This window comes from Agrobacterium sp. T29 (genome assembly GCF_006970545.1).
Taxonomy (GTDB): domain Bacteria; phylum Pseudomonadota; class Alphaproteobacteria; order Rhizobiales; family Rhizobiaceae; genus Agrobacterium; species Agrobacterium leguminum.
The window spans coordinates 1,779,432-1,837,102 of the sequence record NZ_CP040641.1 but is presented as its reverse complement, the minus strand read 5'-3'; the positions used below and the strand labels follow the sequence as shown (position 1 = coordinate 1,837,102).

Here is a 57,671-nt window from a genome sequence, read left to right as displayed (position 1 = left end):
CGACCGCATGCGGGTCGGCAAGCGGCGAGCGGTTGCCGTGGAAATCCGGCAGCACATGCAGCCGCTCGGCGAAGGCCTCGCCCTCAAGCGCGCGCAATTCCGTTACCCGCGCAACGATGCGGGCATGCAGCGCCGTATCCGGCTCACCGCCAGCCGCATGCATGCGCACGATATGGTCGAGCAGCGCGCCGGTGGCCGATTGCCCGCCCTCCACCAGCCAGTGACCCGGCAGGATCGCCTGCCAATAGGGACCCCAGAGGCTGTGGCCGGGCATCTGCCGCTCCGACATGGCGACAAGGCAGCTCGATGTACCGGCGATCAGCGCCACATGCCGGCCCACATCCGCAGACAGGCAGCCGCCCAATGCGCCGAGCGCGCCGGCATAGGCGTCGATCATGCCCGCCGCCACCTGGCAGCCGATATCGAGACCCAGTTCGGCGGCCGCTTCGGGCGAAAGCGGGCCGATGCTTTCCCCCGACATTACCGTGGTCTCGGGCAGCCCTGCCCGCTCTCTCAAATCGGCAAGGCCCGCCAGTTCCAGATAATCCGCCTGCCAGCCGGGATTTTCCTGCGCCAGGAAATTCCACTTCGCCGTCTGCGTGCAATTTGAACGCTGCGCTGAACCGGTCGCCTTCCACGTCAAAAAATCCGCCAGATCGAAAGCGAAGGACATGCGCGACCAGCTTGCCGGCATATGCGTCTTCAGCCACATCAGCTTCGGCATCTGCATTTCCGGCGAGACGCTGTTGCCGGCAAAATCCAGCACCCGGTGGCCGGATGCCGTCAGCCGGTCGGCCTCGTCGATTGCCCGGTGATCGAGCCAGACGATGGTGTCGAACCGATCTTCACCGGTGACGGAAACCGAAACCGGCTCACCCCGCCCATCGCGGATGACCAGCGAGCAGGTGGCGTCGAAACCGATGGCGGCAATGCTCTGCGGTGAAACACCGGCCTCGGCAAGCGCTGCCCTCACCACGATGCAGACCGCTTTCCATATGTCGGTGGAATCGTGTTCGGCGTGGTTTTCCTGCGGCCTCTGCATCAGGATCGGATGGGTGGAGCGGGCAAGCAGCCGGCCGGCCGGATCGAAAATGCCGGCCCGGGCGCTGGCGGTGCCGACATCGACAGCGACGAGATTTTGACGCATCAAGACTGCAATTCCATCCCTTGCGCAACGACCCGGCGACGGCGGCAGGCGAAATCTGCTTCAGCCCGCATCACGTTCCATTTGGCCGTCAAAACCGCCCTTCCCCACATAGCTAAGGACAAGTTGGACCAAATCCGGCATCGCGTCAAACACCGCATCCGCGCCAAGCCCGGCGATCTTTTCACGGAATGCGGGAAAGCGCGCATGCGAACCGCCGGTAAAGGCAAAAACGCCCATACCCGCGGCCTTTGCGGCGGCAATGCCGGCCGGGCTGTCCTCGATCACGATGCAGTGACGCGGCTCGACGCCCATTTCGCGCGCCGCATGCAGGAATAGATCGGGCGCCGGCTTGCCGTTTTTCACCATGGTGGCGCTGAAGACATGCGGTTCGAATTTGTCGATCAGGCCGGTCAGCCCCAGCGAATAACGGATGCGTTCCGGCTGGCTTGAGGAAGCGACGCAGCGCCGCAGCGGCAGGAGCCTGTCCAGCGTTTCGCCAATGCCGTCAATCGGCCGAAGCTCGGTGCGGAAACGCTCGAACAGCGTCGCCCGCATATGGTCGAGAAAATCGATGTCGGTTTCGACACCGTAATCCTCAAACAGCGTCGCCGTCATGCTGGCGACGCTGCGGCCGAGAAAGCGCTCATAGGCCTCTTCCTCCCCCATCGTCACGCCGAGATGGGAGAGCATGTCGAGAAGGACGGAGATGGAGACCGGCTCGCTATCGACGAGAACGCCGTCGCAATCGAAAATCAAAAGGGGCCCGGTCTCGTCTTCCATCTCTCAGTCACTTTTCAGCCAGCTTGTCATCCAGATAAAGCTGCAAGGTCTTCGCCGTGCCTTCTTGCCACAGCGTCTTCACTGCATGGGCAAAGCGTTTACGGAAAAGCTCCGATTCGGCAACTGCTCCGAAGATATCCTCAAGCGCGAGGAAGGCCATCGGATCGTCCTTGGCCTTGATCGCCGCCGCCTGAAGCCGCTCGGCGCTGGCATCGTTGAAGGCGATTTCCTTGCCGCTGTCGGAGGTGCCCTGGAAATAACGGCACCAGAACGCCGAAACCAGCGAAAGGCCGACGATATCCTCGCCGCGCGCCAGCCGGTCGGCGGTGGATGGCAGGATGAATTTCGGCTGGCGGTTAGAACCGTCCTGCGCCAGACGCGGAATGGTGTCGCCGATCTTCGGATTGAGGAAACGCCGCTCGATCAGGGCGAAATAATCGGCAAGATTCGTATCGGGAACCGGCGGAATGACCGGAATGATCTCTTCATTTTCAAGCTTTGCCAGAAACGCCCGGATCAGCGGATGTTCCATCGCTTCATGCACGAAATGGATGTCGAGCAGCGCCGCCGGATAGGCGATTGCCGCGTGGCCGCCATTGAGGATGCGGATTTTCATATGCTCATAGGGCGCGACATCCTTGACGAACTGTACGCCGGCTTTTTCCAGCGCCGGGCGACCGGCGGGGAAATTATCCTCCATCACCCATTGCTTGAACTCCTCGCAGAAGACCGGCCAATTGTCCTCGATGCCGAAATCGTCGCGGGCTATATTGCGTTCGCGCTCGCCTGTCGCGGGCGTGATGCGGTCGACCATGGAATTCGGGAAAGCGACATTTTCGCCGATCCAGTTGGCGAAGGCCGGATCGGACAGGGCCGCGAGCCCGACCACCGCATTTTTCGTGACCTTGCCATTATGCGGAATGTTGTCGCAGGACATGACGGTGAAGGGTTGCAGCCCCTTGTCCCGCCGTGCCTTCAGCCCCGCGACGATGAGACCGAACACGGTTTTCGGCAAAGCCGGGTTCCTGCCATCCTCGGCAATGGCCGGATGCTGCGGGTTGAAGGAACCGGAAGCATCGATGAAATAACCGCCCTCGGTAATCGTCATTGAGACGATGCGGATTTTCGGATCGGCGAGCGTATCGATGATGGCCTTTGTATCGCCAACCTTCAGAATGTCGATCATCGGCCCGGTGACGCGCGCGCCGGTGCGGTTATTGTCCTGCTCCACCACCGTCGTCAGGAAATCCTGCGCGGCAAGTTTCTCGCGCATCACCGCATCGGACGGCAGAACGCCCGCGCCGATGATGGCGAAGTCATGGTCCGTTCCGGTGTTGAACAGGTCATCCAGATAGACCGCCTGATGGGCGCGGTGGAAATTGCCAACGCCGAAATGCACGATGCCGGCGGAAAGATCGGCCCGGGAATAGGCCGGAACAGCCGCGGTTTTTCTGGCGTCGTCAAGCGTTGCGAGGGAGAGTTTGCATGTCATGTCACGATCCTCGGAGGGGAAACGTTGTTCGTGCCAAGGCCGGGCGGCAGGCGCCCGATACTCAGCTCATCCAGTTGCCGCCATCGACATTGTAGGTCTGGGCGACGATGTATTCGGCCTCATCGGAGGCAAGGAAGATCGCCATGCCGGTCAGGTCTTCGGCACGGCCCATGCGGCCGAAGGGCACGGCCTCCCCGACCAGCCGCTTCTTTTCACCGGCGGGGCGGTTTTCATATTTCGCAAACAGCGCATCCACGCCGTCCCAGTGTTCGCCATCGACCACGCCCGGCGCAATCGCGTTGACGTTGATGCCGTGCTTGATGAGATCGAGCCCGGCCGATTGGGTGAGGCTGATGACGGCGGCCTTGGTGGCGCAATAAACCGCCACCAAGGCCTCGCCGCGCCGGCCCGCCTGGCTTGCCATGTTGATGATCTTGCCGCCTTTTCCCCGAGCAATCATTGTTTTTGCGGCGGCCTGCATCATGAACAGCGTGCCGGACACGTTGATCGAAAACAGTCTTTCGTAGCTCTCGCGTTTGATCTCGACAATCGGTGCGAGGTCGAACAGCGCGGCATTGTTGATGAGGATATCGAGCCCGCCCGTCTGGCCTTCCACGGTGCGGATGGCGGTGTCGATGGAATGCTGCTTGGTCACGTCGAGTTCGACGGCATAGGCATTCTCGCCGATCTCGCGGGCGGTCTTGCTGGCGCGCTCGAAATCGATATCGGCAATAGCGACGGTTGCCCCCTCGCGTATATAGGCCTCCGCAAAGGCGCGGCCGATGCCGCGCGCCGAACCTGTTATCAGCGCGGATTTGCCTTCCAGTCTTCCCGTCATATCGCCTTACCCTTTTCTTCGAACCTGTGGATCTTGGTCTCATCCGGCGTAATGAAGACGGTATCGCCGTGTTTGCATTCGAACTCACCGTCCGTGCGAGCGGTAATCGGGCCGATGCCGTCGACCTCGAGATGCAGGAAGGTATCCGATCCGAGATGTTCGGCGACGGTCACCTTGCCCTGCCACAGCCCGCTTTCCTTCGACAGCACCAGATGCTCCGGCCGCACGCCGGCGGTGGTGGCACCTTTTTGGCGGGCGTAATCGCCGGTCACCAGGTTCATGCGCGGTGAGCCGATGAAGCCGGCGACGAAGAGGTTGGCGGGGGAGCGGTAAAGCTCCATCGGCGAACCGACCTGCTCGATATTGCCGCGGTTGAGCACGACGATCTTGTCGGCCATGGTCATGGCCTCCACCTGGTCGTGGGTGACGTAGATCATCGTCGTTTTCAGCGTGTTGTGCAGTTCTGAGATTTCCAGCCGCATGGTGCCGCGCAGCGCCGCATCGAGGTTGGAAAGCGGCTCGTCGAACAGGAAGGCTTTCGGTTCGCGCACGATGGCGCGGCCGATGGCGACGCGCTGGCGCTGGCCGCCCGACAGCTGCGAGGGCCGGCGTTCGAGATAATCGGTAAGGTTCAGCACCCGGGCGGCGTCCTCGACCTTTTTATCGATGATGGCCTTGTCGAGCTTGGCCATCTTCAGCGGAAAGGCGATGTTGTTCCTGACACTCATATGCGGATAAAGCGCATAGGACTGGAACACCATGGCAAGGCCACGCTCGGCCGGCGCCTTTTCGGTGACATCCTTGCCATCGATGACGATCTTGCCGCCGGAGACATCTTCCAGCCCGGCAATCAGGCGCAAAAGCGTGGACTTGCCGCAGCCGGAGGGACCGACGAAGACGACGAACTCGCCGTCGTTGATATCGAGATCGATCGACGGGATGACTTTCGCCTCACCGAAGAGCTTGGACACGTTCTGAAGGGAAATGCTGCCCATGTTTGTCGTTCCTTATTTCACGGCGCCGAAGGTCAGGCCACGCACGAGTTGTTTCTGCGAGAACCAGCCGATGACGAGAATGGGGGCGATCGCCATCATTGAGGCGGCCGAGAGTTTTGCCCAGAACAGCCCCTGTGGGCTCGAGAAGGAGGCGATGAAGGCCGTCAGCGGCGCTGCATTGGTGGTCGTCAGCCGGATCGTCCAGAAGGCTTCGTTCCAGGCGAGGATGACGTTGAGGAGCAGCGTCGAGGCAATGCCCGGAACCGCCATCGGCGTCAGCACATGCACGATCTCGTTCCACAAGGATGCGCCATCCATGCGGGCGGCTTCCAGAATCTCGCCGGGGATTTCCCGAAAGTAAGTGTAGAGCATCCAGATGACGATCGGCAGGTTGATGAAGGTGAGCATGATGGTGAGCCCGATGCGGGTATCGAGCAGGCCGGCATTGCGGAAGATCAGGTAGATCGGCACCAAGACGGCGACGGCCGGCATCATCTTGGTGGAGAGCATCCACATCAAAATGTCCTTGGTGCGTTTGGTCGGCGAGAACGCCATGGCCCAGGCGGCGGGAATGGCGATGATCAGCGCGATGATCGTCGAGCCGAGCGACAGCACCACCGAGTTCATGAACGGCTTGAAGTAATCGCGCTGGGTCTGCACCGTCACGTAATTCTCGAGCGTGCCCGAGGGAATGAGGCTGAAGCCGGCGATTGCCTCGGGTTCGGTCTTGATCGAGGTGAGGAAGGCATAGAGGATCGGGAAGAACAGCAGCAGCGCCACGGCCCAGGCCGCGATGGAAAAGCCGATCTTCGCACGTGTGGTTGTCTTGCGGGCCATGATGTTTCCCCCTTACCGGTCGAGGTTCTTGCCGACGGCGCGCATCAGGAAGATGGCGACGATATTGGCGAGGATGACGGCGATGATGCCGCCGGCCGAAGCGCCGCCGACGTCGTAACCGAGAAGCGCCGTGCGATAGATGAGGAAGGCGAGGTTGGTGGAGGCATAACCGGGGCCGCCATTGGTGGTGACGAGGATTTCCGCATAGACGCCGAGCAGGAAGATCGTTTGGATGAGAATGACGACGGTGATGGCGCGCGACAGATGCGGCAGGGTCAGATGGATGAAGCGGTTGACGAAGTTGGCGCCATCCATCTCGGCGGCTTCCTTCTGCTCGCCATCGAGCGACTGCAGCGCCGTCAAGAGGATCAGTGTCGCAAACGGCAACCATTGCCAGGCGACGATGATGATGATGGAGAGCAGCGGAAACTGCGCGAACCAGTCGACCGGCTGGAAACCGAAGAAGCGTGAGAGATCGGCGAGAACGCCGTAACCGGGATGCATGATCATGTTCTTCCACACCAATGCGGCCACCGGCGGCATGACGAAGAAGGGCGAGATGATCATGATGCGCACGATGCCCTGGCCGAAAATGTCATTGTCGAGCAGAAGCGCAATGGCGATGCCGCCGATGACGGTGATCGCAAGCACGCCGCCGACGATCAAAAGCGTGTTCCAGATCGACTGGAAGAAGGCCGGGTCGGTGTAGAAATACTGGTAATTGAACAGACCGGCGAAGCTGACATTGGCCGGGTTGAGGAGATTGTAGTTCTGGAACGAGAACCACAGGGTCATCGCCAGAGGCACGATCATCCACACCAGCAACAACAGCACCGATGGCGCTAGCATAACCCGCGCTAATCCGCTTGTGTTTCGGGTTGCCATTGCACTCACCTCCCCTTGGGCCTGGGCGTCACAACATGCGCCCGGCATATCCGGAAGAACCGGCTCATTCTTGTTTTGATTTGAAGGGCTTAAACGCCGCCGTACAGACCGGCGGCTTGCCGTCCCCAAGGTTCGCTGCCCGGCATTGGCGCCGGACAGCGATCTTCGGGAGGATTACTTGATGTAACCGGCGCGGGTCATTTCACGCGTTGCTGTCGACTGGGCGCCCGCAAGCGCATCGTCTACGCTGGACTGACCGGCAACGACTGCCGAGAAAAGCTGACCGACCGTGGTGCCGAGCGCCTGGAATTCAGGGATCGCCACGAACTGACCGCCGGTGTAAGGCACGGGCTTTACGGTCGGCTTGGTGATGTCAGCGGCATCCATCGCGGCAAGCGTCGGCTTGGCGAAGGCGGCGGCCTTTTCATAATCGGCGTTCTTGTAAAGCGAGGTGCGGGTGCCCGGAGGCACGTTTGCCCAGCCTTCCTTGGAAGCGACGAGCTCGGTATATTCCTTGCTGGTTGCCCAGGAGATGAACTTCTCGGCCGCTTCCGCCTTCTGCGAGCTCTTCGGGATCGCGAGGTTCCACGACCACAGCCAGTTGCCGTGGTTCTTCAGCTCACCATGCGTCGGGAAGATGGCGTAACCGACCTTGTCGGCAACGGTGGAATCCTTCGGGTTTGAAACGAAGGAAGCAGCGACCGTCGCGTCGATCCACATGCCGCATTTGCCCTGCTGGAACAGCGTCAGGTTTTCGTTGAAGCCGTTGGAGGATGCGCCGGACGGGCCGGCATCCTTCATCAGATCGACGTAGAACTGCAACGAGCTCTTCCATTCCGGCTGATCGAACTGCGGTTTCCAGTTTTCATCGAACCAGCGGCCGCCGAAGGAGTTGGTGAGCGCGCTGATGAAGGCCATGTTTTCGCCCCAGCCGGCCTTGCCGCGCAAGCAGATGCCGTTGATATCGGCCTTGCGGTCGGTGATCTTGCGGGCGGCGTCGCCGATGAATTCCCAGGTCGGGCTGTCAGGCATCTTCAGGCCGGCTTTTTCGAACAGGTCCTTGCGATACATGATCATGGCGGATTCGCCATAGAAGGGCGCGGCGTAAAGCTTGCCTTCGCTGGAGAGGCCGCCGCGGATCGCCGGCAGCAGATCGTCGACGTCATATTTGTCGCCAAGCTTCTCGAGCGGCAGCAGCCAGCCCTGCTTGGCCCAGATCGGCACTTCGTAATTGCCGATGGTCATGATGTCGTATTGGCCGCCATTGGTGGCGATATCAGTCGTCACGCGCTCACGCAGGACGTTTTCTTCAAGCGTCACCCACTCAACCTGGATGTCGGGGTTCTTGGTGGTGAAGTCCGAGGTCAGACCCTGCATGCGGATCATGTCGCCGTTGTTTACGGTCGCGATGGTCAGCGTCTCGGCGGAAGCAAGGGTCGAAAAGGCGAGTGCCGAGCATGCGCCCAGCAAAATGGTCTTCAATGTCATATCTTCCTCCCAGAAGAAAAATGATGAGCATTCGCTTTGCTCTAGGGCATTTACTCACCTCATTAGCAAAAAAGTCAAGCGACATCCTGTGCTGCGACGCACATGGAAAAACCAAGCCATTGATTTTATGTGTTTAATTTTTGCTCAGTGAGTGAGCAAATATTCGCTCGTGACTTCATCGGTGATGAGGCCGTTCAGCAGACCGCCCCTCAGCGCCGCCAGAATCGAGGCGTTCTTGCGTGCGCCCTGCGCCATGCCGATGACGGTGCAGGTGTCTCTTGAAGGGATGGGAACGGAGGCGACGCGCTCGTTGACGGAATGCTCTAGAATGCGGCCATTGGCATCATACATCCAGCCGCAAATCTCGCCGACGGCACCGCTTGCCATCAGCGCCTTCATCTCATCCACGCCGAGGAAACCATCGACGCAGAGCGGTGCGTTTTCGCCAAGTTCGCCGACACCGACGAAGGTAACATTGGCCGCGGAACCCAGCGCCAGCGTGGAGCGCACCATGGACTGGTCGTGCAGCAGTTCCCGCTCTTCCGCAGAAGAGCACAGGACCGGCAGCGGCATTGGGAAATGCCGCGCCTTGATGGCATCGGCCATGCTGAAGATGACGTTATAATAGGCGGCCGAGCCATCCGGCCCGATATTGCCCGTCAGTGAGACGATACGGTGCTGCGGGCATTCCATCGGCGGCAGCTGGTCGACGGCGGCCTTCAAGGTACGGCCGGTGCCGATGGCGAGCACGATGGGATCGGCATTTTTCAGCCAGCGCTCGATTTCCGCCGCCCCGGCCTCGGCGATGCCGACCGTGGAGGAGACGCCGGCCGGATCGCTCGGCACCACCTCGATATATTTTAGGTCGAATTTCTCTTTCAGCCGTTCGGCTTTTTCGAGACAGGCGGCGATAGGGTGATCGAGCCGGACCTTGATCAACCGCTCGGCGACGGCAAGCGACACAAGCCGCTGCGCCGATTGCCGGGAGATACCCATGGCGGCGGCGATCTCATCCTGCGTGCGGCCGGCGACATAATAAAGCCAGCCGGCACGGGCCGCATCGTCCAGCCGTCCATGTGCGTCGTTTCGTCTGGCCATGCCGCTGCCCTTTGAGAATTATGCTTGCGCATTTGCTGGCATTTTTTTGCGTCGGCTGTCAAACGGGGGATGGGCGGAAAGACTATACGGCGCGAAAATCGGCGGATGAGGAAAGGTGACTGACGGCTTATACGTCCGTGTCGTTATTTTTCCGTCATTCCGGCCTTGAGCCGGAATCCAGCCACGGCGCGTCTGCGCCGTGAGAAGAGTCTCTTGCGATCAAGGACTTGATCGCGCTGGACCCCGGATCAAGTCCGGGGTGACGATGCTGGGTTTATGCCCGTACCCTCAATCACGCCGCTTCCTGCACCAGATGCCCCGCCGAAACCTCACGGTAATGGCGCTGCGGCGGCACGTAGTCCACCGGCCGGATCGGACTTTTGATCTCGTCGGTCGCCATATTGCGCCGGATCTGCCGCCGCGCCGGGTCCGGCACCGGAACGGCGGACATCAGCTTTTTCGTATAGGGATGCTGCGGATTGTCGAAAACCGCCGCGCGAGGCCCGATTTCCACGATCTCGCCGAGATACATCACCGCCACACGGTGGCTGACGCGCTCCACCACCGCCATGTCATGGCTGATGAACAGGAAAGCGAGGTTGAGGCTCTGTTGCAGGTCGAGCAGCAGATTGCAGACCTGCGCCTTGATGGACACATCGAGCGCCGAGACCGCCTCGTCGGCGACGATGACCTTGGGATCGAGCATCAGCGAGCGGGCAATGGCGATGCGCTGGCGCTGGCCGCCGGAAAATTCATGCGGGAAGCGCCGCATCATATCCGGGCTGAGGCCCACCTTTTCCAGAAGATCGGCCGCCTTTTCGCGGGCCTGCTGCTTGGTTCCGAGGCGATGCTCGATAAAGGGCTCCATGATTGCGGTGCCGATGCTCATGCGCGGATCGAGCGAGGCGAAGGGATCCTGGAAGATCATCTGCACGCTGCGGCGCATGGTGCGCAGCGTCGTCTTGTCGAGCTTCAGCACCTCGTAGCCATCGAGCATGACATTGCCGGATGTCGGCTCGATCAGCCGGGTGATGGAGCGGCCCGTAGTGGACTTGCCGCAGCCCGATTCACCCACGAGAGACAGGGTTTCGCCCTCGGCGAGATCGAAGGAGACCTTTTCCACCGCATGCACGGCCCCGGATTTGCGGCCGAAAAGGCCGGTGCGGATATCGAAACGGGTGGTGAGGTCCTTGACCGAAAGAATGGGCGTGCGGCCGCCGGAGACCGTGTCCTTCACCTCCGCAACGGGCTGGCTTTCGCCGGTCTTGATATCGATGATCGGGAAACGGGCCGGCAGCACCCTCTCCTTCATCGAGCCAAGCTTCGGCACCGCCGAAAGCAGCGCCCGCGTATAAGGGTGGCGGCCGCGATGGAAGATGTCGTCGGTGGTGCCGGTTTCCACCACATCGCCGCGGAACATGACGATGGTGCGGTCCGAGACTTCCGCAACCACGCCCATATCATGGGTGATGAAGAGAACGGACATGCCCTCCTCTTCCTGCAACGTCTTGATGAGGTCGAGAATCTGGCCCTGGATCGTCACATCGAGCGCCGTCGTCGGCTCGTCGGCGATCAGCAATTTCGGTTTGGAGGCGAGCGCCATGGCGATCATCACGCGCTGGCGCATGCCGCCGGAAAACTGGTGCGGATAATCGTCGAAACGGTTCTTCGCATTGGGAATACGGACTTTCTCAAGCAGGCGGATGACCTCGGCGCGCGCGGCGGAAGAGGAAATATCCTGATGCACGGTCAGCGCCTCGGCGATCTGCTTGCCGATCGGGAAGATCGGGTTGAGGCTGGTCATCGGCTCCTGGAAGATCATTGAGATATCCTTGCCGCGAACCTTGCGCATCTCCTCTTCCGGCAGCGCCAGCAGGTCGCGCCCGCCGAGCATGACCTTGCCCTCTATGCGGCTCGTCTTTTTATCCAGGAGCCGCATGATGGAGAGCGAGGTGACGCTTTTGCCCGAGCCGCTTTCGCCGACGATCGCCACCGTTTCGCGCGGCGCGATCTCGAAACTCATATTGCGGACCACGGATTTCCAGCCGCCATCGACGCGGAAGGATGTGGTGAGATTTTGAACCGATAAAACCGGGCTTACCGAACCGCCGGTCTGTTCCATGGACGTCGCCGCCAAAAGCATGTCGATCTCCTGAAAAGCAAAAGGCGGCCATGAAGGCCGCCGGATGTCTTACGCAGCAAGTGCGGTTTCGGCCATCGAAACCCAGTAGCTGATGCCGTAAGGCAGCGCATCGTCGTTGAAATCATAAGCCGCATTGTGCAGTCCGGCGGTATCGCCATTGCCGATGAAGATGAAGGCGCCGGGGCGCGCTTCCAGCATGTAGGAGAAATCCTCGGCCCCCATATGCGGGTTCGGATTGGTGTTGACGGCGTTCGCACCGGCCACGCCCATTGCCACGCCGGTGGCGAATTCGGTCTCGTCACTATGGTTGAAGGTGACGGGATAACCGCGATGATATTTCACCTCCACGGTGGCGCCATGCGCCATGGCGGTGGCGGTCGCCACTTCCTTCAGGCGCTTTTCGGCGAAATCGCGGGTTTCCGGCAAGAGCGTGCGCACCGTTCCCGTCAGCGTCACCGCACCGGGAATGACATTGACGGCCGTGCCGCCATGGGTGGTGGCGACGGTGACGACCAGCGATTTCAACGGGTCCGTCTCCCGCGAGACGATGGATTGCAGGGCGATGATGACATGCGCCGAGGTCAGCACCGGATCGATGGAAAGATGCGGGGCGGCCGCATGGCTGCCCTTGCCGGTGATGATGATTTCGAAACTATCCGCCGCCGCCATGGTCGATCCCTTGCGGATGGCGAAATTGCCGACCGGAATGCCCGGCTCGTTATGCATGCCATAGACCTGCGAAATGCCGAATTTCTCCATCATGCCGTCGTTCAGCATGGCGAGCGCGCCCGCGCCGCCCTCTTCCGCCGGCTGGAAGATCACCGCCACGGAGCCCTTGAAATTGCGGGTCTCGGCCAGATATTGCGCCGCACCCAAAAGCATGGCGGTGTGCCCGTCATGACCGCAGGAATGGGCCTTGCCCGGTGTCTTCGAAGCCCAGGGCTTGCCGCTCGTCTCGAGGATCGGCAGCGCGTCCATGTCGGAACGGAAACCGATGGTTGGGCCATCCCCGTGCCGGCCCTTGATGATGCCGACCACGCCGGTTTTGCCGATGCCGGTCTCAACCACGTCGCAGCCGAAGGATTTCAGTTTTTCGGCCACGAATTTCGATGTTTCGTAGACATCGTAAAGCAGCTCCGGGTGTTCATGCAGATGGCGCCTCCAGCCGGCAACTTCTTCCTGCATTTCAGCCACACGGTTCAATATCGGCATTCTCTTTTTCCCTTTTTTTGTTCCCCGCCGGGTTGTCGGACGCCATATTGCGTTTGGAATTTCTCGTTTTGCAAGCATGAAATTTGCTGCATGAGCGAAAAATAGGCCCAAAACTGAATGGCTCAAATTTTGTTCATCAAAGAAACATTGGGACTTGCTTTTCAAAAAAACTGACAATAGCATCATCGGGAATGGAGGAATATTCCTTAGCAAAGTCAAATACTTAGAATAACAGACCTTGCACATGACGACGGGAAAAGCGTCAAACATTCAAATAGATAAAATCCAAAAAGGGGAAAACGACAATGAAGAAGCGCAGCGTTCTCTTTGCCAGCACGGTGGCGGCCATGGCCTTGGCAGGCTCTGCCGCCCATGCCGAGCGTGGCAGTGACGGCGAACTGAAAATCCTGTTCTGGCAGGCCGTATCGACACTTAACCCTTATCTTTCCGGTGGCACGAAGGAAGTCTACAGCTCGTCCATGGTGATTGAGCCGCTGGCGCGCTACGACGAAAAGGGCGAGCTGGTGCCGATGCTGGTCACCGAAATTCCGACGATCGACAATGGCGGCGTCGCGAAGGATTTGCTCAGCATGACCTGGAAGCTGAAAAGCGACGTGAAGTGGTCGGATGGCACGCCGCTCACTGCCGAGGACGTTATTTTCACCTGGAAATATTGCACCGCACCGGATGGCGGCTGCGCGCAGGCGGCGCAATATGAGGGCGTGAAGAATGTCGAGGCCGTCGACGCCCACACCGTCAAGGTCAGCTTCACCGAACCGAAACCTTACCCCTATTCCGCATTCGTCGGCGCGCAGTCGCCGGTCATCCAGAAGAAGCAGTTTGAAAAATGCGTCGGCGCTGCCGCGCCCGGCTGCACATCCGCCAATTTCGGTCCCATCGGCACCGGCCCCTTCGTGGTCAAGGATTTCAAGCCGAATGACGTGATCAGCTTCGTCGCCAACACCAATTACCGCGACCCCGCCAAGCCCGCCTTCGCCACGGCGACCCTGAAGGGCGGCGGCGATGCCGCTTCCGCCGCACGCGCCGTGCTGGAAACCGGCGAGTTCGACTATGCCTGGAACATGCAGGTGGAGCCGGAAATCCTCGCCACCATGGTGGCCGCCGGGAAAGGCAAGCTTGAGACAGCCTTCGGCACACAGGTCGAGCGTATCAATCTCAACTGGTACAATGCCGATCCTTCGCTGGGCGACAAGCGCTCCACCAAGCAGGCCGGCCCGCACCCGGCCCTTTCCGATCCCGCCGTGCGCCGTGCATTGTCACTCGCCATCGACCGCGATGTCATCGACGAAGCGGGTTATGGCGAAGCGGGCAAGCCGACCTGCAACATCGTGCCGGCTCCGGAAGCCGTCGCTTCCACCAAGAATGACAGCTGGTGCCTGAAGCAGGATGTGGAAGGCGCAAACAAGCTGCTGGACGATGCCGGCTGGGTGAAGGGCGCCGATGGCATCCGCGCCAAGGATGGCGTGAAGCTCTCCTTCCTCTACCAGACCTCCACCAACTCGGTTCGCCAGGCCACGCAGGAACTGGTGAAGGACATGTGGTCGCAGATCGGCGTTGCCTCCGAACTGCGCAATGTCAGCGCCTCGGTCTTCTTCGGCGGCGACCCGGCAAGCCCGGATACTTTCCAGAAATTTTATGCCGACGTCGAAATGTACACCAACAATTTCGACGGCACGGACCCGGAAAAATATCTGGCGGAATGGCTGTGCGACAAGATCCCGGCCCCGGAAAACGGCTGGCAGGGCCAGAATATTCCGCGTTATTGCAACCCGGAATTCGACAAGCTGGTGGGTGAACTCTCCAAGACCGCCGAGCTTGCCAAGCGCGCGGAGATTTCAAAGCAGCTCAACGACATGCTGACGGAGGAAGGCGCGCATATTCCGCTCATCCACCGCGGCAGCGTTTCCTCGCATTCGCTGACGCTGGAAGGCGTTCGCATGAATGCCTGGGATTCGGAACTCTGGAACGTCGCGGACTGGTCCCGCAAGAAGTAACACGCAGATGCGCCGGCTTCTCCATCCGGAGAGGCCGGCCTTCTGCATGCCCCTGGACCATGATCTGAAGACACATTTGCCGCGTTAAGGCGAAAACGCTCCCAATTTTCGTCCTGTCGCGCTCTGGGTCTGGAGAGTTTCAGATGTTTACCTTTACGCTCCGGCGGCTTGCCTTTGCCGTACCGACGCTGCTCGTCATCAGCTTCGTCATCTTCGCGCTGCTCGATCTTGCGCCGAACGACCCGACCGGCGACCTGCCGCTCACCATCCCGCCTGAAGTGCGCGAGCAAATCCGCGCCTCGCTTGGCCTCGACCAGCCCTTCTTCATCCGTTACCTGATGTGGCTGCAGCAATTCTTCATCAACGAACCGCTGAACCTCATTGAAAGGCTGACCGGCTGGCAGATCGGCGATGGCAGCCGCATGCGGGTGCTCTCCTGGGCAACACGCAGCCCGGTGGTCGATCTCGTCATCCAGCGCATGCCGCAGACACTGTGGGTGGTGGGCCTCGCCTATCTCTTCGGTGCGCTGCTGGCGATCCCGATCGGCGTCATTTCCGCCTACAAGCAATATTCGATCTTCGACCAGATCGGCACCTTCGTCTCTATGGTGGGTTATTCGGTGCCGACCTTCTTCACTGGCGTGCTGCTGGTGGTCATCTTCAGCTCCTACCTGCAATGGTTCCCTTCCGTTTACGACACCAACCTTCAGGTGACCGACTGGGGAAGTTTCGTGGCGCAGGTGAAGCAGATGTTCCTGCCGGTTCTGGTGCTGACGCTCTACAATGTCTCGCAGATCAGCCGCTTCGTGCGCGCCTCGATGCTCGATAATCTGCATCAGGATTATGTGCGCACCGCGCGCGCCAAGGGCGTGAAGGAAAAATCCGTGCTGCTCATCCACGTGCTGCGCAACAGCCTGATCCCTGTCGTGACGGTGATTGCGCTCGGCGTGCCGACCATCTTTTCCGGCGCCATCATCACTGAGCAAATCTTCCGCGTGAACGGGCTTGGCCAATTGCTGATCACCGCCGTTCAGGGCGCTGATATTCCGCTGGTGCAGACGCTGACCTTCATTTTCGCGGTGCTGATCGTGCTCTTCAACCTGATTGCCGACGTGCTGTACGGCATTCTCGACCCGAGGATCCGCTATGACTGACGCCACCATCGCAGCGCCGACGGTTGCGGCCACGCCCGTCAAATCCGCCCTCGCCGATATCTGGAAGCAGTTCCGCGCCCACAAGGGCGGCGTGGCCGGTCTCGTCGTCTTCATCTTCATTCTGCTTGCGGTCTATGTCGGCCCCTATATCCACACCGTTGCGCCCAACGCCATCAATGTGAAGGCGCGCAACCAGTGGCCGTCGCTCGCGCATCCCTTCGGCACCGATAATCTCGGCAAGGACATGCTGGCGCAGGTTCTGGCCGGCGGCCGCATCTCGCTTGCCGTCGGCATCACCGCCATGCTGCTGGCGCTGTTTCTCGGAACGCTGGTGGGCGTGCTGTCTGGCTATTTTCGCAGGCTCGACGGCCCGCTGATGCGGCTGACCGACCTGTTCCTGGCGCTACCGCTTTTGCCGCTGCTGCTCGTCATCCTGATGCTGTTTCGCGATACGCTGCGCGCGGCCTTCGGACCGGAAACCGGCATCTTCATCCTGATCGTGTTCGTGATCGGGATAACCAGCTGGATGCATACGGCCCGTATCGTGCGCGGCGACGTGCTGACGATCAAAAGCCAGGAATTCATCATGGCGGCGAAATCGAGCGGCATGCGCGAATACCGCATCATCCTCAGGCATATATTGCCGAATGTACTGAGCTCGATCATGGTCTCGGCCACGCTCGGCATTGCCGCCGCCATCATCACGGAATCCGCGCTGTCCTTCCTCGGCCTCGGCTTCCCCTCCGATTTTCCGACCTGGGGCCGGCTGCTGTTCGACGGCGCGAACTTCCTGCAACTGACGCCTTCTCGCGTGCTGTGGCCGGGGCTGGCGATCTCGCTGACGGTTCTGAGTGTGAATTACATCGGCGATGCCGTGCGCGATGCGCTCGATCCAAGGGCGCTGAAGAGCTAAACGCTCTCTCCCTCATCCCTGTGCTCGTCACAGGGATCCAGCCAGCCCAAGTCCTTGGGCTGAAAGGATTCTCTCCGCCGCGCAGACGCGCGCCGGCTGGATTCCTGTGACATCCTCGGGCTTGTTCCGGGGAACAGGAATGAGGTTGAGGGGATGCCCCGGCACATAAAAAACGAACGCGCCCTAGTGATAATTCACCTTTTCCGCCTCAAGGATGCTGTCCGCATCCAGCGCCGCAATCGGAATATCGCTGCGCGCCGGAATATCGCCGGAAAGCTGAAGCGCCAGATAACGCCCGCAGCAGACCCGCAGGAACGAGGTGAAATTGCCGAGATCGTGCCCGGCATCGATCGATTCATTATAAAGCTTGGCGATGAGCTGCACGCTGTTCATGCCGTCACGCCGCGCGATCTCGTCCAGCGTCGACCAGAAGAAGTTCTCAAGCCGCACGCTGGTGACCATGCCATCGATCCTGAGCGACCGCGTATGGCTCTCCCAAAGCGCCGGGTCTGCCTTGATGAAAAGCTTGCACATGGTTTCCTCCCTCACCACGCCTGAAAGATAGGCGGAAAACGAGGCCGGAAAAAGCCCCGTTTCGCCGGTCTCATTTGCCGAGCACGGCCATGAATTGCGAAAGCCAGGCCGGATGCGCCGGCCATGCGGGCGCTGTTACCAGCTTGCCGTCGGTAACGGCCGCATTGATGGCGATATCGGCATAGGTGCCGCCCGCCAGTTCCACTTCGGGGCGGCAGGCGGGATAGGCCGAGCAGGTGCGGCCCTTCAAGACGCCCGCAGCGGCGAGCAATTGCGCGCCATGGCAGACGGCGGCCACCGGCTTGTCGGCCTCGAAGAAATGTTTCACCGCCGAAAGCACATCCGCATTGAGCCGCAGATATTCCGGCGCGCGGCCGCCGGGAATAACCAGCGCATCGTAATCCGCAACCTTGATATCGGCGAAGGTGGCGTTGAGCGCGAAATTATGGCCGCGTTTTTCCGAATAGGTCTGGTCGCCCTCGAAATCATGGATGGCCGTGGCAATGGTCTGGCCCGCCTTCTTGCCCGGGCAGACGGCGTGCACCGTGTGGCCGACCGCGAGCAGTGTCTGGAACGGCACCATGGTCTCATAGTCCTCGGCGAAATCGCCGGCGATCATCAAAATCTTCTTCGGCATGTCTGCTCCTCCCGTTTTCGAATGCCTTTGGGCACCCTAACAGGCGGGATCGAGATGCGGGTATTATGGCAATACTACAGGGTCGATAAAGCTGGAATCAGCGGGCCTGCGGCGGCTGCGGCCAGCGTCTCACACCGCCGCCCCAGTTCTCGAAGGTCTTTGAAAGCTTCAGCACGAACAGATCCTCGTAACGCGGCCCGACGATCTGCAAGCCGACGGGCATTCCCGATCTGGAGAAGCCGCAATTGATCGAGGAGGCCGGCTGTTCCGACATGTTCCACGGCACCGTGAAGGCGATATGCTCGAAGGGGAGTTCGGGATCATTGGTGGGCGAGGCCCAGTCGGCCGGATAGGACACGATGGGATTGACGGGTGAAATCACCGCATCAACAGACTGCATCAACCGCCCGCAAGCCTTACGCATTTCCATGGTCTGGTTGAAACCGAAAACGGCGCGCGCGCCGGAAACATCCGCCCCCTTCTGCGCCCATTCATGAATATAGGGAAGGATCGCGGCGCGACGGTCCGCGCTCAGCGCCGCCATGTCGCCCCAGAACTTCGCCCGCCAGAAATCGTCCAGCCCATCCAGCATTTCCCGCGTCAGCACCGGCTCGACCGGGATGACGATGGCGCCCGCAGCCTCGAACAGTTTCGCGGCGGAAAGCACGGCGTCGCGCACCTCTTCGTCGAGCGGCAGGCCGCAGCCGGCATCCAGCATCAGGCCGATTTTCAGGCCCTTTACATTAATATCAAGGTTCATCCAGTCGATATCGTTGGGCGGCAGCGCCGTGCCATCGCGCCAGTCGGGACGGGAAAGCGTCGCCATGGCATAGGCGGCATCGGCAACAGTGCGGGTCATCGGCCCGGCGCAGCGGCCGGTATAATAGGGATCGACCGGGATGCGGCCCTGGCTTGGCTTGAAACCGAACAGGCCGGTCCAGCCCGCCGGCAACCGCACCGAGCCGCCAATATCCGTGCCGATATGCAGCGTGCCGTAACCCGCAGCGCCTGCCGAAGCCGCGCCGGCGCTGGAGCCGCCGGGGTTCTGGGTGGGGTCCCACGGATTGCGGCTGAGCTTGTGGAAACTGGAAAGGCCGGAGGAAAGCATGCCGTAATCCGGGCAGGTCGTCTTGGCGTAAATAATCGCGCCATCCTCGCGGCAGCGGGCGGCCACCGGCGCGTCGTCGACCGCAGGCACCAGTTCTACCGCTTTGGTGCCGAGCGGTACCGGATGGCCTTTCGTGGCGATCAATTCCTTCAGCGAGACCGGAATGCCATCGAGGGCCCCGAGCGTTTCGCCTTTTTGCCAACGGTCCGTCGAGGCCAGCGCCTGCCTGCGTGCATCTTCCGGATCATAGGCGTAAAGCGCGTTCACCACCGGTTCGAAAGCATCGATGCGCGCCTCCACCGCCTGCCAATATTCCGATGGCGAAAGCTTCCTGTCCCGATAAAGCGCCAGGATTTCGAGCGTGTTGAGGTCTATGAGATCGGTCATGGCATCGTCTCGTCAGAAAAACAGAAAAGGGGGGGCGACAGCTTTTTTGAGCGGTCAGCTGGTATCGCGCGGGTCCAGCAGGTCGCGCAGGCCATCGCCGAGAAGATTGAGGCCGAAGACGGCGAGCGCAATCGCAAGGCCGGGCATGATGGCGAGCCAGGGTGCTGTGCCGAGATAGGTCTGGGCATCGGCCAGCATCCGCCCCCAGGTGGCGGCGGGCGGCGGCATGCCGAGACCGAGGAAGGAAAGGCCTGCTTCCGTCAATATCGCAAGACCGAGCTGGATCGTCACCTGCACGATGATCTGGTTGGAAATATTCGGCACTATATGGAAAAGCGTGATCTTGGCGCGGTTCTGGCCGATGCTGGTGGCGGCGGTGACATATTCCCGCGACCATATCTGCAACGCCGCCCCCAGCGTCAGCCGGGCAAAGACCGGCACCATGAAGGTGGCGATGGCGATGATGGCGGTAAAACGGCCCGTGCCGATGAAAGCGCCGAGCATCATGGCAGACAGGATGGGCGGCACGGCGAAGATGATGTCGCAGATGCGCATGACCACGGTTTCGGTGAAACCGCGCAGCGCCGCAACCGCAACGCCGATGGTCGTGCCGATAAATGCGCCGATGGCGACGGCGGCGATGGAGGTGGACAGCGAGTTCCACGCACCGGCCATCAACATCGACAACACGTCGCGGCCGAAATGATCCGTGCCGAGGCCGCCATAAACGAAGGGCGATTTCAGCTTCTGGACGATCTGCATCTTTGTGGGGGACACCGGCGTCCAGACCAGAGACAGCAGGGCGACTGCGACCAGAAAGACCGTGACGGCGATGCCGACGGCAAAGGCGGGGCGGCGGCGGATCAATCGCATCATCGCGCACCTGCCCGCAGTCTTGGATCGATGAAGAGATAGGCGATATCGACCACGAAATTCATGACGATCACCAGCGCCGAGAAAAACAGCACGACGGATTGCATGACGACGATATCGCGCTGGGTCAGCGCCTGATAGGCAAGCCGCCCGAGACCCGGCAGGTTGAAGACATTTTCCACCAGCACCGCGCCGGCAATGAGGAAGGTAAATTGCAGGCCGATCATGGTGACGACAGGGATCATCGCATTCGGCACCGCATGCCGCCACAGCGCCACCCGCTCGCTCAGGCCCTTGGCGCGCGCAGTGCGCACGAAATCCTCATTCATCACTTCCAGCACGGCGGAGCGGCACACACGGGTAAGAACCCCGGCCTGCGACAGCGCCAGCGCGACCGCCGGAAGGATGAGCGCCGTGAGACCCGCTGAAAAGCTCGGCGTCCAGCCGGGAAAACCGCCGGCCGGCATCCAGCCGAGCGTGGTGGAAAAGACGATGATGAGCAGCAGGCCGACCCAGAAACCGGGCACGGCAATGCCCACATGCGAAAACAGCCCGGCCGCAAAATCCAGCGCCCCGTTGCGGCTCCGCGCCGCCGCCACGCCGAGCGGAATGGCGATGGCCACCGAAAGGCAGACGGCCAGCAGCGCAAGCGGCAGCGTGACGGCCAGCCGCTCGACAATCAACCCCGCCACCGGCACGCCATAGGTATAGGATTGCCCGAGATCGCCCCGGAACACGCCTGCGAGCCAATGCATGTAACGCAGTGGCAAGGGCTGATCGAGACCCATCTGCTTTTGCAGCGCGGCCAGCGTATCGGGGCTTGCCGAGGTGCCAAGCATGATGGCCGCCGGATCACCCGGCAGCAGGCCCATGACGATATATATGATGAGCGAGACCGCAAACAGCGTGACGACGAGGCTGGCAAGGCGCCGGACGAGGACGGCTAACATCTGGCATTCTTTCCCTGCTTTGTTTCGTTGGTGGCAGAACGGCGGCACCATACTCGTCCGTCATACCGGCCTTGAGCCGGTATCCAGCCGACGCGCGTCTGCGCGGCGAGAGGAGTCCTTTCAGCCCAAGGACTTGGGCTGGCTGGATGCCGGATCAAGTCCGGCATGACGGCGGACGCGGAGGCTACTCTACCCAATGCACATCCGTCAGCACATTCGAGGGAATAGGTTCGTTTTCCCATAACCCCTTCACCTTCTTGTCCCAGACGCCAAGTTTCGGCATGACGAAAAGATAAAGGGCGGGCACGTCCTCGGCGAGGATTTTCTGGGCTTCGCCATAGAGCTTTTCCTGCTCGCTGGCATCCGCCGTCTTTTCCACATTCGCCACGACCTCATTGAAGGTCGGGTTCTTGTAGTTGAAATAATAGGGATCGCGCGCATAGATATCGATATCCATCGGCTCGGCATGGGCAACGATGGTCATGTCGTAATTCGCGCCCTTCAGGACATCCGCCACCCATTTGGCCGGAAATTCGGTGGTCTCGATGGTCATGGTCACGCCGAGTTCGGCAAACATCGCCTGCAGGATTTGCGAGGTGCGCTGGGCATAGGCCATTTGCGGCGCCTTGATGGTGAAGCTGAAACCACCCGGATAGCCGGCTTCCGCAAGCAGCGCCTTGGCCTTGTCGATATCAAAGGGGTGAACGCCCGTCGTATCGATATAGCCGCGGTCATTCGGGGTGTAATGGCTGCCAATGGCCGTGCCGAAGCCGGACCAGGCGCCTTCAATGATAGTGCCGCGATCCACCGCCATCATCAGCGCTTGACGCACGCGCTTGTCGTCAAAGGGCTTGCGGGCATTGTTCATGCCCGCCACGACCTTGAGCTCTGTATTGCCGACGAATGTGCCGAGGCGCGCGTCGCCATCGAAGGAGGTCATCAGTTCCGGTGCGCCGAATTCCGGGAAGGCATCGATATCGCCGGATTTCAGTGCGGCGGCCTGCGCCTGCGGATCGGAGACGAAACGGAAGGTCGCCTTGTCGAGCTTTACCGAAACGGCCTTGTCCCAATAGGCGTCGTTCTTCTGCAGCTCGACCTTGTCGCCCTTGGCCCAGGCCACGAATTTGAACGGGCCGGTGCCGACAGGAGTGGTGCGGTTATTCTCCGCGCTTTTCGGCGCCACCATCACGGAGGCCGGCCAACCCAGCCAGTAGAGAAGGCTGCCGGCCGGCTGCTTCAGCTTCAGCACCAGCGTTGCCGCATCCGGCGTCTCTATACTGTCGATGGCGGCGAAGAAGCGTTTCTGCGGATTGACCGAGCTTTCGCCACGCGCCCGATCCAGCGAAAATTTCGCGACAGAGGAATCGAAGGTCTCGCCATCATGGAAGGTCACGCCCTTGCGCAGCTTGAACGTATAGGTCTTGCCATCAGGGGAAATTTCCCAGCTTTCGGCAAGCTGCGGCTTTACCTTGCCTTCGCGGTCGATCTTCACCAGACCTTCGAGGACATTCTGCCAGGTGACCTGGCCGATGGCGACGGGGGCGGCGATGGTCGGATCGAGACCGGCCGGCTCCACCGCCATGCCAAGCGTCAGCGCGGTTTTCGGCGCGGCTTCGGCAACCGTTGCCGAAAGCGGCAGCCAGAGCGCCGTGCCCAATGCGAGCCTCAGCGCGGTACGGCGCGAAAGCGTTGCCGCCTGCGAAAGATAAGTGCGTGGCATCATTGTCCCCTGTCTGGCGGCCGGGGCATTTTTGCCCTCGGAAGACCGCCCGTTGCAAAAAGAGTGTCATGTTGCAGGCGCACACACAATCTCGATTTTTGTGTGCTCCGTGTAGCTGAAATGGCTACACTAAACCGAATGGAAAAAACAATGACGGATGGAGCGGATATTCGCTTTTGTAAGCCGGATGAATAATCTAATAGACTTTTGCATCCGGACAAAATGCCAGAACATCAGGCGAGAGTTCAGGATATACGTCCTCAGCGGACAACAGGCCTTTCAAAAAGGCAAGGCGGTGAGGAACCGCCGCTTCAATCTTTCCGGATTCCTCAGGGGAAATTCGTTCGGGATGCCGAAACAGCCCATAGGCGATGATTGCAGTTTCGGCAAAATCTTCGCGATCCGGGAATTTCATTCCGTATCTCGTCAAAAACCCTCCATCCTTCTTCTGCGCATCCAGCCATGCGGGCGTCTGTCTGTGGAGGGCGTCCAGCGATGCATGAACCGCCTCGTGAAAAACAGCCTCTTCGAGGTCACTTTCTGCCAATCTGCGACCGATCATATCGGCATAAACGACGATTTGGCCAACGCCCGCGTGAAGTCGTTCGTTGCCCTTATGAACGCTGAAACGCTGAATGCCTGCGCGCAGCGCAATCGGCAATTGGCCAAGCGGTTTGACATAACGGCTCGCCTCATTCCGGGCCGCGGCTTCTGACCCGAACTCGGGATTGACGACAATTTCGATCTTATGACCGTCTCTGAAAAAGGCGTAAAATGAATGGGCTTTTATTTCAGGCTCCGAGTCGTAGCGTTGGTCCCATATGCGATGTTCTCTCCTGCCGTCAGCAACCAGACAGACAAAGGAAGAGGGATCTTCCGGCCTGATGATATCAAAAGGCAAACCGGGCGTGGATGTGTAAAGATAGGTTTCGTCGCCTTCCGCCTGAGAAGGTTTCACGCCCGTAAACAAATAACCGGACAAAAGCACGATTGTGAGCGTGATGATCGAGTGGCGAAACATCTGATGAAACACTCCCTCAAAACGACTGCCACTTTAACTGTGCAAAACGAAAGCGGTTTGACAGAGTGGCAAACAGCGCCCTAGCCCGCCGTCGCCTCGCGCATGAAGCGCTCGATGAAATCGGCGAGCTTGGAGGCGGCGAAGGACAATTGCCGATCGGGGGCGACGCAGAGATCGATCTGGGTGTGGATGCCCTTCTTGCCGGCAAGGGGAACGGCGACCATCTGGCCGCTGCGGATTTCGCGCGCGACCGACAGGGCCGGCAAGAGCGTGGCGGCGGCGTGGCCCAGCACCAGCTCCTTCAGCATTTCCAGCGAACTGGTGATGAAGACGGGATCAAGTTCGACGCCCGCATCCGCAAACAGCGTATCGAAGGCCTGACGCGCGGCGAAACTCTTATCCGGCAGGGCGAGCGGCAGGTTGGCCAAGTCCTTGAGCGAGATTTCAGCCTGCGCGGCAAGCGCATGACCCGCCGGGAAAATGACATCGTAGCTGATGCGGGTGCGCGAACGCACTTTCACGCCGGAGACCTTCGGCGCAAACAGGCTCACGACCAGATCAGCCTCCGCCGCGCCCAGCGCCTCCATCGCCTGGCGGGCGCTGGTGATATGCACCTCGAAGCGCAGTTTCGGGTATTTGAGGCTGAACTGCGCCAGCACCGGCGCCAGAAGGTTCGCCACCGTCGCGCCATTGGCATAGACCGTGACCCGGCCGCGCTGCAGCCCTTTCAGATCGTCGATCAGCTGATGCACGTGGTCGAGTTCGCGCAGCGTCTTGCCGGCGCGGGCGGCCAGCAGCTCTCCCGCCGCCGTCAACTTCACACCCCGGCTGGAGCGCTCCACCAGCGGCGAGCCGAAATAATATTCGAGATTCTCGATCTGGCGGCTCACCGCCGTCGGCGCGACATTCAGGTTTTCCGCCGCGGCGCGCATGGAATTGGTGCGGACCAGTTCGTCGAAATACATCAATGCGCGCAATTGCATGTTGTGGATACCTTGTTTTGGCCGACACCGTCCGTCATGCCGGGCTTGACCCGGCATCCAGCGCGATCAAGTCCTTGATCGCAATATAGTCTCTGACCGCGCAGACGCGCGGTCGCTGGATTCCGGCTCAAGGCCGGAATGACGGAAGATGACATTTGACCCGATTATAGCGGCACCTCAAGCGCGCTTGAAGCCCTCGCTCGCCACCAGCAGCTGCCTTGTATAATCCGCGCTGAATTCCCGGCTTTCCAGGGCCTCGGCTTCCAGCATTTCCACCACCTTGCCGCTTTTCATCACCGCCAGACGATCGCACATGTGGCTGATGACGCCGAGATCGTGGCTGACCATGACGAAGGTGAGATTGCGGTCCTTGCGGGCCTGTTCCAGCAGGTTGAGGATTTCCGCCTGAATGGAGGCGTCGAGCGCCGAAGTCGGCTCATCCAGCAGCAGGATTTTCGGCTCGACGATCAGCGCACGCGCAATGGCGATGCGCTGGCGCTGGCCGCCGGAAAGCTGGTGCGAATACCGGAAGCGGAAGCCGGAGCCGAGCCCCACCTCGTCCAGCGCGCGGGCAATGCGCTGCTCGCGATTATCCAGACCGTGGATGACCAGCGGTTCGAGCAGCAGCGCATCCACCGTCTGGCGCGGGTGCAGCGAGCCATAGGGGTCCTGAAACACCATCTGCACGTCGCTATAGAAGCTCTTGTCGCGGCGTTTGCCGGCATAGGAGCGCCCGGCCACCGTCAGGGAGCCTTCATCGAAATGGTTGAGGCCGGCGATGGCGCGCAGCAGCGTCGATTTGCCGGAGCCGGACTCGCCAACGATGCCGAAAGATTCGCCCTCAGCCACATCGATGCTGACGCTGTCGAGCGCGATGTAACCGTCGAAATCCACCACCATGTCGCGAACGGAAAGAACTGAACTCATGCGCGCCACTCCGGCTTGCGTTCCAGAACCGGCAGCGGATGCCGGTGGCCGCCGATTTCCGGCAGGCAGTTCAGCAGGCCCTGCGTATAGGGATGTTTCGCTTCCTTCAGATTGGCGGAAGACAGCTCTTCCACCACCTTGCCCGCATACATGACGAGAACACGGTCGCAGAAAGACGATACGAGCCGCAGATCGTGGCTGACGAAGATCAGCCCCATGCCACGGTCGCGCACCAGCTTGTCGAGGATGTCGAGCACTTCCAGTTGCACCGTCACATCGAGCGCCGAAGTCGGCTCATCGGCGATCAGAAGCTCCGGGCCGCAGACCAGCATCATGGCGATCATGACACGCTGGCCCATGCCGCCCGAAACCTCGTGCGGGTAAAGATCGAAAACGCGCTCGGGATCGCGAATCTGCACGGCTTCGAGCATGGCGAGCGTGCGCTGGCGCGCCTCGCCGCCGCCGATCTTTTCATGGGTGCGCAGGGTTTCCATGATCTGGCGGCCGATGGTCATGACCGGGTTCAGCGAATATTTCGGGTCCTGCAGGATCATGGCCATGCGCTTGCCGCGCATGATCCGCCGCTCTTTCGCAGACGCCTTAAGCAGATCGATATCGCCGAAGCGCAGCGCATCCGCCTCGATATGCGCGTTTTTCGGGGTCAGCCCCATGATGGCGCGGCCGGTTTGGGACTTGCCGGAGCCAGATTCGCCGACGATGCCGAGACGCTCGCGGCCGAGCGTGAAAGAAACACCGCGCACCGCCTCCACCAGCCCGGTGCGGGTGGGGAAGGACACGCGGAGATTCTGAACGGTCAGAAGCGGCGCACTCATTGGCCCGCCTCCTTGGGGTCCAGCGCATCGCGCAGACCGTCGCCCAGCAGGTTGAAACCGAGGCTGACGATGAGGATCGCCACGCCGGGCATGGCCGCGACCCACCATTGATCGAGAATGAAGCGGCGGCCGGAAGCGATCATCGCGCCCCATTCCGGCAGCGGCGGCTGTGCGCCGAGACCGAGGAAGCCGAGACCGGCGGCAGTGAGGATGATGCCGGCCATATCCAGCGTCACGCGCACGATGAGCGACGACAGGCAGAGCGGCATGACGTGTTTCAGGACGATGCGGAAGGGCGACGCACCCATGAGTTTGACCGCCGCGATGAAATCGGAATTGCGGAAGGTCATGGTTTCGGCGCGCGCAATGCGCGCATAGGGCGGCCATGAGGTGAGCGCGATGGCGAGCACCGCGTTTTCGATGCCCGGCCCGAGCGCCGCGACCAGCGCCAGCGCCAGAACGAGCTTCGGAAAGGCAAGGAAGATATCGGTGATGCGCATCAAAACCGCATCCACCCAGCCGCCGGCATAACCGGAAACCGTGCCGACGATGAGGCCGACGGGGGCCGCGATGATGGCGACCAGCAGAACCACGAACAGCGTCAGCCGCGAACCGTGAATGAGGCGCGAGAGAATATCGCGCCCCTGATCGTCGGTGCCGAGCAGATAACCTTCCGTGCCGGGCGGCAACAGCCGGGCATTGCGCAGATCGCCCTGCACCGGGTTATGCGGGGCCAGAACATCGGCAAACAGCGCCACGAACAGCAGCGCGATGATGATGGCCAGCCCAAGCAGCGCCAGACGATTTTCCGAAAAGCGCCGCCAGATGACATAGGCGCGGCCGAGCCGCGCCTGCTTGCGCGAGGCCGGCCGGTCGGAGAGCAGCCATTCGCGGCTGTAGGGTTTCAGTGTATCGGTCGAAATCGTCATCGGCTGCGCGTCCTTGGATCGAGCGTCCGGTAAAGCAGATCGGAGAAGAGATTGATGCCGACAAAGATGGCGCCGATCACGATCGTGCCACCAAGAACGGCATTCATATCCGCATTCTGCAGGGAATTGGTGATGTAAAGGCCGAGCCCCGGCCAGGCGAAGATGGTTTCGGTCAGCACCGAACCTTCGAGCAGACCGGCATAGGACAGCGCAATCACCGTCACCAGCGGCACGGCGGCGTTACGCAGCGCGTGGAACCAGATGATGCGGGTTTCCGAAAGCCCCTTGGCGCGGGCCGCGACGATATATTCCTGGCTAAGCTCGTTCAGCATGAAGGAGCGCGTCATGCGGCTGATATAGGCCAGCGAAAAATAGCCGAGCAGAGAGGCTGGCAGGATGATGTGGCGGAACAGGTCCCACAACACGTCCCATTGCCGCTGCCAGATCGCGTCGATCAGGAAAAAGCCCGTGACCGGCGTGAAGGTGAATTCATAGACGATATCCATGCGGCCGGGATAAGCCACCCATTGCAGCCGGGCGTAAAACACCAGCAGCGCCAGAAGGCCGAGCCAGAAGATCGGCACGGAATAACCGATGAGGCCGATGACGCGCACCACCTGGTCAGCAAAGCTGCCGCGCTTGACGGCGGCAAGCACGCCGAGCGGAATGCCGAAGACGGCGCCGATGATCGTGCCGAGCGTGGCAAGCTCGATGGTCGCCGGGAACACCCGCTTGATATCCTCCATCACCGGATTGGTGGTGAGGACGGAGGTGCCGAAATCGCCCGATAGCGCCTGTTTCAGATAAAGGAAGAACTGCTGCCAGAGCGGCAGGTTGAGGCCGAGCTGCTCGCGCACCCGCTCGACCACATGCGCAGGCGCACGGTCGCCGACGATCGCCAGCGCAGGATCGATCGGCACGACGCGGCCAATGAAGAATGTGACCGCCATCAGCCCCAGAAAGGTGGTGATGACGGTGACGGCGAAGCCGAGAACGGCTTTCACGCGGGCATTGGCACGGCGTTTGCCGTGCCTCGCCCTGCTGTTGGTTTCAACCATGCTCAAGAGACCGATCCTTCCGGATCATTCCTTGGAAATGGTGTAGACGAAGTTGGTGTCGAAGCTCGGTCCGAGCTTCAGGCCCTTCAGCTTGGCGGAATATCCCGCCACTTCCGTCTGCTGGAAGATGATGACGAAGGGACCCTTCGCCAGAACTTCCTTCTGCAGGTTCTCATAGATGGCGGCGCGCTTGGCGCTGTCCTTCTCCAGAAGCGCCGACTGGGTTTCCTTGGTCAGATCAGGAACGTCCCAGGCATTGCGCCAGGCGAGCGTCTTGTTCTTGCCCTCGTCGGAATTGTCGTAGTTGATGGTGAAGGTTTCCGCATTCGAGTTCGGATCGAAATAGTCCGAACCCCACTGGCCGATGTAGATATCATGGGTGCGGGCGCGATATTTGGTCAGCGTCTGCTTGCCGTCGCCTGGAATGATTTCCAGCTTGATGCCGGCCTGCGCCAGCGTCTGCTGCACGCTTTCGGCAATGCCGGTCACCGGCTGGGTGTTGCGCACATCCATGGACACGGTAAAGCCGTCCTTCAGGCCGGCCTTGGCGAGAAGCTCCTTCGCCTTGGCGACGTCGAGCTTGTAGGGGTTCTCGTCAAGCGCGCCGAGCTGGCCCTTCGGCAGGAAGGTCTGGTGAACTTCGCCGATGCCCTTGATGATCGTCGCACCGATGGCGTCGTAGTCGACGAGATATTTGAAGGCTTCGATGACCTCGGGCTTCTTCAGGTTCTCGTTCTTCTGGTTGAGGCTGAAATAATAGACGGTGCCCTTCGGCGCGGAGGTGACGGCAAGGCCTTCCTTCTTGGAAACGGCTTCCATGTCGCCCGGCTCGAGGTTGCGGGCCACATCGATATCGCCGTTTTCAAGCGCCAGGCGCTGGCCCGAGCTTTCCTTCATGTGGCGATAGACCACACGCTTCAGCTTCGGCTTCTCGCCGTAATAATTCGGGTTGGCTTCGAGGATCACCGCCTCGTTGGCCTTCCAGCCGAGGATCTTGTAAGGGCCGGAACCGGCATAGCCAGTCTTCAGGAATTCGTTGCCGAAATCGGTATCGTATTTGTAATCGGCGCTCGGCGTGACCGACTTGGCCTTTTCCGTCACGAATTTCTTGTCGACCACCGAAGCGACGGTTGCGGTCAGCACGTTCAGCACGAAGCTCGGCGCATAGGGCTTGTCGACCGTCAGAACGAATGTGTTCGCATCCGCAGCCTTCGCCTTTTCGGTGACGTTGTCACCGCTGAGACCGAACTGCGTCAGCAGGAATGCCGGCGACTTGTCGAGCTTCACGGCGCGTTCGAAGGAGAAAGCCACATCATCGGCCGTGACCGGATTGCCCGACGCGAATTTCAGGCCGGATTTCAGCTTGAACGTATAGGTGAGACCATCGTCGGAGGTCGTCCAGCTTTCGGCCAGATCGCCGATAACCTTGGACGTGTCGTTAAGATCGATGGAAACCAGCTTGCTGTAGGTGTTGCCGGTCACTTCGGCGGCGGAAAGTTCGAAAGCCTCGCCCGGATCGAGCGTGATGATGTCGTCGATGGCGAAACCTTCGACCAGCGTATCGGCCGGCGTTGCGGCAAAAGCATGGGGCGCGGCCAGCATCATCAGCGACAAAGCGGCGCTGGTGCTCAGAATACGCATGGATTTGTTGAGCGATTTGATCATAGGATCTCCCCTTTTGTTATAAGCTTGATTTGGTTCGCTTCAGCTCTTCTCAGGCCGCCTCGTGCCAGGCCTGAGACAAAACACGCAGCCAGTTTTCCCGGCATATTTTAGCAAGTTCTCCATCACCGTAGCCCGCCGATTTCAGCGCCGCAACCAGATTGTGATTGCCGCTCGCATCGGCAACGCCGACGGGTATCGTCGCGCCGTCGAAGTCCGATCCCAGCGCCACGCAATCGATGCCCATGCGCTCCACCATGTAATCGATATGGCGCACCATGTCGGAAAGCGGCGTATCGGCAATGTCGCGCGCATCCGCGCGCAGCATGGTCACGGCATAATTAAGCCCCACCAGCCCGCCGCTTTCCTTGATGGCATCCATCTGCCTGTCGGTGAGATTGCGGGCGACGGGGGTAAGCGCATGTGCGTTTGAATGGCTGGCGATCAGCGGCTGGTTGGTGGTCTTCGCCACATCCCAGAAGCCTTTTTCGGTGATGTGCGCGAGATCGATGAGAATGCCGAGCCTGTTGCATTCCTTCACCAGCGCAAAACCGGCGTCGGTGAGGCCGGGCGCCGTATCGGGAGACATGGGATAAGAGAAAGGAACGCCATGGCCGAAGATATTGTGCCGGCTCCAGACCGGGCCGAGCGAGCGCAGGCCGGCGGCGTAAAACACCTCCAGCGCATCGAGATCGGCGTCGATCGCCTCGCAGCCCTCCATATGCAGCACGGCGGCGAAGATATCCTCGGCAAAGGCCTTGCGGATATCGGCCGTGGAGCGGCAAAGCCGCCACGCGCCGGCGCGGTCGAGCCTCAGCGCAATCGCCGCCTTTTCCATGGCGATATCGAGCGAAGGCTGGCGCTCCAGTGGGGAGGCGAGCGGCGTGTTGTAATGGCCGCTTTCATCCGGTTCCTCCAGGATAAGATCGCCGGAGGGAATATAGATCGCGCAGATGCCGCCGCCGAGACCGCCTGCCCTTGCACGCGGGCCGTCTATATGGCCTTCGCGCGTGCCATTCCTGAATTCGGCCACGGGATCGGCACCGGCCTTGCTGTTGCGCCACAACCGAAGCAGCACATCATTATGACCGTCGAATACTGCATGCATGGGAAGAAATTCCAGTCATCGGAAAGAACAAAACGGGGGCGGGCAGACGCCGGGATGACACCGCGCGAAAGCAAACCGGCGCATTGTTCGCCGACCGCTATTGTCTGTCGGGGGCGATCTTAGGACGATCTCTTCGAGCTTCGCAAGACACAAATTAGGCAGCGGTCAAATTATCACCACTTGCCTTTTGCCGGAATTTGCGCTTCGTCAGGCGCGCCAGCCGCCTTCCGCTTTGGTGAGCAGCGGCGTTGAAAAAACACCCCTCACCCGCTCCGGCCATTCCGGCCCGAAAGCGGCGATTTTTTCCCGCCAGCGATCTGATTGCAGCATTGCCGCGCCGATGACGGCGGGCCGAATGCCGGAGGCGGCGAGAAGGGAAAGACCCGATACGATGGAGCTGCCGCTGGAGATCACGTCATCCACCAGCGCCACCCGCCGGTTCTCGATGAGCGGCAGCATGCGCGGATCGATATAAAGCCGTTTTTCCTGCCTTGTGGTGATGGAGGACATCGGCACTGACAGTTCCTCCAGATACCAGAATTTGCGCGAGGTGCCGAGCGGCACGTAACGGGAATGGCCGAGATGCCGGGCGACGGCGGCGGCAAGCGTCAGTCCCAGCGTCGGCAGGCCAATGACGACATCGGGCTTGAAGGGAAGAAGCTGTGCGGCAAGGTCGGCCGCCAGCGCCTCGAGCACCTCAAAAGAGGCCTGATTGACGATAAGCGAGGCGAGCGCATGTTCGCCATCCGCCAGCGGCCTTATCGGCAGACATATTTGCCTTCCGTCATCCAGCGCCGCCGGAAAGAAGGCGGAATGCGGGCCTGCCGTTTCGAAGCTGCGGCGCGGATGGATCTCCTGCCAGAACTCATGCGGCGCGGCGGGAGAATGGGCGGCAGGCGATGCGGGTGACGGCATCGGTTTTTCCTTTCAGAACCGGGATGGCGCAAGGCGAAGGCGGTTTTCGGCCGCGCCAATCCCGTTCGGCAGATTAGTCATTTTAGCAACCCCAGAGACGCTGCGGGTTCATTTCATTGGCTTTTTCCGCTAGGGTATTTCCGTCTTTATCCGAAACACGGAAATACCCTTGCTCTTTGGTTTACGCATTTCCGAACGCAAAACCGCTACACACTTTTGCTGGAAATGCTCTAGAAGAGAAAAAAGCAACAGGCATTCGGATGAACCCACCTATGACGCGGGTTTTTCCCATATTCAAGGACAAGCTGCCCATGAGACTGCTGGACCGCATCGGCGAGGACCTGCCATTCCTGACGGAGCTTCGCCACGACCTGCACGCGCATCCCGAACTGGGCTTCGAAGAGGAAAGAACAAGCGCCATCGTCGCCGATCTTCTTGAGCGTGCCGGGCTGAAGGTGCATCGCGGTCTCGGCGGCACCGGCGTGGTCGCCACGCTGCAGGTGGGCAACGGCACCCGCAGCATCGGCCTGCGTGCCGACATGGATGCGCTTGCCATGCCGGAAGTGCCCGACCGGCCCTATAAATCGAAATTTCCCGGCAAGATGCATGCCTGCGGCCATGACGGCCACACCGCCATGCTGCTGGGTGCTGCGCGTTACCTTGCAAAGACCCGCGATTTTTCCGGCACCGTGCATTTCATTTTCCAGCCCGCCGAAGAAGGCCGTGGCGGCGCGAAAAAAATGGTGGAGGACGGGCTTTTCACCCTGTTCCCCTGCGATGCGGTCTATGGCCTGCATAATATGCCGGGGCTCGGCATCGACGAAATGGCAGTGGTGGAAGGCCCGCAGCTCGCCTCTTCCGATAGCTGGCGCGTCACGTTCAAAGGCATCGGCACCCACGGCGCCAAGCCGCATCTCGGCCGCGATCCGGTGACGGCGGCAGGCACCTTCCTCGCCTCACTGCAAACCATCGTCGGCCGCGTTGTCGATCCGCTGCAACCCGCCGTGGTCAGCGCCTGTTCGGTGCAGGCGGGCGACCCGAAGGCGCTCAACGTCATTCCCGATCTCGTCGAAATCGGCGGCACGGCGCGCGCCTATGCGGCTGACGTGCGCGACCAGCTCGAAGCGGAAATCGGCAGGCTGGCGAAGGGCACGGCGGCGATGTTCGGCATCGAGGCGCATTACGAATTCATCCGCCGGATTCCGCCCGTCATCAACGAGGCGGATGCGACGAAGCGGGCGCTGCGCGCCGCAAGAACCGTCTTCGGCAACAGGACCCGCAACGCCTTCCCGCCCTCGACCGCCGGCGACGATTTCGCCTTCTTCGCGGGCGAAGCGCCCGGCTGCTATGTCTGGCTGGGCAACGGCCCGGCGGTGGATGGCGCGCTGCACCACAACACTTCCTACGACTTCAACGATGCGGCCATCGTGCCGGGCGTGGCGTTCTGGGCAACGCTGGTGGAGCAGGAACTGGCGGCGGAGTGAAAGTGGCCACCCGGCGCGATGGCCGCTCAGGCGCGCCGCGCGCCGGGGCGAGCGAGGCTGGCTAAAATTCCGGCAAGCGCGCAGCCGGCGGTAATCGCCATGATGCCGGGCCAGCCGGCATGGATCCAGAACCAGCCGCCGACCCAGCCGGTAATGCTCGCTCCGCAATAATAAAACAGCAGATAAAGCGCGGAAGCATGGCTTTTGGCGGCGCCCGCATTCGCGCCCACTCCGCTGCTGGCAGCCGAATGCCCGATGAAAAATCCGATGGTTATCGCCGCAATTCCCGCCACGATGAGGATGATGCTCGAGGCGAATGTGAGCAGGATACCGGCAAGAATGGTGGAAAAGGCAACCACCAGCATGATCCGCCGGCTGAACCTGTCGACCAGCGCGCCGCCATAGGAGGACGCGACGATACCCAGGGCGAAGGTCAGGAAAATCATGCTGACGGCCGTGCGGCCCAATTCGTAAGGCGGCGCGACGAGGCGAAAGGCGCAATAGTTGAAAACGGTGGTGAACACGCTCGTCAGCATCGCACCCAGGAAATAGAACCGCCGAAGTTCCGGGTTTCCAAGATGTTGCGCCCATATTCTCAGATGATTTTTAAGCGGCATGTGCTGCGGCCGGAAATTCCGCGAGGGCGGAAGCAGCAGCAGGAAGCCGATGGCCGCGAGAATGCAGACCGCCCCCAGCGCATACATTGCCACCTGCCAGGAGGTATAGGCGGACACCAGCCCCATGCCGACACGTCCCGCCATGGAGCCGAAGGCCGTGCCGCCGACATAAAGCCCCATCGCCTTGCCGAGGCTGGAAGGTTCGATCTCCTCGGCAAGATAGGCCATGGCGACAGCCGGAACGCCACCGAGCACGAAGCCTTCCAGCGCGCGGGCGGCAAGCAGCCATGCCCAGCCTTGCGTGCTTGCTGCGATGATATTGGCGATGGCGGCCAGCATCATCGAAACGAACATCAGATTTCGGCGGGTGAAGAGCTGGGCAAAGGCCCCGCTGAGAAGAATGGCGAAGGCAAGCGTTCCCGTCGTCAGCGACAAAGCGAGCGATGCGGTTGCAGGGTTGATGCCGAATTCCGCCGGAAATTCCGGTAGCAGCGGCTGCACGCAATAGATCAGCGAAAAGCTGGCGAAGCCTGCGAGGAAAAGCGCCCAGCTCGCCCGGCGAAACTGGCGGCTTCCCTGCCGTATCCAGAGCACATCCGGCGGCTCCTCCGTCATGACGATCGGCGGGGTGAAATCCTGTTTTTTGAGCTGGCGCATCGGGTTTGTCCTTTTCGCTCCCAGCTATAGCGCAGCTCCGTCTTTCATTCTAATATATGGAAGGCGTTCCCATCATATCTGGATCTAATATCATGGAACTCAGGCACATCCGCTATTTTCTGGCCATCGCCAATGAAGGCAGTTTTACGCGGGCGGCAGAACATCTGGGAATCGCGCAGCCGCCGCTCAGCCAGCAGATAAAGGTTCTGGAACAGGAAATCGGCGTGCGGCTCTTCCGGCGTCTCGCGCATGGCGCGGAACTGACACCGGCGGGCCACGCCTTTCGTGCTGCGGTGACCCATATTCCGCATCAGGTGGGCGAAGGTGTCCGGCTCGCACGCAGGGCGGCGGCCGGTGAAACCGGCATTCTGAGAATAGGCGTTACCGGCACGGCGGCGCTCAACCCTCTGGTTCCGGCCTGCATCCGCACCTACAGACGCCAATATCCCGACGTGGAACTTCAGGTGATGGAGGCTGCTGCCCTGGCGTTGACGCCGGCCCTGCTCGAAGATCGGCTGGACGTGGCGCTTTTGCGCCCTTCTCAATCCGATCCCGATACATTGCTCGAGGAAGTGCTCACCGACGAACCGCTTCTGGTCGCCCTGCCGGCATCCCATCCGCTCGCGCGGCGCGGCACCGCCATAGACCTGATGGAATTGCGCGACGACCCTTTCATTCTGACGCCACGCAACGTCGGCACCAGCCTTCACGATGCATCGATAAAAGCCTGCCAGGAGGCCGGTTTCACGCCGCGCCTCGGGCCGGCGGCACCGCAAATCGCCTCGATATTGTCGCTGGTCGCGGCCGAACTCGGGGTTTCCCTCCTTCCGGAATCCGTCGCGCAGGTCAAAATGCAGAACATCGTCCTATTACCCTCCAGCGGCCCGCCGCCGCGGCTTTCCATATCGCTCGCCTATCGGCGCGGAACGACATCGCCGGTGGTGAAGAATTTCGTGTTGGCGGCGCGCATTGCCGCGCGCGAAACACAGACGCCTGATGTGCCCGGGGTCGAATAAACCGCAGCCCGCGGATGCGGGCCGCCGCTATTCGAGAACGGCAATCACCGGGCTTTCCATCACCCTGCCCGTCAACACATCGGCCATGCCCATATCCGTCTGGTGCGGGCCGATATTGCAGGCGAGCGTGGCGCCGAAGCAGGCCTTGAAGACGAGATAGGGCGGCTGCCATTCCACCACCCTGCCGACGGCTTCGCGCAATTCTTCGAAAGCCTTTGCCACGTCTTCAAGCGGGGCATCGGAAACGAGGCCGGAAAGCGGCAACGGGAGAAGTGCGGTCACCTTGCCTTCGGAAGCGACAGCCATGCCGCCGCCTGCCTTTATCACCGCATTGGCGGCCAGCGCCATGTCCTCCGCATTACCGCCGAAAACGGTGAGGTTGTGGCTGTCATGTGAGACGGTGGTGGCGAAGGCGCCGTTCCAGTTTCCCCAGCCGGTGAGGAAGCCGGTTCTGGTGATCGGCTCGGCCACGCCGTGGCGATGGGTGACGGAAATCATCGTCGCGCCCTCAGGCGGAATGACGAAACCATCCGTCACCTCGGCTTCCACCTCGCCCCATTGCGTGAAGCGCGGGCGGTCGATGGTGGCGAGGCGCACCTTCGCGCCTTCGCAGGCAACCCGGAAATCATCGGCTGCGCGCAGCGGCAGCTTCATCGAGCCTTCGAGCGCTGTCGCATCGCAGGCCGGAACGTCGACGAGCATATGCCCGCCTTCCGCAACCGCCCTGCCCTCGGCCAGAACGTGGCGGGCGGCAAAACCGCTCAAATCCTCAAAGACGACGATATCGGCGCGACGGCCGGCGGCGATGAGGCCGAGATCGGCACGGCCGAGCCTTTGCGCGGCGTTGAGCGTTGCGGCGCGCAGCGCCCATTCGGCCTTCAGGCCATAACGGACGAGGCGGCGCACCACATCGTCAAGCCCACCGCCCTGCAACAGATGGTCAGGGAAGACGTCGTCGGTACAGAGTGTCACCGTCTGCGGCAGATGGCCGAGCGCGTTCAGCGCTTCCACGAATTCCGGCAGCAGGTGATCGTGCGAGCCGCGCAGCTCAATGGTCATTCCTGCCCGCAGTTTCGCCATCAGGTCTTCGCCCGAGACCAGCTCGTGATCGGAAGAAACGCCCGCCGCCATGAAGGCGTTGAGATCGGCGCCCTTCAGGCCGCGTGCATGGCCGCAGACCAGCTTTTGCGAGGTAAGCCCGGCCTGCACGATGCCGCTCATGCGCGGATCGCGCTCGATGACGCCGCGCATATTCATGATTTCCGCGACACCGCCGACCTGCGGCCACGACAGGATATCGGCGAGAATGGCAGCGTCGAAATCCGCCCCGCCGCGCTCCAGCCCCGGTGCGGAAGGCACGCAGGAGGGCGCGAGCAGAATGGCGCGCAGGGGCAGGTTCTGGATGGACTTCGCCGCCCAGCGCACCCCTTCCACGCCATGCACATTGCCGAATTCATGCGGATCCCAGACGATGGTGGTGACGCCACGGGCAACCACAGCCGCCGTATAGGCGGCCGGTGTGACCATCGAGCTTTCGATATGCATATGTGTGTCGATGAGGCCGGGCGAGACATAGGCGCCTGCCGCATCGATGATCCGTGCAGCGTCGCTGCGGCTTGCCCGCTCATGCACGCTGGCGATCAGCGGGCCGACGATGCCGATATCGGCGGCGCGAAGCTCTCCCGTCACCACATCCACCAATGTTCCACCGGTGATGAGAACATCGAAAGGCGCATCGCCGCGTGCGGCGGCGACCGCGCGGCTGCGCAGCGCATCATCGGTGAGATCGGCAGGCTCGCGTGTCGAAGAGTTCGCGTTCATCGGGCGGCCTCCCGGCGCAGCGCCTCGAGAATTGCCGTCTTCGCACCTTCGGCATCCACCGTTTCGGCGAAATGCGCGTTGAAGGCTTTAGCTTTCTGAGCGCGCGTCTCGACCACGGTTCGCCCGCGCGTCAGCGTCGCCTGAAGCTCGACATCGATCCGCGCATGACGCCACGCGATGAGACCGGAGATAAAGGCGACGGCGGCGACGGGATCGTAAAGCGCCATGGCGGCTCTGCCACGGCTGGTGGCGATGCCGATGAAACCTTCCAGCAGATCGGCGATCAGCCCGGCATTCCTGCCGCCGGCATTGCGGATCGGCAGCACATCGGCCGGCGAGGCGGTGACTTTGCGGCAGGCATCCAGATCGACCATGCGCAACGGCAGGCCGTGGGAGAGCACGATGGCCAGCGCTTCCGGATCGGCAAAGGCGTTGAATTCCGCCGAGGCCGTGTGGTTGCCGCTGGTCACGCCGCCACCCATCCAGGTGAGGTCGGAAATTTTTGCGGCAAGATCGGGCCGGGCAAGGCACAGGACGGCGATATTGGTGAGCGGTCCGAGTGCGAGAAGGCGCTTCTCGCCGGCCCCTTCCAGCCAGCCGCAGAGCGCGGCAAAGGCATCGCTGTTCGGCACGGCCGGCGCATCCGGCAGGCTTTGGCCGACGGTCGGAATGCCGTTATCGCCCAGAATGCATTGCGCGGTTTCGAGTGCACCGAGCACCGGCATGGCGCGGCCCTGATGGATCGGCATCGACCAGCCGAAGGCTGAGACGGCGCCTGCGGCATTGCGGCAGACCGCCTGAAGCGTCGCATTGCCGAAGACCAGCGAAATGCCGTCGATGGCAAGACCCGACGATTGCACCACCATGATGGCGGCGATGTCGTCAAAGCCCATATCTGTATCGATCCACACACCCATGGTCAGTTGAACACCTTGAGGCTTGCCGCCTTTTCGACCGGCAGGTCGAAGGCGAGCGTATCGCCGATTGCGTGGGAGGTCAGGGCGGCGTCCGTTTCCGCCTTGATGGGGCCGAGCGGCGTATCGAGCAGATATTCGCGGCTGTTGCCGGCAAAGGAGGTGCCGCGCACGGTTCCCTGGAAAGGACCTGAACCGAGGGTGACCATGCGCGGCCGCCAGGCCAGTCCGGATGCTGAAAGGACTGGTCCGGGAAGCGGTGTTGTGCCGTTTGCGGTTTTGAGCGCGCCGCCTTCCAGCGCGAAGATGTTTTCAAAGCCGACGAAATCCGCCACGAAGGACGAAACCGGCGCGTTGTAGATATCTTCCGGCGTGCCGATCTGCTCAATCTTGCCGCCCTTCATGACGACAATGCGGTCGGCGAGCGCCAGGGCCTCGATCTGGTCATGGGTGACGAAGATCATCGTCACGCCGGTTTCCTTCTGCACGCGCTGCAATTCGGTGCGCATTTCGAGCCTGAGACGCGCATCGAGGTTGGAGAGCGGCTCATCGAGCAAAAGCACCTTCGGTTCCATGACCATGGAGCGCGCCAGCGCCACGCGCTGCTGCTGGCCGCCGGAAAGCTCCGCAGGCTTTCGCGAGGCGAAGCTGGACAAGCCCACCGATTTCAGGCCGGAGGCGACCTTGTCTTCCAGCGCCTTGCCGTTCATGCCCTTGAGCTTCAGGCCGAAGGCGACGTTTTCGTAAACCGTCAGATGCGGGAAAAGCGCATAGGACTGGAACACCAGACCCACGGCGCGCTTGTTGGCGGCAACGCGGGTGATATCGGCCCCATCGAGATCGATACGTCCGCCCGCCACCGGCATCAGCCCGGCAATGGCGCGCATCGTCGTGGTCTTGCCGCAACCGGAAGGCCCCAGAAGCGCGAGCAGCTCGCCCTTGCGGATATCGAGATCGAGGTCCTTGACGGCGACATTGCCACCATAGGCGAGCGAGACTTTTTTGAGCGAAAGGTAATTTGCGTCAGACATAACGGGAGAACCCCAGGAAACGTTCGGCCATGAAGACGATGCCGATGGAAAGGAAGGCGAGCAGCGAGGAGAGTGCGGCCACGGAAGGATCGAAGACGATTTCCATGTAACCCAGCATGTCGATGGGCAGCGTGCGCACGCCCGGACCCGACAGGAACAGCGATACCGGCACCTGGTTGAAGCTCGTCACGAAACCGAGAATGAAGGCGGAGAGAATGCCGCCACGAATATTCGGCAGCACGACGCGGAAAAACGCCCCGACCCGCGACGAGCCGAGCAGCACCGCCGCCTCCTCGATATCGGAACGCAGATTGTTGAGGCTGGCCGATACCACCCGCACCGCATAGGGCAGGATGAGCGCGGTGTGGGCGAGGAACAAAGCAAGCGTGATGCCGATGCCGAAGGGCACGACGAAATAACGCAGCAGCGCTAAGCCGACGATGATGCCGGGCACGATGATGGGCGCGGAAACGATGGTGCGCACCGTCTCGGCAAAAGGCAGCTTGTAGCGCGACATGGCGTAGGAAGCGGGAATGCCGAGGATCAGCGCCGCAAACGTGCCGCCGATGGCGAGGAACATCGACATCGCAAAGCTTTCGCGAAAACTTTCCACCGTGAAGACCTTGGCGATCCATTTCAGCGAAAAGCCCTGCGGCGGAAAGGCGAGCGTATCCCCGGCCGAAAACGAGGCCGCAACGATGATGAGGAACGGCCCGATCAGGAAACCGACGACAAGCAGAAGCGTGAGCGGAATGAAGAGCTGCCGGGTCATTTCTTGTTCCTTGCGGTGGCGATGCGCTTCAGCAGGATATTGGCGGCAAAGCTCATGACGATCAGGATGAAGGCGATGACGCTGGCGGAGACGAAATTGTTGGAGACCGTCACCTGCTGGTAAAGCAGGGTTTCCAGCATCAACACCTTGGAGCCGCCGAGAATGGCGGGCGTGATATAGGCCGTGAGCGAACCGGTGAAGACCAGCGTGCCGCCGACGACCAGCCCTTCCTTGGTGAGCGGCAGGATGACCTTCCAGAACACCTGCAGCCAGCTTGCGCCGAGAACGCGGGCAGCCGCAATCGTATCCTTCGGCATATTCTCCAGCGCGCTGATGAGCGAGATGATCATCAATGGCAGGAACAATTGCAGAAGGCCGATGAAGACGGCCGTTTCGGAAAACAGGATACGGATCGGCGCGTCGCTGAGGCCGATGGCCTGCAGCGCCTGATTGACGATGCCGGTTCTGCCGAGAATGACGATCCAGGCATAGGTGCGGGCGACCGGCGAAATCATCAGCGGCAGCACGACCAGATTGACGACGTGCCCCTTCGCGCCCTGCGACAGGTTGACGATGGCGAAGGCCGCCGCATAACCCACCACCGCCGAGACGATGGTGACAAGCGCGCCGAGCTTCAGGGTGCGCAGGAAAACCGTCTGGTTCAGCGGATCGGTGAAGAAATCGGCGTAAGCCGCCAATGTCCAGCCATCGGCGGTGCGAAAACCCTCCGACAGCAGGATGAAGACCGGCACAAGAAAGACCGCCGCCGCGAAAATTGCGGCGGGCAAGGCAAGCGCCAGCGCTTCGGCCCGGTTCTGAAACATGGGTTTATTCCCTGAACGGCCTGAAGGCCGGTTGTTACGGCAGCCGGACGCACCGGCCTGCGAAATTGGAAGGTGGAAAAGCGGTCAGGGGACGACCGAACCGCTTTTCCGGGAATGGAGCCGCCCTGACGGACGTTCAGCGCCCCATTCCAAACGGTGAAGGACTTACTGACCGACCTTGGAATTCCACTCCGACAGCCACTTGTCGCGGTTATCGAGAGTCACGTCGGAAGGAATGAGCTGCAGGCTTTTTGCGGTTTCGTCACCATAGGTGATGTTGTTCGCCACCTCGTCGGAAACCTTGACTTCCCTGTTGGTCGGGCTGTCCACCAGCTTTTCGGCCAGCGCCTTCTGAATATCGGTCGAGAGCCAGAAATCCATGAATTGCAGCGCGAGTTCCTCGTTCTTCGTGCCCTTCGGCACCACGAGCACGTTCATGCCGCCGGTCTGGCCTTCCTTGGGCGTTGCCCAGGCGAGCGGCAGGTCGAGCTTGGTGAAAGGCGCCCAGGAGAAGCGGCCGATGGGCGCTGCCCAGATTTCTTCCTGCTGCATCAACTGCACCAGCTGCGAGGATTTGACGTAGAAAGTGACGATGTCGTCCTTCTTTTCGCCCACGGCCTCGATGGCGCCGGAAAGATCGGGCGTGTCCTTGCCGATGGCCTTGCCGAGCATATAAAGCGCCGGCGGGCCCTGGTTGGTGGTGACATTCGGGAAGGCGACGTGGTCGACAATGCCGTCCTTCAGAAGATCGGCCCAGCTGTCGATCTTCATCTTGTCGGTGCGGTAAACGATGGAGGTGGCGTAGAAATTGACGCCGACGCTCATGCCGTCGCCATTCGGATCCTTGGCGATATCATAGAGCTTTTCGATATTCGGAACCTTGGACGCGTCGATCTTCTGGATCAGGTCCTTGCGGGTGGCCGACAGCGCATCGGCCATGGAAACGATGGCGAGATCGACCACCGGATTGGCCTTGTTGGCCTCCATCTTGGCCAGACGCTCAACGCTGTTGCCGGTCTCAACGACCAGCTTGCAGCCGCATTGCTTTTCGAACGGCGTATAGACCAGCTCCTTGAATTCGTCCTGCGCGAAGGCGTAGACGGAAATCGTCAGCGTCTTGTCCTGCGCCTGCGCGGCGCCCATCGTCAACATCAGGGCGGCGCCCGATGCAAGAATGATTTTTTTCATGGTGTGAGTTCTCCTGCTGTCGTTTTTTTGGCTTCAATCGCATCATGCTTTGCCTTGCCGGTGGAGCCGCGCATGATCAGCGCCATCGGTACTTTCGAGATGTCCGCCGTCACATCGACGGCGATGCCGTTTTCGCCCGCGCCGTCTATCGCGCGCAGCAGCGCGCCGACGGCGAGATCGGCGATGCGGCCCATATCCATGCGCATGGTCGTCAAGGGCGGGGTGACCACGGCGGAAAAGATGAGATCGTCAAAGCCGGTGACACTGGCCTCTTCCGGCACCTCGATGCCCTCGCGCTGCAATTCGGTGAGTACGCGCAGCGCATGCAGATCGGATACGGCGGCAAAGGCGGTAAAACCTTCGGCAACCTTCTCTGCAAGACCAAGCCGGCAACCCGCACCGCCCGCCTGTTCAATGGCGTCCACCCAGAGCGTCTGCGTCACGCATGCCTTGCCAAGACCATCGCGAATACCGCCGAGACGGTCGTTCTGCACGTTGGAATCGCGGTTCTTGCCCACCAGCACCACCTTGCGATGGCCAAGCCCCGCCAGATATTCGCCCACCTGCCGGCCGCCATCCCAATGGTCGGCGGCGACCGTGTTGCCGGGCGTCGAGGGGCTGTCGATCACCGCGACGGGACAATCGACATCGGCAATGCGCGTGCCGCGACGGGGAACGATGACCATGCCATCCACACCGCGCTCGATCAACCGGTTGATCGCATCCGTCTGCATGGCGATCTCACCGCGCGAGTCGGCGATCAGCACGCCGTAACCGGCAGTGACGGCCGCCTTTTCGATGGCCTGCGCGATCTGCGGAAAGAGAGGATTGGCAATATCCGGCAACACCAGCCCCAGAACACCGCTTCTGCCGGTGCGCAGCGCCCTGCCCGCCGAACTCGGCACATAGCCCAGCTCGCTTGCCGTCTTGCGAATGCGCTCCACCAGCTCCGGCGAAACGCGGCCCTTGCCCGACAGCGCATTGGACACGGTTGCCGCCGACACGCCGAGTGCCGCTGCTATCGCGCTCAGATTGGTGGCAGGCCGTGAAGACGCCATGATGGTCCGGAAGGGCTGATTAAACGTTTAATCACGATAATCGAGCATGGCCGCCCTGTCGAGTCCAACGGAGGGCAAAATCGGCGAAAACCCGGGCATAAAGTCTAACTGCCCGAAAAAAGTGCGATTATTTTTGCGAGGCTTCGCTGTTCACTGCGCGGTATGCCTCAACCTGCCGCACCAGCCAGTCACGAAACAGCACAACCGGCACGTGGTTGGCGCGCGAAAGCGGCGCCACGGCATAATAGGAGCTGGGGCTTCTGGCCTGATGATCGAAGGCCTTTACCAGTTGCTTCGATTTCAGCTCGTTATCGATCAGGAAAAGCGGCATCAACGCCACGCCGAGCCCGGCGATGCAGGCCTGCGCCACGCTGGAAAATTGCTCGAAGCGCATCCCCTGCGGCAAGGCGAGCGACAGGCCGAGGCTTTCGAACCAGTGACCCCATGCGCCCGGCCGCGAGGCCATGTGCAGCAGCGGCAGGGCGGCGATATCCTCTCCCTTTTCCACGGGATGGGCGCTGAGGAATTGCGGGCTGCACACCGGCGCGACCATTTCATGCATCAGAAAGGTGCTTTCCGCCCCCGGCCAGTCGGCCTGACCGATATGGATCGCCATATCGAGCTGCTCGCGCTCAAAATCGAATTGCCCGATGCGGGTGGCGAAATTGATGGTGATTTCAGGGTGGTTCGCCACGAAATCCGGGATACGCGGCAGAAGCCAGCGGGTGCCGAATGTGGGCAGCATGGCGAGGTTCAGCGTATTGCCATGCGTTTTGGTCATGATCTGCAGCGACGCGGAGCGTATCTCGCCAAGGGCGGAGGCAATCGATTTTGCATAGGCGCGGCCCTCTGTCGTCAGCGCCACGCCGCGTGCGCCGCGTTCGAACAGGCGCACGCCAAGCTGTTCTTCCAGTGACATAACCTGCCGGCTGATCGCCCCCTGCGTCAGGGCAAGCTCATCGGCGGCGGCCGAAAAGCTGCCGAGCCGGGCCACGGAATCGAAGGCGGCGAGCGCGCTGGTGGAGGGCAGGAGTTTGCGGCTGAGAGACGTCATGAGCCATTACTATATGTAATGCAAAAATGAGTAAACATGGCTTGTGCCGACTGGCTCGAATACCAATAATCCGGCCAGCAAATCCGGAGGCATCACGTGAGAGAACACGCAGCATTCAATTGGCAGGACCCTTTTCTGCTCGAAGACCAACTGAACGACGACGAGCGGATGATCCGCGACGCCGCCGCCGCCTTCGGCAAATCGGAACTCTTGCCGCGTGTCTCCGAAGCCTATCTTTCCGAGACCACCGAACCGGAACTGTTCCGCCTGATGGGCCGCACCGGCCTGCTCGGCGTCACCCTGCCGGAAAAATATGGCGCGGCCAATGCCAGCTATGTGGCTTACGGCCTCGTCGCCCGCGAGGTGGAGCGGATCGACAGCGGTTACCGCTCGATGATGAGCGTGCAGTCCTCGCTCGTCATCCATCCGATCTTCGCCTATGGCTCGGACGAGCAGAAGAAGAAATACCTGCCCGGCCTCGTCTCGGGCGAGTTGATCGGCTGTTTCGGCCTGACCGAGCCGGATGCCGGCTCCGATCCCGGCGGCATGAAGACCCGCGCCGAAAAGGTCGCCGGAGGCTATCGCCTGCGCGGTTCGAAAATGTGGATTTCCAATGCGCCAATCGCCGATGTCTTCGTCGTCTGGGCGAAATCGGAAGCCCATGACAACCAGATCAGGGGCTTCGTGCTGGAAAAGGGCATGAAGGGCCTCTCCGCCCCCAAGATCGGCGGCAAGCTGTCGCTGCGCGCCTCCATTACGGGCGAGATCGTTCTGGACGGTGTGGAAGTGGGCGAAGACGCGCTGCTGCCCCATGTTTCCGGCCTGAAAGGCCCGTTCGGCTGCCTCAACCGCGCCCGTTACGGCATTTCCTGGGGTGTGATGGGAGCGGCAGAAGATTGCTGGTTCCGCGCCCGGCAATATGGTCTCGACCGCAAGCAGTTCGGCAAGCCGCTCGCCGGCATGCAGCTTTATCAGAAGAAGCTCGCCGACATGCAAACCGAAATCGCGCTCGGCCTTCAGGCATCGCTCCGCGTCGGCCAACTGATGGACGACCACAAGATGGCGCCGGAAATGATCTCCATCATCAAGCGCAACAATTGCGGCAAGGCGCTGGATATCGCCCGCCAGGCCCGCGACATGCATGGCGGCAACGGCATCCAGATCGAATATCACGTCATGCGCCACGCCCAGAACCTTGAGACGGTCAACACCTATGAGGGCACGCACGACGTCCACGCGCTGATCCTCGGCCGGGCGCAGACGGGCATTCAGGCGTTTTTCTGAGGCTTATGGACCGGAGCGGGGACGGCGTCGGTCATAGTAAACGGCGACATTTCTTCTCACCGTCATTCCGGCCTTGAGCCGGAATGACGGAGGGAGAGTGCATAACGCCCCGGCAAATGTGAGCCGGCCCTCCGCGGCATGCTCAAATCGTATCATCGGGAACAGTCCCCTGAAACAGAAAGGCCTTCGAAGATCGCTTCGAAGGCCTTTTGCTTTTCAAATCCGGCAATGGCTCAGAACGTGCCGCGAATACCGACGCCAAACATGCGCGGTTCAGTCATGCTCGCCTCGATGCCGCCAATTCCGCGGTTTTCCTTCATCAGCGTCGGTGCGCGCTCATCGAAGACGTTCTTGACGTAGGCGTAGAATTCAAGCTCCTCCTGGAACTTGTAGCTCGCCCGCACATCCGCGATCGTATAGGGATCGATCGCGTAAACGGCCTTGTTATCCGTGTCGGAATAATAGCCGTCGAGATGGCGCACCTGCCCCGAAACGGTGAATTTATCCGTCACGTCCCAGCTAGCGCCGACGGTGAAGCTGTAACCCGGCGACTTGGCGAATTCCTTGCCGACATAGGCGGCATTGCTGGAAATCTCGTCGATCTTCGTCTTCAGCAGACCGGCGCTGGCCTTCAGCGTCAGATTGTCGAGGACCTGATAATCCACGCCGATTTCCAGACCGTAGGCATGGGCCTCCTCGGCATTGACGGTGTAGGACTCGCTGATGCCCGTGGAGACAACCACCGGCACGTTAAACTGGGCGTTCTTCATGTCCATGTAGAACAGGTTGCCGTTTACCGTCAGCGTATCGTCCAGCAGGCTGGCGCGGGTGAACAGCTCGTAGTTCCAGATGGTTTCCTTGTCGAAGGTGCGCCATTTGCTGGTCGTCAGGTCGAATGCGACGCCGCCGGGATTGTAACCGCGGCTGATCAGACCGCCCACCGTCCAGTCGTCATTGATGGCGTAGGCCAGCGACGCCTTGGGCAGGATTTCCGAGAAGGTTTCGTCATAATTGACCGAGCTTCTGCTGGTGGCGGAGAGCGTCCGGTAACCGGCGCGCTGAATCTGGTCCTGCTGGTAGCGCAGGCCGCCGGTCAAGGTCCATTGATCGGTCAGGCGATAGCTCAACTCGCTGAAGAGGCCGAGATTGTCCTTGGTATCGTTGAAGCGCGAGGTTCCACGCAGATAAAGCACCTCGTCGGCTTTCGTATGTGCGTAATAAATACCCGCGACACCGCTCAGCACGTCTTCCTGATCACCGAAGGTCACGCGTGTTTCATGGGACGTGTTCTTCAGGTCGATATCGGCATCACCCGTATTCGCAATGCCGACCCGGCGCTTGGCGATGGACGAGGAGAACTGCGTCTGGTTGAACAGTTTCACGCCGTTTTCGAAATCGTAGTTGATGTCGAGAATGCCGGTATTGGTGTACTGGCTGAAATTCGGCATCGTCGTGGTGACGTGGTTGAGATCCTCGAAGGGGCGCGATGCCGCTTCCTGGCTCGGCCGGTTAGAGGCGTTGTAGGAATAGGTGAGTTTCGTCGAAAGGCCGGGAATTTCCGACGGTTCCCAGAGAAGCTTGAAGCGACCGTTGAATTCCTTGAAGTTCTGGTCCGTTCCCTCATGGGCGAAGGCGGAATTGATGTAGTCGATGAAGGTATCGCGGCCGGAATAATCGATCGCCATACGCGCCGCCAGCTCATCCTCGATCAGTGGACCGGAAAAGGCGAAGGAACCGCGCTTCTGGTGATAATTGCCGATTTCCGCCTGATAGCTGGCTTCCGGCGTAAAGGTCGGGTCCTTGGTGTTGACGAGGATCGCGCCGGCAATGGCGTTGGCGCCCTGCGAGGTGGTCTGCGGGCCGCGGAACACCTCGATGCTTTCGACATCCCAGATGGAGCTCGCGCCATAGATGAACTCGTTATAACCGAGATAATGGCCGTCGACATTGATCGTCGCGCGCGGCACCGTGCCGGTGAAGAAGGCGATGGAGCCGGTATTCGGTCCCTGCGTATCCTGTCCGCGAATAATCGGGGCGCTGACATTGTCGGTGTAAACGACGTTCGGAATATCCTTGATCGCTTCCGATACGGTCGGGTCGCCGGTCTTTTCCTTCTTGATTTTATCCCCGGATATGACCGAAACGGACGACGCCGTGTTCTTCATGTCGCGCGCCACTTTTTCACCGGTCACGACGATCGGCTTCAGGACGGTGGTGCCCGCCGTCGTTGCCTGCTGATCCTGACCGAGAACCGGCGTCACAAACAATGTCGCCAGCGTCAGAGCGCTGACCCCGCTCATCAAACGACCGTTAGAGCTAAACCCCATCACACACCCCTAATAAACATGAGTATTAAAGTCATATTCAAGTAACGGAAGCGTTATCCGTTTCGCAATAGAGAATGCGTTCTGTATTGCGGACAAAAAGGCTTCCGTAACGGGATGTGCCATATTTACAACAAAGTTTACCGACCGCCGTTTGCTCACCCGCAGCGTTTCGAAAGGAAACAGCATAGTTCCGTCCGCAGAAATCCATTCCGATTTCCGGTGCGATGCGTTAGGCATGCTCAACAAAACGGGGGAACGCGCTTGAACGCCATGGATGACGATTCTGACAATCTGCCGGAAAACGAGGGCGAAAAGCGCTCTGCCCTCATTCAATCGGTATCGATAGCGGCACGTTTCCTCAATCTTCTCGCCAGATCGGACAGGGCGCTGGCACTTGGCGAACTGGCAAAACGCGCCGGCACCGGCCGTTCCACGGCGCATCGCTACATGCAAAGCCTCGTGCGGGAGGGGCTGGTGATACAGGACCCCGCAAGCGGCAGTTACGATCTCGGACCTGCGGCGCTGGGCATAGGCATCAGCGCGCTCAGGCGAATCAATCCGGTCGAAACCGCGGGCCGCCAGATGAATGCGCTTGCCTCCAGGATCGGCGCCAGCTGCGGCGTGGCGATCTGGACCGAACGCGGCCCGACCGTGGTGCGGTGGGCGAGAAGCGCCAGCTTTTCCATCAGCACCGTAGCGCTCGGCGATGTTCTGCCGCTGGACAACAGCGCCTGCGGGCTGGTTTTTCAGGCCTACCTGCCACCGGACAGGATAGCCGCCGTGCGCAGGCTGCAACCGGCCGCCTTTCGTGGCTCCCGTCCCGATGCCGGCATTCTGGAAACCATTCGTGAGGTCGGCGGCGCGGAACTCAATGAACATCTGTTCTCCGCCCTGACGGGCAAGGCGGCGCCGGTTTTCGACGCCCAGGGCGAACTCTGTTGTGTCGTCACCACCGTATCCTTCGTGGCCACCGCCGAGACCGAACAGCATTTTTCCCGGCTGATCGAATCCGCCAGACAGGCGACGGCCGAATCCGGCGGCGTATAAGCCTATTCGGCCAGATGTTCCGCAAAGGTGCGGCCGGAATAAGCGGTGCGGAACAGCCCGGCATCGGCGAGCTTCGGCAATAGCCGCTCCAGCACCAGCCGCATGGATGCCACCGAACCACCGGGCACCGCGACGAAACCGTCGATCGCACCGGCAGCCGCCCATTCGCGGATGGCCTCAAGGGCATCTTCAACAGTACCGATGATCTGCCAATGGCCCGACCCCATCACTTCCGGACGTCGCAATAATTCCGCAACACTCAGCGTCTCCCGCTCGATCAGCCGGCGCAGCAGGCCGGCATGGGTGCGGCTTCTCGGTGTCTCCGGCGGCGGCGGCAGGTCGGAGGCGGTAACGATCCGCGTGAGCGGCCAGTCCGTGAGATCAAGACCCGTCATATCGCGGATGGAGGCAAAAGCGCGGGCGCGGTTGGCGCGGGCATGGGTCTCCGCGAAGAGTTCCAGCGCCTCCCTGCCGGTCTCCGCGAGATAGAGGCTGAGGCCCGGCATCAGCTTCACGCCGTCGGGGTTGCGACCGTGGCCCTCGGCACGCCGCCGCAAATCCGCCCTGAGTTCGATGGCCGCCTGCATATCCGGCGTCGAGGCAAAGACAGCATCGGCCACCGACGAGGCGAAATCACGGCCCTCGGGAGAAGCGCCCGCCTGCACCAGCGGAATGCGGCTGGCATGGGACGGCAGGTTGAGCGGGCCTTTGACGCTGAAATGCCTACCCTCATGCGCCACCGGCCGCACCAACGAGGAATCCGCGAACCGACCGCTTTCCCGGTCGAGTTTGAGAGCTTCGTTCGGAAAGCTCGCCCAGAGCTGCTGTACTACCTGCGTGAATTCGGCGGCGCGCTCGTAACGCTCCTGCGGCGAAGGCATCTCTTTCAGGCCGAAATTTTCGTGCCCCTCAAGCGCCGTGACGATATTCCACCCCGCCCTGCCGTTGCTCAGCCAGTTCAGCGACTGGATCTGGCGGGCCACCACATAGGGCGGCAGAAATGTGGTCGAAACGGTGGACAACAGCCCGACATGGCTAGTTTCCCGCGCAATGGCCGCAAGAAGCATGGTCGGATCCATGCTGGCAAATCCGCCGCCGGTCTCCAGCCCCTCGGTGCGCAGAAAAAGCGTATCCGGCCGAAACACGAAATCCACATGCGCGGCTTCCGCGCGCTGCGCCAGATCGACGAAATAATCGCTGGAAAACACCCCGTTTATATCGCTGTCCGCGCGCCGCCATGCCTCGCCGCTGAGCCAGGTTGGGGCCAGCGACATGCCGATATGAAGCTTGGCTGCGACTGACATGATGCACCTCGACTGAAATAACCGGCAGGAAATCTGCACGTTGAATCGGCAAATTTCGATTTGTGGAGAGTTTTACTATAGTTTAGTGTCGCTTCAAGACCACACCGTCGCGCCTGCCGGAAAGAAATGCTTTTTCCACGGGTTAGACTTTTAAATTCAAATACTTATAAAGACCGTGCGGCGTCTCGACGCATGGACGTATGAATAACAGGAGTTGTATCCGGTGCTTGACGCCACGGACCTTCACGCCAGCTATGGACATGTTCCCGTCCTGCGGGGGATTTCCGCCCGTTTCAGATCAGGCCGCGTCACCGCGCTGGTCGGCCCCAATGGCTGCGGCAAGTCGACGCTGTTGAAGACCATCATGGGTTTCGTGCCTTTGTCATCGGGCGCGATAAGGCTCGGCGAGCGTTCGATCGGCGAGATCGGACGCCGCGAACTGGCGCGGCGCATCGCCTATCTGCCGCAGGAGTGCCATTGCCCCGACTATATGACGCTCGGTGAGCTGATCGAGCTTGCCGGTTATGCCCGCTACGGTCTTGCGGGCGGCCCGTCCGAACGCGACCGCGCGCTTTTTGCCGAGGCGCTGAAGACCGTCGGGCTGGAAGACAAGGCGAAAGCGCAGGTCAACACGCTTTCCGGCGGCCAGCGCCAGCGCGCCTTCATCGCCATGGTGCTGGCGCAGGATACGGACGTGATCCTGATGGACGAGCCGGTCAATCATCTCGATATGAAATATCAATATGCCGTTCTCGGCCTCGTGCGCGAACTGACGGACAGGCATGGCAAGACCGTCATCGTCGTGCTGCACGATCTCAACCTCGCCTCCACCTTCGCCGATGATGTCATCATGCTGAAAGCCGGGCGGGTTCTGGCGTCCGGGCCGGTGGAAAGAACGGTCACACCCGAAAATGTCGCCGAGGTCTTCGATCTCGAAGCGGATATCTTCTCCCGGCAGGGGCGGCTCATCTGCGTGCCCCGGCTGGAGCGGCAGGAACAGGCCATCCCGGCATGACCCCGAAAATAACGCTGATTTTCGCCGCCGCGCTGCTGCTGGCTGCCATCCTCGCCATCAATCTGCTGGTAATGTCCGGCGAAATGCCGCCGGCCGAAATCCTGGCGACGCTCTGGCGCGGCGAGGCCGACAGCTATGAGCAGTCGGTGCTTCTCTATCAGCAGATCCCACGCGCGCTGATTGCCATCTATGTGGGGGCGACGACGGCCGTCAGCGGTTGTGTGCTGCAGGGGCTTGCGCGCAATCCCCTCGCCTCGCCCTCCACCCTGGGGCTGAATGCCGGCGCGACGCTTTTTGTGATTGCCGGTGCGCTGGTGTTCGATTTCTCTCCGGAAATACAGGGCCTTGCAGCACTCGCGGGCGCCGGCTTCGGTTTTGCCGCCTGTTTCGTCGTCGCGCGTCTCGCCGGGCGGGCGAACGATCCGCGCGGCCTGTCGCTCATCCTTTCCGGCGCGCTGGTTTCCATGCTGCTGATCGGCGTGACCAACGCCCTGCTTCTCTCCAACCCCACACGCCGGGCCGAGTTCCTCAGCTGGGTGGGCGGCAATATCAACCACGTCTATGCCGAGCGCCTCACCGATTTCTGGTGGATCGGCGCAATTGCGCTCGTCATGTTGTGGGCGGTCGCCAGGCCGCTGACGCTGGTTCTGCTGGGCGCGGAAAAGGCCGCCTCCGCCGGTGTGAATGTCACGCGTATTTCCCGGGTCGCGCTCTTCGCCACCATGCTGGCCTCGGGTTCGGCGGTGGCGATCTGCGGCCCCATCGGCTTCGTCGGCCTCATCGTACCGCATATGATCCGGCCGCTGGTTGGTGTGAATTTCACGCTTGCCCTGCCGGCCTCTGCGCTTGTCGGTGCGGGCCTCTGCGTGCTGGCCGATCTTGGCGCGCAAACCCTGTTTGCGCCCTATGTGGTGAATACCGGGCTGTTCATGGACCTGCTTGGCGGTCTCGTCTTCATCGTCATCGTCAAGCGCTTCTATCTGTCGCCTTCGGCAAGGGGGCTGTCATGAAGGGGGCTTTCATGAAACGGCATTTCGCCACCGACGGCAAAGCCGTCCTCCGGCTTCCGAGCGGCCTGCAGATCGGCATCGGAAATCTGAAGGCCGGCCTTGCGCTGATGGTGCTGGCGCTGGCGCTCGCCGCCCTGTCCGTCAGCCTCGGCAATACCGAAACGGGCCTCGCCGATCTCCTGCGCGGCTTGGTGGGCGGGCACCTCGGCGACGATCAGGCCTATGCGCTGTGGACGGTGCGGCTGCCGCGTATCCTCATCGGTTTCATGGCCGGCTGGAGCGTGGCGCTGGCGGGCGCCATGCTGCAATCCGTCGCCCGCAATCCGCTCGCCGATCCCGGCCTGTTCGGTCTAAGCCAGGGGTCGATGACCACCATCATGCTGCTTCTGGTGCTGGTGCCAGCCGCACCCAAGACGCTGGTGGCGCTTGCGGCCGTCGGCGGCGGTCTGGCCGTCGCCTTTCTTCTCATCGCCCTCGTCGGGCGGGAACGCTCGAGCGGCCTTGCCATATTGCTGATGGGCATCGCAATTGAATCGGCGCTTTCCTCCGTCTCCTCCGTGCTTCTACTCTACACACCGGCCGAAACCTCGCTGTCGCTGGCCGACTGGATGGCGGGTTCGCTGTTTCAGGCAAGCTGGTCCACCATCCTCGTTTTCGCCCCCCTCTTCGCCGCAAGCCTTGTGGGCATTTTTCTCATCGGCCGGGCGCTCGCGGTCTTCGATCTCGGCAATGAAATGGCCATGGCGCTCGGTGAAACCGTCAGGCATTCGCGCCCGCTCGTCATTGTTTTTGCGGTCATCCTCAGCGCCTCCTCGGTTACCGCCGTCGGCCCGCTGACCTTTCTCGGCGTTATCGCCCCGCATCTCGCCACCTTCGTTTCCCCCGCCGTCGGGCGCGCCAGGCTTTTCCTGTCGGGGCTTACCGGCGGCATTCTGGTCGTCACGGCCGATGCCCTGTCGCGCGGACTGGTGGCCGATACGCCGATGCCGATCGGCCTTGCGCTGACGCTGATCGGCGTGCCGCTTTTCATCCTCACGCTGCGCCTTCAGGCGCTGCGCAGAACCAACAGCCACTGAAGACATCGAATAAAGGAAATGCCATGCGAATTGCCATCCTCATCGCCGCACTTCTGGCCGCCGGAACGAGCCTCGCCGCCGAGCGCAGCGTGACCGATGCCGCCGGCCGCAGCGTCTCCGTTCCTGAAAAGCCACAGCGCATCGTCGTCATGCACGAGCCGCTGCTCGGCGTGCCGCTGATGGATCTCGACGCCAATGTGGTCGGCGCCTATGGCCGCAACAGCGACGGCAAATTCGCCACCGCCGTCGATTTCGTCGACACCGTTCTCGGTGAAGGCCGCACGAAACCGAAGGGTTTCGGCGCGGTTGGCCAGATCGACCTCGAAAAACTGCGGGCGCTGCAACCAGACCTGATCGTCGCCACGGAAATGGATGGCGGCAAAGCCGAACAGCTCTCCACCGTCGCCCCCGTCTATCTGCAAAAAGTCAGCACCGGCCATGCCTACGGTTTCAGCGTCGAAGAAAACCTTGCCGCCCTGGTCGGGCGAAGCGATGTCTTTGCCGAGCGCCGGAAGACCTATGACACGAAGCTCGCCGCCGTCAAAAAGACGCTGGGCGACGATATCAAGGGCAAGACCTATCTCGCGATCCTGCTGACCGACCAGATCAATGCGGTGGGTGATATGTCCGGCGCGGTGCAGGCATTGGAGGATCTGGGTTATACCCGCCTGAAGATCGACAACGCTGCCTCTTCGGGCGGCATGGGCTCGACCCTGATGATGCCGCTGAGCGCCGATGCCTTCGGCAAGCTCAATCCCGATCTGCTGGTGGTGATGAACAGCTATACCAGCCCCGCCCGCGGCGAGGCCGGAACGCGCGCCGCCCTTGAAAAGATCATTCCCGGCTGGGAGCGTTTCGTAAAACCGGCGCGCGAGAAAAGGATCGTTTTCCTCGATTCCACCAGGGTCACGACGCCTTCAATCCCGAGCGCCCTGCACACACTGGATGAGGTGGAAAGCTGGGCAGGCCGCCGCTGAACGGCTTTATCCAAAGCCAATCCCGGCACGATTTACGTGCCGGGTATAAACTTGAGTTTTTGGAGAAAGTTATATTGCCGGGGCCGAAACCGCCTGTTATGGTTCGCGCATCTTGACGCAACGACGCCGGAACATCGCGCCGGACGAGACCCCCCAATGCGCGATCGTCCGGCACGCCGACCCGGGACAGCGAAACCGCCGAACCCGTCGGCGATATCCCAGGAAAGACAACAGCATGAGCATGCCAGAAACCGTAGATTCCCCCATTCCGGACCGCACTCCCAAACGCCATCGCCACCCCGTCGCGCTGCGCGCGCTCAATGTCGCGCGTGTCGAAAAGCTCAGCCGGTCCATGGTCCGCATCGTCCTGACCGGGCCGGAACTGGAGGGCTTTGCGAGCCTCGGTTTTGACGACCACGTCAAGATGTTCTTTGCCCAGCCCGGCGAAACCGAACCGAGCCTGCCGGTGATCGGCCCGAACGGCATTGAATTCCCGGAAGGTGCGCCGCGCCCGCTAGCGCGCGACTACACGCCGCGCAGCTTCAACGCCGAAAAGGGCGAACTCGCCATCGATTTCGCCACCCATCACGACGGCCCCGCCAGCAACTGGGCGAAGGCCGCCAAAGCGGGTGACAAAGCGTGGATCGCCGGTCCGCGCGGCTCCTTCACCGTTCCCTTCACCTACGACTGGCATCTGCTGATTGCCGACGATACCGGCCTTCCCGCGCTGGCGCGGCGGCTGGAGGAAATGCCTGAGGGCACCCGCGTCGTGGCGCTGATCGAGGTCGAGACGGATGCCGACCGGCTGGAGCTCACGACGAAGGCGGATGCGTCTATTGTCTGGGTGACGCAGAAGACGGAGAACGGAACCGACCACGACGCGCTGGTGGGCGCGCTGCGCAAGCTTGACCTGCCGAAGGGCGATTTCTTCAGCTGGGTCGCCTGCGAATCGAAGGCTGCAAAGGAGGTTCGCGCCCTTCTGGTCGAAGAATTCGGCGCCAACCCCAAATGGACTCGCGCTTCCGGTTACTGGCGGCGCGGCGCCAGCGGCGTTCACGATCATTTCGATGAATGAACCGGCAATCGCGGCGGACGCCATGCCGGAAGCGGAAACGACGATGACGGAACTCAAGGCCCTTATCGCCAGGGTTCTCGACGATGAAGTGCGCGACATCGAACCGGGGGACAACCTGTTCGGTCGCGGGCTTCATTCGCTTGCCCTCATGCGGCTGATGCCACCGCTTTCCCAGCTTGCCGGGACACGGCTCGATTATGAGGATCTGGCCCGGCAGCCCACGCTTGCCGCCTGGCAGGCGCTCATCGAACGGTCGCGCGCGGGACATTGATCCCGCGACGCAGCACTTTTCGCGCCGGAGCGCGATTCCCGAATATTTCCAAGGAGAGGACCATGGCAGCAGACAATACGCGTATGCTCGCACGTCGCGTCGAAGAAACTTTCGACAGGGGGGATGCAGCCCCGCCCAGCCAATACGAAGAACGGGTCTGGTTCGAGCAGTTTCAGGATCCCGATCAGGTCTTCCGCGCCCTTCTCGCCTATCGCATCGGTGAAGAGTGCGATCTGCTGCGCCTGACCTCGGCGCTGAAGACGCTTTGCGAAGTCTGGCCCGAACTTCGTGCACGCTTTGCCTTCGGCGAGGACGGCACGCTTACCAAGAGCATCGAGGCCCCGTCCGCATCCATCGTGCAACTGCTGCATGTTCCATCGGCAGGCGAGGCCCTGACTTTGCTACACGACCTTCAGGCAAGGCCCTTCGATGCCGAGACCGACCCGCCGTTTCAGGCCGTCGTGCTTTTGAGCGAGGGAGAAATCCTGCTGGCATTTCTGGTCCACGGCCTGCTCGGCGAAGTCCTCTCGCCGCAAATCCTGCTGGAAGGCATTACGGCGGCCTATGCCGGTGAGACACCGAAACCGCTTTCGCCGCGCGCGGTCGAAAGTAACAGTGTCGACCCGCTTCCGCTCGGCTGGCTGCAACGTCCGGCCTCCGGCTCGACCGTCGTGGCGCTGCGGCAAAACGGGGTCGACAGGCCGGCGAGCCACAGCCACGGCATCGATCTTCCCGCCACCCTGCTCGGCCTTAACAGCTCCACGGCGACGAATGCGCTTCTGGCCCGCGCCGGATCGCGTTTTGCCCTTTTCCTGGCGAAAAACGGCGGTCCCGAGACAGTAACCCTGCGCCTGCAGCCCGGTGTTGGCGCTTCAATGCCGATGTCAGCCGAGGCTGCGGCACGGGTAGCGATCTCCTGCGACCAAACGCCCGAACAGGCTGAAAAAGCCGTGCTGTCCGGTCTGGAGCAGCGAAACGACAATGAGGGCGGAACCGCCACCTTCACGCTGCAGGCGCTCGCGACACCCGTTCAGGCCATATCGGAGCATGGGCTCCAGTTTGAGCACCTGCCCCTGCCCTCCCTGCAATCCGGTCTCGGCCTGACGCTTGCCGCCGGTCCGACAGCCGCCGGCGATATCCGCCTCGAACTGACGGGCGGCAGGGAGACATCGCCGCATGCGACGGCCTTCCTGCTGGAGCGTTTCGT

General features: G+C 61.3%; 51 protein-coding genes (2 of these 51 cut by a window edge). 14 read left to right on the top strand and 37 right to left on the bottom strand.

The features are described from left to right. The 11 genes from FGF54_RS23490 to FGF54_RS23440 all read right to left on the bottom strand — a co-directional run. A protein-coding gene (locus tag FGF54_RS23490; protein ID WP_168208249.1) for an FGGY-family carbohydrate kinase crosses the window boundary here: on the bottom strand, window positions 1–1,147 show its 5' portion. The gene continues 428 nt to the left of window position 1, outside the view; only the first 1,147 of its 1,575 coding nucleotides appear in the window; the start codon lies at window positions 1,145–1,147; its stop codon lies off the left edge, out of view. 60 nt (window positions 1,148–1,207) lie between these two features. Beyond that, entirely contained in the window at window positions 1,208–1,927 is a 720-nt protein-coding gene (locus FGF54_RS23485) for an HAD family hydrolase (protein ID WP_142781333.1), read from the bottom strand. 7 nt (window positions 1,928–1,934) lie between these two features. Beyond that, a complete protein-coding gene (locus FGF54_RS23480) occupies window positions 1,935–3,419 on the bottom strand; it encodes a mannitol dehydrogenase family protein (protein WP_142781332.1) in 1,485 nt (494 codons plus the stop codon). 61 nt (window positions 3,420–3,480) lie between these two features. Beyond that, on the bottom strand, window positions 3,481–4,257 hold the full coding sequence (locus tag FGF54_RS23475) for an L-iditol 2-dehydrogenase (RefSeq protein ID WP_142781331.1): 777 nt from the start codon (window positions 4,255–4,257) through the stop codon (window positions 3,481–3,483). Continuing rightward, on the bottom strand, window positions 4,254–5,252 hold the full coding sequence (locus FGF54_RS23470; RefSeq protein WP_142781330.1) for an ABC transporter ATP-binding protein: 999 nt from the start codon (window positions 5,250–5,252) through the stop codon (window positions 4,254–4,256). Before FGF54_RS23470 ends, FGF54_RS23475 begins: the two co-directional genes overlap by 4 nt. 12 nt (window positions 5,253–5,264) lie before the next feature. Then, window positions 5,265–6,089 carry a carbohydrate ABC transporter permease gene (locus tag FGF54_RS23465; protein ID WP_080837073.1) on the bottom strand — a complete coding sequence of 275 codons (825 nt, stop codon included), beginning with the start codon at window positions 6,087–6,089 and terminating at the stop codon, window positions 5,265–5,267. Between the two features lie 12 nt (window positions 6,090–6,101). After that, window positions 6,102–6,974, bottom strand: coding sequence for a carbohydrate ABC transporter permease (locus FGF54_RS23460; protein WP_142781329.1), 873 nt, complete (start codon window positions 6,972–6,974; stop codon window positions 6,102–6,104). 174 nt (window positions 6,975–7,148) lie between these two features. Beyond that, entirely contained in the window at window positions 7,149–8,462 is a 1,314-nt protein-coding gene (locus FGF54_RS23455) for a sugar ABC transporter substrate-binding protein (protein ID WP_142781328.1), read from the bottom strand. A gap of 144 nt (window positions 8,463–8,606) precedes the next feature. After that, the gene (locus tag FGF54_RS23450; protein ID WP_020813212.1) at window positions 8,607–9,560 is read right to left on the bottom strand and encodes a sugar-binding transcriptional regulator; all 954 of its coding nucleotides are present in this window, start codon (window positions 9,558–9,560) and stop codon (window positions 8,607–8,609) included. 292 nt (window positions 9,561–9,852) lie between these two features. Then, window positions 9,853–11,703, bottom strand: coding sequence for an ABC transporter ATP-binding protein (locus FGF54_RS23445; RefSeq protein ID WP_065655299.1), 1,851 nt, complete (start codon window positions 11,701–11,703; stop codon window positions 9,853–9,855). A 48-nt stretch (window positions 11,704–11,751) separates the two neighbouring features. Continuing rightward, window positions 11,752–12,915 (bottom strand): M20 aminoacylase family protein, encoded by a 1,164-nt coding sequence (locus FGF54_RS23440; RefSeq protein ID WP_142781327.1) that lies wholly within the window; start codon window positions 12,913–12,915, stop codon window positions 11,752–11,754. A 305-nt stretch (window positions 12,916–13,220) separates the two neighbouring features. Between FGF54_RS23440 and FGF54_RS23435 the strand changes: the two genes are divergently transcribed. The 3 genes from FGF54_RS23435 (at window position 13,221) to FGF54_RS23425 (ending at window position 16,997) form a co-directional block, all read left to right on the top strand. Beyond that, window positions 13,221–14,930 (top strand): peptide ABC transporter substrate-binding protein, encoded by a 1,710-nt coding sequence (locus FGF54_RS23435; RefSeq protein WP_080853592.1) that lies wholly within the window; start codon window positions 13,221–13,223, stop codon window positions 14,928–14,930. A 143-nt stretch (window positions 14,931–15,073) separates the two neighbouring features. After that, window positions 15,074–16,084 (top strand): ABC transporter permease, encoded by a 1,011-nt coding sequence (locus FGF54_RS23430; protein ID WP_020813216.1) that lies wholly within the window; start codon window positions 15,074–15,076, stop codon window positions 16,082–16,084. Continuing rightward, window positions 16,077–16,997 (top strand): ABC transporter permease, encoded by a 921-nt coding sequence (locus FGF54_RS23425; protein WP_142781326.1) that lies wholly within the window; start codon window positions 16,077–16,079, stop codon window positions 16,995–16,997. The genes FGF54_RS23430 and FGF54_RS23425 overlap by 8 nt, the downstream gene beginning before the upstream one ends. A 183-nt stretch (window positions 16,998–17,180) precedes the next feature. Here FGF54_RS23425 and FGF54_RS23420 read toward each other — a convergent pair whose 3' ends face one another. The 15 genes from FGF54_RS23420 to FGF54_RS23350 all read right to left on the bottom strand — a co-directional run bounded on the left by FGF54_RS23420 (window position 17,181) and on the right by FGF54_RS23350 (window position 32,642). After that, complete coding sequence (locus tag FGF54_RS23420) at window positions 17,181–17,531, bottom strand: ribbon-helix-helix domain-containing protein (RefSeq protein WP_142781325.1); 351 nt, start codon at window positions 17,529–17,531, stop codon at window positions 17,181–17,183. Window positions 17,532–17,601: 70 nt separating this feature from the next. After that, window positions 17,602–18,168 (bottom strand): DJ-1/PfpI family protein, encoded by a 567-nt coding sequence (locus FGF54_RS23415; protein ID WP_168208223.1) that lies wholly within the window; start codon window positions 18,166–18,168, stop codon window positions 17,602–17,604. A gap of 97 nt (window positions 18,169–18,265) precedes the next feature. Beyond that, window positions 18,266–19,663 (bottom strand): amidase, encoded by a 1,398-nt coding sequence (locus FGF54_RS23410; RefSeq protein WP_142781324.1) that lies wholly within the window; start codon window positions 19,661–19,663, stop codon window positions 18,266–18,268. A gap of 54 nt (window positions 19,664–19,717) precedes the next feature. Beyond that, complete coding sequence (locus FGF54_RS23405) at window positions 19,718–20,539, bottom strand: ABC transporter permease (protein ID WP_003499034.1); 822 nt, start codon at window positions 20,537–20,539, stop codon at window positions 19,718–19,720. Beyond that, on the bottom strand, window positions 20,536–21,486 hold the full coding sequence (locus FGF54_RS23400; RefSeq protein ID WP_142781323.1) for an ABC transporter permease: 951 nt from the start codon (window positions 21,484–21,486) through the stop codon (window positions 20,536–20,538). The genes FGF54_RS23405 and FGF54_RS23400 overlap by 4 nt, the downstream gene beginning before the upstream one ends. Window positions 21,487–21,670: 184 nt before the next feature. Further along, a complete protein-coding gene (locus FGF54_RS23395; protein WP_142781623.1) occupies window positions 21,671–23,206 on the bottom strand; it encodes an ABC transporter substrate-binding protein in 1,536 nt (511 codons plus the stop codon). 196 nt (window positions 23,207–23,402) lie between these two features. After that, window positions 23,403–24,227, bottom strand: a complete 825-nt coding sequence (locus FGF54_RS23390; protein WP_142781322.1) for a hypothetical protein — start codon at window positions 24,225–24,227, stop codon at window positions 23,403–23,405. 80 nt (window positions 24,228–24,307) lie between these two features. Continuing rightward, entirely contained in the window at window positions 24,308–25,210 is a 903-nt protein-coding gene (locus FGF54_RS23385) for a LysR family transcriptional regulator (RefSeq protein WP_142781321.1), read from the bottom strand. Between the two features lie 177 nt (window positions 25,211–25,387). Further along, the gene (locus tag FGF54_RS23380; RefSeq protein ID WP_065117718.1) at window positions 25,388–26,137 is read right to left on the bottom strand and encodes an ABC transporter ATP-binding protein; all 750 of its coding nucleotides are present in this window, start codon (window positions 26,135–26,137) and stop codon (window positions 25,388–25,390) included. Beyond that, entirely contained in the window at window positions 26,134–26,970 is an 837-nt protein-coding gene (locus tag FGF54_RS23375; protein ID WP_142781320.1) for an ABC transporter ATP-binding protein, read from the bottom strand. The genes FGF54_RS23380 and FGF54_RS23375 overlap by 4 nt, the downstream gene beginning before the upstream one ends. Next, entirely contained in the window at window positions 26,967–27,899 is a 933-nt protein-coding gene (locus FGF54_RS23370; protein WP_142781319.1) for an ABC transporter permease, read from the bottom strand. Before FGF54_RS23370 ends, FGF54_RS23375 begins: the two co-directional genes overlap by 4 nt. Continuing rightward, window positions 27,896–28,963 (bottom strand): ABC transporter permease, encoded by a 1,068-nt coding sequence (locus FGF54_RS23365; protein WP_142781318.1) that lies wholly within the window; start codon window positions 28,961–28,963, stop codon window positions 27,896–27,898. Before FGF54_RS23365 ends, FGF54_RS23370 begins: the two co-directional genes overlap by 4 nt. A gap of 18 nt (window positions 28,964–28,981) precedes the next feature. Next, entirely contained in the window at window positions 28,982–30,622 is a 1,641-nt protein-coding gene (locus FGF54_RS23360; protein WP_065655285.1) for an ABC transporter substrate-binding protein, read from the bottom strand. Between the two features lie 49 nt (window positions 30,623–30,671). Then, window positions 30,672–31,727 (bottom strand): dipeptidase, encoded by a 1,056-nt coding sequence (locus FGF54_RS23355; protein WP_142781317.1) that lies wholly within the window; start codon window positions 31,725–31,727, stop codon window positions 30,672–30,674. Between the two features lie 207 nt (window positions 31,728–31,934). After that, complete coding sequence (locus FGF54_RS23350; protein ID WP_142781316.1) at window positions 31,935–32,642, bottom strand: phosphoribosyltransferase; 708 nt, start codon at window positions 32,640–32,642, stop codon at window positions 31,935–31,937. Window positions 32,643–32,953: 311 nt separating this feature from the next. Here FGF54_RS23350 and FGF54_RS23345 point away from each other — a divergent pair, with 311 nt between their 5' ends. Continuing rightward, complete coding sequence (locus tag FGF54_RS23345; RefSeq protein WP_059761247.1) at window positions 32,954–34,126, top strand: M20 aminoacylase family protein; 1,173 nt, start codon at window positions 32,954–32,956, stop codon at window positions 34,124–34,126. Between the two features lie 26 nt (window positions 34,127–34,152). Here FGF54_RS23345 and FGF54_RS23340 read toward each other — a convergent pair whose 3' ends face one another. Next, the gene (locus tag FGF54_RS23340; protein ID WP_003520902.1) at window positions 34,153–35,400 is read right to left on the bottom strand and encodes an MFS transporter; all 1,248 of its coding nucleotides are present in this window, start codon (window positions 35,398–35,400) and stop codon (window positions 34,153–34,155) included. 92 nt (window positions 35,401–35,492) lie between these two features. Between FGF54_RS23340 and FGF54_RS23335 the strand changes: the two genes are divergently transcribed. Further along, window positions 35,493–36,416 carry a LysR family transcriptional regulator gene (locus FGF54_RS23335; RefSeq protein WP_020810834.1) on the top strand — a complete coding sequence of 308 codons (924 nt, stop codon included), beginning with the start codon at window positions 35,493–35,495 and terminating at the stop codon, window positions 36,414–36,416. A 27-nt stretch (window positions 36,417–36,443) separates the two neighbouring features. Here the strand turns inward: FGF54_RS23335 and FGF54_RS23330 are convergent, their stop codons facing one another. The 8 genes from FGF54_RS23330 to FGF54_RS23295 form a co-directional block, all read right to left on the bottom strand. Then, the gene (locus tag FGF54_RS23330) at window positions 36,444–38,237 is read right to left on the bottom strand and encodes an adenine deaminase (RefSeq protein ID WP_142781315.1); all 1,794 of its coding nucleotides are present in this window, start codon (window positions 38,235–38,237) and stop codon (window positions 36,444–36,446) included. After that, window positions 38,234–39,154 carry a nucleoside hydrolase gene (locus FGF54_RS23325; RefSeq protein ID WP_142781314.1) on the bottom strand — a complete coding sequence of 307 codons (921 nt, stop codon included), beginning with the start codon at window positions 39,152–39,154 and terminating at the stop codon, window positions 38,234–38,236. The genes FGF54_RS23330 and FGF54_RS23325 overlap by 4 nt, the downstream gene beginning before the upstream one ends. A 2-nt stretch (window positions 39,155–39,156) precedes the next feature. Further along, window positions 39,157–40,182 (bottom strand): ABC transporter ATP-binding protein, encoded by a 1,026-nt coding sequence (locus tag FGF54_RS23320; RefSeq protein ID WP_059760911.1) that lies wholly within the window; start codon window positions 40,180–40,182, stop codon window positions 39,157–39,159. Then, a complete protein-coding gene (locus tag FGF54_RS23315; protein WP_065655279.1) occupies window positions 40,175–40,954 on the bottom strand; it encodes an ABC transporter permease in 780 nt (259 codons plus the stop codon). The genes FGF54_RS23320 and FGF54_RS23315 overlap by 8 nt, the downstream gene beginning before the upstream one ends. Further along, window positions 40,951–41,778 carry an ABC transporter permease gene (locus tag FGF54_RS23310; protein ID WP_142781313.1) on the bottom strand — a complete coding sequence of 276 codons (828 nt, stop codon included), beginning with the start codon at window positions 41,776–41,778 and terminating at the stop codon, window positions 40,951–40,953. Before FGF54_RS23310 ends, FGF54_RS23315 begins: the two co-directional genes overlap by 4 nt. 165 nt (window positions 41,779–41,943) lie before the next feature. Continuing rightward, entirely contained in the window at window positions 41,944–42,966 is a 1,023-nt protein-coding gene (locus FGF54_RS23305; protein ID WP_142781312.1) for an ABC transporter substrate-binding protein, read from the bottom strand. Beyond that, on the bottom strand, window positions 42,963–44,024 hold the full coding sequence (locus FGF54_RS23300; protein WP_020811025.1) for a LacI family DNA-binding transcriptional regulator: 1,062 nt from the start codon (window positions 44,022–44,024) through the stop codon (window positions 42,963–42,965). Before FGF54_RS23300 ends, FGF54_RS23305 begins: the two co-directional genes overlap by 4 nt. Window positions 44,025–44,151: 127 nt before the next feature. Further along, entirely contained in the window at window positions 44,152–45,078 is a 927-nt protein-coding gene (locus FGF54_RS23295) for a LysR family transcriptional regulator (protein ID WP_142781311.1), read from the bottom strand. Between the two features lie 168 nt (window positions 45,079–45,246). Here FGF54_RS23295 and FGF54_RS23290 point away from each other — a divergent pair, with 168 nt between their 5' ends. After that, complete coding sequence (locus tag FGF54_RS23290; protein ID WP_246667035.1) at window positions 45,247–46,362, top strand: acyl-CoA dehydrogenase; 1,116 nt, start codon at window positions 45,247–45,249, stop codon at window positions 46,360–46,362. Window positions 46,363–46,595: 233 nt separating this feature from the next. Here FGF54_RS23290 and FGF54_RS23285 read toward each other — a convergent pair whose 3' ends face one another. After that, a complete protein-coding gene (locus FGF54_RS23285; protein WP_080657567.1) occupies window positions 46,596–48,662 on the bottom strand; it encodes a TonB-dependent receptor in 2,067 nt (688 codons plus the stop codon). A gap of 297 nt (window positions 48,663–48,959) precedes the next feature. Between FGF54_RS23285 and FGF54_RS23280 the strand changes: the two genes are divergently transcribed. Next, window positions 48,960–49,736, top strand: a complete 777-nt coding sequence (locus FGF54_RS23280) for an IclR family transcriptional regulator (protein WP_142781309.1) — start codon at window positions 48,960–48,962, stop codon at window positions 49,734–49,736. Window positions 49,737–49,738: 2 nt separating this feature from the next. Here the strand turns inward: FGF54_RS23280 and FGF54_RS23275 are convergent, their stop codons facing one another. Beyond that, window positions 49,739–51,040 (bottom strand): NtaA/DmoA family FMN-dependent monooxygenase, encoded by a 1,302-nt coding sequence (locus tag FGF54_RS23275; protein ID WP_142781308.1) that lies wholly within the window; start codon window positions 51,038–51,040, stop codon window positions 49,739–49,741. A 214-nt stretch (window positions 51,041–51,254) separates the two neighbouring features. Between FGF54_RS23275 and FGF54_RS23270 the strand changes: the two genes are divergently transcribed. The 7 genes from FGF54_RS23270 to FGF54_RS23240 form a co-directional block, all read left to right on the top strand. Next, complete coding sequence (locus FGF54_RS23270; RefSeq protein ID WP_142781307.1) at window positions 51,255–52,055, top strand: ABC transporter ATP-binding protein; 801 nt, start codon at window positions 51,255–51,257, stop codon at window positions 52,053–52,055. Next, window positions 52,052–53,065, top strand: coding sequence for an iron ABC transporter permease (locus FGF54_RS23265; RefSeq protein ID WP_142781306.1), 1,014 nt, complete (start codon window positions 52,052–52,054; stop codon window positions 53,063–53,065). The genes FGF54_RS23270 and FGF54_RS23265 overlap by 4 nt, the downstream gene beginning before the upstream one ends. A gap of 11 nt (window positions 53,066–53,076) precedes the next feature. Then, window positions 53,077–54,141, top strand: coding sequence for an iron ABC transporter permease (locus FGF54_RS23260; RefSeq protein WP_142781305.1), 1,065 nt, complete (start codon window positions 53,077–53,079; stop codon window positions 54,139–54,141). 23 nt (window positions 54,142–54,164) lie between these two features. Further along, the gene (locus FGF54_RS23255; protein ID WP_142781304.1) at window positions 54,165–55,118 is read left to right on the top strand and encodes an ABC transporter substrate-binding protein; all 954 of its coding nucleotides are present in this window, start codon (window positions 54,165–54,167) and stop codon (window positions 55,116–55,118) included. A gap of 235 nt (window positions 55,119–55,353) precedes the next feature. Further along, on the top strand, window positions 55,354–56,193 hold the full coding sequence (locus tag FGF54_RS23250) for a siderophore-interacting protein (RefSeq protein ID WP_142781303.1): 840 nt from the start codon (window positions 55,354–55,356) through the stop codon (window positions 56,191–56,193). Continuing rightward, a complete protein-coding gene (locus FGF54_RS23245) occupies window positions 56,186–56,464 on the top strand; it encodes a phosphopantetheine-binding protein (RefSeq protein WP_142781302.1) in 279 nt (92 codons plus the stop codon). Before FGF54_RS23250 ends, FGF54_RS23245 begins: the two co-directional genes overlap by 8 nt. 62 nt (window positions 56,465–56,526) lie before the next feature. Continuing rightward, window positions 56,527–57,671 carry the beginning of a condensation domain-containing protein gene (locus FGF54_RS23240; RefSeq protein WP_142781301.1) on the top strand. It continues 1,693 nt past the right edge of the window, so 1,145 of the gene's 2,838 nt are visible here — the first part of the coding sequence; its start codon is at window positions 56,527–56,529; its stop codon lies beyond the right edge, outside the window.

Excerpts from the sequence above, each read along its gene's own strand:
- FGF54_RS23485 (WP_142781333.1), bottom strand. The coding sequence starts at position 1,927 with ATGGAAGACGAGACCGGGCCCCTTTTGATTTTCGATTGCGACGGCGTT.
- FGF54_RS23480 (WP_142781332.1), bottom strand. The coding sequence starts at position 3,419 with ATGACATGCAAACTCTCCCTCGCAACGCTTGACGACGCCAGAAAAACC.
- FGF54_RS23475 (WP_142781331.1), bottom strand. The coding sequence starts at position 4,257 with ATGACGGGAAGACTGGAAGGCAAATCCGCGCTGATAACAGGTTCGGCG.
- FGF54_RS23470 (WP_142781330.1), bottom strand. The coding sequence starts at position 5,252 with ATGGGCAGCATTTCCCTTCAGAACGTGTCCAAGCTCTTCGGTGAGGCG.
- FGF54_RS23465 (WP_080837073.1), bottom strand. The coding sequence starts at position 6,089 with ATGGCCCGCAAGACAACCACACGTGCGAAGATCGGCTTTTCCATCGCG.
- FGF54_RS23460 (WP_142781329.1), bottom strand. The coding sequence starts at position 6,974 with ATGGCAACCCGAAACACAAGCGGATTAGCGCGGGTTATGCTAGCGCCA.
- FGF54_RS23455 (WP_142781328.1), bottom strand. The coding sequence starts at position 8,462 with ATGACATTGAAGACCATTTTGCTGGGCGCATGCTCGGCACTCGCCTTT.
- FGF54_RS23450 (WP_020813212.1), bottom strand. The coding sequence starts at position 9,560 with ATGGCCAGACGAAACGACGCACATGGACGGCTGGACGATGCGGCCCGT.
- FGF54_RS23445 (WP_065655299.1), bottom strand. The coding sequence starts at position 11,703 with ATGCTTTTGGCGGCGACGTCCATGGAACAGACCGGCGGTTCGGTAAGC.
- FGF54_RS23440 (WP_142781327.1), bottom strand. The coding sequence starts at position 12,915 with ATGCCGATATTGAACCGTGTGGCTGAAATGCAGGAAGAAGTTGCCGGC.
- FGF54_RS23435 (WP_080853592.1), top strand. The coding sequence starts at position 13,221 with ATGAAGAAGCGCAGCGTTCTCTTTGCCAGCACGGTGGCGGCCATGGCC.
- FGF54_RS23430 (WP_020813216.1), top strand. The coding sequence starts at position 15,074 with ATGTTTACCTTTACGCTCCGGCGGCTTGCCTTTGCCGTACCGACGCTG.
- FGF54_RS23425 (WP_142781326.1), top strand. The coding sequence starts at position 16,077 with ATGACTGACGCCACCATCGCAGCGCCGACGGTTGCGGCCACGCCCGTC.
- FGF54_RS23420 (WP_142781325.1), bottom strand. The coding sequence starts at position 17,531 with ATGTGCAAGCTTTTCATCAAGGCAGACCCGGCGCTTTGGGAGAGCCAT.
- FGF54_RS23415 (WP_168208223.1), bottom strand. The coding sequence starts at position 18,168 with ATGCCGAAGAAGATTTTGATGATCGCCGGCGATTTCGCCGAGGACTAT.
- FGF54_RS23410 (WP_142781324.1), bottom strand. The coding sequence starts at position 19,663 with ATGACCGATCTCATAGACCTCAACACGCTCGAAATCCTGGCGCTTTAT.
- FGF54_RS23405 (WP_003499034.1), bottom strand. The coding sequence starts at position 20,539 with ATGATGCGATTGATCCGCCGCCGCCCCGCCTTTGCCGTCGGCATCGCC.
- FGF54_RS23400 (WP_142781323.1), bottom strand. The coding sequence starts at position 21,486 with ATGTTAGCCGTCCTCGTCCGGCGCCTTGCCAGCCTCGTCGTCACGCTG.
- FGF54_RS23395 (WP_142781623.1), bottom strand. The coding sequence starts at position 23,206 with ATGCCACGCACTTATCTTTCGCAGGCGGCAACGCTTTCGCGCCGTACC.
- FGF54_RS23390 (WP_142781322.1), bottom strand. The coding sequence starts at position 24,227 with ATGTTTCGCCACTCGATCATCACGCTCACAATCGTGCTTTTGTCCGGT.
- FGF54_RS23385 (WP_142781321.1), bottom strand. The coding sequence starts at position 25,210 with ATGCAATTGCGCGCATTGATGTATTTCGACGAACTGGTCCGCACCAAT.
- FGF54_RS23380 (WP_065117718.1), bottom strand. The coding sequence starts at position 26,137 with ATGAGTTCAGTTCTTTCCGTTCGCGACATGGTGGTGGATTTCGACGGT.
- FGF54_RS23375 (WP_142781320.1), bottom strand. The coding sequence starts at position 26,970 with ATGAGTGCGCCGCTTCTGACCGTTCAGAATCTCCGCGTGTCCTTCCCC.
- FGF54_RS23370 (WP_142781319.1), bottom strand. The coding sequence starts at position 27,899 with ATGACGATTTCGACCGATACACTGAAACCCTACAGCCGCGAATGGCTG.
- FGF54_RS23360 (WP_065655285.1), bottom strand. The coding sequence starts at position 30,622 with ATGATCAAATCGCTCAACAAATCCATGCGTATTCTGAGCACCAGCGCC.
- FGF54_RS23355 (WP_142781317.1), bottom strand. The coding sequence starts at position 31,727 with ATGCATGCAGTATTCGACGGTCATAATGATGTGCTGCTTCGGTTGTGG.
- FGF54_RS23350 (WP_142781316.1), bottom strand. The coding sequence starts at position 32,642 with ATGCCGTCACCCGCATCGCCTGCCGCCCATTCTCCCGCCGCGCCGCAT.
- FGF54_RS23345 (WP_059761247.1), top strand. The coding sequence starts at position 32,954 with ATGAGACTGCTGGACCGCATCGGCGAGGACCTGCCATTCCTGACGGAG.
- FGF54_RS23340 (WP_003520902.1), bottom strand. The coding sequence starts at position 35,400 with ATGCGCCAGCTCAAAAAACAGGATTTCACCCCGCCGATCGTCATGACG.
- FGF54_RS23335 (WP_020810834.1), top strand. The coding sequence starts at position 35,493 with ATGGAACTCAGGCACATCCGCTATTTTCTGGCCATCGCCAATGAAGGC.
- FGF54_RS23330 (WP_142781315.1), bottom strand. The coding sequence starts at position 38,237 with ATGAACGCGAACTCTTCGACACGCGAGCCTGCCGATCTCACCGATGAT.
- FGF54_RS23325 (WP_142781314.1), bottom strand. The coding sequence starts at position 39,154 with ATGGGTGTGTGGATCGATACAGATATGGGCTTTGACGACATCGCCGCC.
- FGF54_RS23320 (WP_059760911.1), bottom strand. The coding sequence starts at position 40,182 with ATGTCTGACGCAAATTACCTTTCGCTCAAAAAAGTCTCGCTCGCCTAT.
- FGF54_RS23315 (WP_065655279.1), bottom strand. The coding sequence starts at position 40,954 with ATGACCCGGCAGCTCTTCATTCCGCTCACGCTTCTGCTTGTCGTCGGT.
- FGF54_RS23310 (WP_142781313.1), bottom strand. The coding sequence starts at position 41,778 with ATGTTTCAGAACCGGGCCGAAGCGCTGGCGCTTGCCTTGCCCGCCGCA.
- FGF54_RS23305 (WP_142781312.1), bottom strand. The coding sequence starts at position 42,966 with ATGAAAAAAATCATTCTTGCATCGGGCGCCGCCCTGATGTTGACGATG.
- FGF54_RS23300 (WP_020811025.1), bottom strand. The coding sequence starts at position 44,024 with ATGGCGTCTTCACGGCCTGCCACCAATCTGAGCGCGATAGCAGCGGCA.
- FGF54_RS23295 (WP_142781311.1), bottom strand. The coding sequence starts at position 45,078 with ATGACGTCTCTCAGCCGCAAACTCCTGCCCTCCACCAGCGCGCTCGCC.
- FGF54_RS23290 (WP_246667035.1), top strand. The coding sequence starts at position 45,247 with ATGATCCGCGACGCCGCCGCCGCCTTCGGCAAATCGGAACTCTTGCCG.
- FGF54_RS23285 (WP_080657567.1), bottom strand. The coding sequence starts at position 48,662 with ATGAGCGGGGTCAGCGCTCTGACGCTGGCGACATTGTTTGTGACGCCG.
- FGF54_RS23280 (WP_142781309.1), top strand. The coding sequence starts at position 48,960 with ATGGATGACGATTCTGACAATCTGCCGGAAAACGAGGGCGAAAAGCGC.
- FGF54_RS23275 (WP_142781308.1), bottom strand. The coding sequence starts at position 51,040 with ATGTCAGTCGCAGCCAAGCTTCATATCGGCATGTCGCTGGCCCCAACC.
- FGF54_RS23265 (WP_142781306.1), top strand. The coding sequence starts at position 52,052 with ATGACCCCGAAAATAACGCTGATTTTCGCCGCCGCGCTGCTGCTGGCT.
- FGF54_RS23260 (WP_142781305.1), top strand. The coding sequence starts at position 53,077 with ATGAAACGGCATTTCGCCACCGACGGCAAAGCCGTCCTCCGGCTTCCG.
- FGF54_RS23255 (WP_142781304.1), top strand. The coding sequence starts at position 54,165 with ATGCGAATTGCCATCCTCATCGCCGCACTTCTGGCCGCCGGAACGAGC.
- FGF54_RS23250 (WP_142781303.1), top strand. The coding sequence starts at position 55,354 with ATGAGCATGCCAGAAACCGTAGATTCCCCCATTCCGGACCGCACTCCC.
- FGF54_RS23245 (WP_142781302.1), top strand. The coding sequence starts at position 56,186 with ATGAATGAACCGGCAATCGCGGCGGACGCCATGCCGGAAGCGGAAACG.